At 70.0% G+C, this 57671-nt stretch carries 47 protein-coding genes and 1 pseudogene (1 of these 48 running past the window's edge); 21 read left to right on the top strand and 27 right to left on the bottom strand.

The features are described from left to right. Both ACWD01_RS30445 and ACWD01_RS30440 read left to right on the top strand, forming a co-directional pair. On the top strand, positions 1-156 hold the end of the coding sequence (locus ACWD01_RS30445) for a VOC family protein (protein WP_451166256.1). 192 nt of this gene lie to the left of the window's left edge; only the last 156 of its 348 coding nucleotides appear in the window; its start codon lies beyond the left edge, outside the window; the stop codon is at positions 154-156. A 167-nt stretch (positions 157-323) separates the two neighbouring features. Beyond that, entirely contained in the window at positions 324-644 is a 321-nt protein-coding gene (locus tag ACWD01_RS30440) for a hypothetical protein (protein WP_451166254.1), read from the top strand. Between the two features lie 77 nt (positions 645-721). On the opposite strand, the gene ACWD01_RS30435 is transcribed toward ACWD01_RS30440, so the two are convergent. Next, entirely contained in the window at positions 722-1270 is a 549-nt protein-coding gene (locus ACWD01_RS30435; RefSeq protein ID WP_451166253.1) for a DUF1062 domain-containing protein, read from the bottom strand. A gap of 326 nt (positions 1271-1596) precedes the next feature. Between ACWD01_RS30435 and ACWD01_RS30430 the strand changes: the two genes are divergently transcribed. Beyond that, complete coding sequence (locus ACWD01_RS30430; protein WP_451166251.1) at positions 1597-2220, top strand: class I SAM-dependent methyltransferase; 624 nt, start codon at positions 1597-1599, stop codon at positions 2218-2220. Positions 2221-2246: 26 nt separating this feature from the next. On the opposite strand, the gene ACWD01_RS30425 is transcribed toward ACWD01_RS30430, so the two are convergent. Next, positions 2247-2624 carry a DUF4267 domain-containing protein gene (locus tag ACWD01_RS30425; RefSeq protein ID WP_451166249.1) on the bottom strand — a complete coding sequence of 126 codons (378 nt, stop codon included), beginning with the start codon at positions 2622-2624 and terminating at the stop codon, positions 2247-2249. Positions 2625-2737: 113 nt separating this feature from the next. On the opposite strand from ACWD01_RS30425, the gene ACWD01_RS30420 reads away from it, so the two are divergent. Next, positions 2738-3343, top strand: a complete 606-nt coding sequence (locus ACWD01_RS30420) for a TetR/AcrR family transcriptional regulator (RefSeq protein ID WP_451166248.1) — start codon at positions 2738-2740, stop codon at positions 3341-3343. Here the strand turns inward: ACWD01_RS30420 and ACWD01_RS30415 are convergent. The 13 genes and pseudogenes from ACWD01_RS30415 to ACWD01_RS30355 all read right to left on the bottom strand — a co-directional run bounded on the left by ACWD01_RS30415 (position 3340) and on the right by ACWD01_RS30355 (position 16292). Then, a complete protein-coding gene (locus tag ACWD01_RS30415) occupies positions 3340-4023 on the bottom strand; it encodes a DUF899 domain-containing protein (RefSeq protein ID WP_451166246.1) in 684 nt (227 codons plus the stop codon). The two genes, ACWD01_RS30420 and ACWD01_RS30415, sit on opposite strands and share 4 nt — an antisense overlap. 89 nt (positions 4024-4112) lie before the next feature. After that, on the bottom strand, positions 4113-5225 hold the full coding sequence (locus ACWD01_RS30410; RefSeq protein WP_451166244.1) for a CapA family protein: 1113 nt from the start codon (positions 5223-5225) through the stop codon (positions 4113-4115). A 109-nt stretch (positions 5226-5334) separates the two neighbouring features. Then, on the bottom strand, positions 5335-6087 hold the full coding sequence (locus ACWD01_RS30405; protein ID WP_451166243.1) for a PP2C family protein-serine/threonine phosphatase: 753 nt from the start codon (positions 6085-6087) through the stop codon (positions 5335-5337). A gap of 202 nt (positions 6088-6289) precedes the next feature. Further along, positions 6290-6544 (bottom strand): annotated as a pseudogene (locus ACWD01_RS30400) (alpha-amylase family glycosyl hydrolase); the annotation flags it as partial. A gap of 54 nt (positions 6545-6598) precedes the next feature. Then, on the bottom strand, positions 6599-8023 hold the full coding sequence (locus ACWD01_RS30395) for an NADH-quinone oxidoreductase subunit N (RefSeq protein WP_451166241.1): 1425 nt from the start codon (positions 8021-8023) through the stop codon (positions 6599-6601). Beyond that, on the bottom strand, positions 8020-9525 hold the full coding sequence (locus ACWD01_RS30390) for a complex I subunit 4 family protein (protein ID WP_451166239.1): 1506 nt from the start codon (positions 9523-9525) through the stop codon (positions 8020-8022). The genes ACWD01_RS30395 and ACWD01_RS30390 overlap by 4 nt, the downstream gene beginning before the upstream one ends. Positions 9526-9528: 3 nt before the next feature. Then, positions 9529-11496: an NADH-quinone oxidoreductase subunit 5 family protein gene (locus ACWD01_RS30385; RefSeq protein WP_451166237.1), complete on the bottom strand. Its 1968-nt coding sequence runs from the start codon at positions 11494-11496 to the stop codon at positions 9529-9531. Further along, positions 11493-11798 carry an NADH-quinone oxidoreductase subunit NuoK gene (locus tag ACWD01_RS30380; RefSeq protein WP_451166235.1) on the bottom strand — a complete coding sequence of 102 codons (306 nt, stop codon included), beginning with the start codon at positions 11796-11798 and terminating at the stop codon, positions 11493-11495. The genes ACWD01_RS30385 and ACWD01_RS30380 overlap by 4 nt, the downstream gene beginning before the upstream one ends. Then, a complete protein-coding gene (locus ACWD01_RS30375) occupies positions 11795-12355 on the bottom strand; it encodes an NADH-quinone oxidoreductase subunit J (protein WP_451166234.1) in 561 nt (186 codons plus the stop codon). Before ACWD01_RS30375 ends, ACWD01_RS30380 begins: the two co-directional genes overlap by 4 nt. Before the next feature lie 9 nt (positions 12356-12364). Further along, the gene (locus ACWD01_RS30370; RefSeq protein WP_451166232.1) at positions 12365-13294 is read right to left on the bottom strand and encodes a complex I subunit 1 family protein; all 930 of its coding nucleotides are present in this window, start codon (positions 13292-13294) and stop codon (positions 12365-12367) included. Then, on the bottom strand, positions 13287-14474 hold the full coding sequence (locus tag ACWD01_RS30365) for a hypothetical protein (protein ID WP_451166230.1): 1188 nt from the start codon (positions 14472-14474) through the stop codon (positions 13287-13289). Before ACWD01_RS30365 ends, ACWD01_RS30370 begins: the two co-directional genes overlap by 8 nt. Beyond that, positions 14465-14815, bottom strand: coding sequence for an NADH-quinone oxidoreductase subunit A (locus tag ACWD01_RS30360; protein WP_451166228.1), 351 nt, complete (start codon positions 14813-14815; stop codon positions 14465-14467). Before ACWD01_RS30360 ends, ACWD01_RS30365 begins: the two co-directional genes overlap by 10 nt. A 688-nt stretch (positions 14816-15503) precedes the next feature. Next, the gene (locus ACWD01_RS30355; protein ID WP_451166226.1) at positions 15504-16292 is read right to left on the bottom strand and encodes a TetR/AcrR family transcriptional regulator; all 789 of its coding nucleotides are present in this window, start codon (positions 16290-16292) and stop codon (positions 15504-15506) included. Positions 16293-16511: 219 nt separating this feature from the next. On the opposite strand from ACWD01_RS30355, the gene ACWD01_RS30350 reads away from it, so the two are divergent. The 7 genes from ACWD01_RS30350 (at position 16512) to ACWD01_RS30320 (ending at position 29117) form a co-directional block, all read left to right on the top strand. Beyond that, the gene (locus tag ACWD01_RS30350) at positions 16512-18386 is read left to right on the top strand and encodes a glycosyltransferase family 2 protein (protein WP_451166224.1); all 1875 of its coding nucleotides are present in this window, start codon (positions 16512-16514) and stop codon (positions 18384-18386) included. A gap of 52 nt (positions 18387-18438) precedes the next feature. Continuing rightward, a complete protein-coding gene (gene galE / locus ACWD01_RS30345) occupies positions 18439-19467 on the top strand; it encodes a UDP-glucose 4-epimerase GalE (protein ID WP_451166222.1) in 1029 nt (342 codons plus the stop codon). A 33-nt stretch (positions 19468-19500) separates the two neighbouring features. After that, positions 19501-20829, top strand: a complete 1329-nt coding sequence (locus ACWD01_RS30340; RefSeq protein ID WP_451166220.1) for a UDP-glucose dehydrogenase family protein — start codon at positions 19501-19503, stop codon at positions 20827-20829. Between the two features lie 22 nt (positions 20830-20851). Then, positions 20852-21808: a UDP-glucuronic acid decarboxylase family protein gene (locus ACWD01_RS30335; RefSeq protein WP_451166218.1), complete on the top strand. Its 957-nt coding sequence runs from the start codon at positions 20852-20854 to the stop codon at positions 21806-21808. Positions 21809-21819: 11 nt separating this feature from the next. Further along, on the top strand, positions 21820-23532 hold the full coding sequence (locus ACWD01_RS30330) for a right-handed parallel beta-helix repeat-containing protein (protein WP_451166216.1): 1713 nt from the start codon (positions 21820-21822) through the stop codon (positions 23530-23532). A 243-nt stretch (positions 23533-23775) separates the two neighbouring features. Further along, positions 23776-28287, top strand: a complete 4512-nt coding sequence (locus ACWD01_RS30325) for an aminotransferase class I/II-fold pyridoxal phosphate-dependent enzyme (RefSeq protein ID WP_451166214.1) — start codon at positions 23776-23778, stop codon at positions 28285-28287. Then, the gene (locus ACWD01_RS30320; protein ID WP_451166212.1) at positions 28284-29117 is read left to right on the top strand and encodes a class I SAM-dependent methyltransferase; all 834 of its coding nucleotides are present in this window, start codon (positions 28284-28286) and stop codon (positions 29115-29117) included. The genes ACWD01_RS30325 and ACWD01_RS30320 overlap by 4 nt, the downstream gene beginning before the upstream one ends. Here ACWD01_RS30320 and ACWD01_RS30315 read toward each other — a convergent pair. Next, positions 29029-30873, bottom strand: a complete 1845-nt coding sequence (locus tag ACWD01_RS30315; RefSeq protein WP_451166210.1) for a glycoside hydrolase family 15 protein — start codon at positions 30871-30873, stop codon at positions 29029-29031. The genes ACWD01_RS30320 and ACWD01_RS30315 overlap by 89 nt on opposite strands. Positions 30874-31041: 168 nt before the next feature. Further along, the gene (locus ACWD01_RS30310; RefSeq protein WP_451166208.1) at positions 31042-32286 is read right to left on the bottom strand and encodes an MFS transporter; all 1245 of its coding nucleotides are present in this window, start codon (positions 32284-32286) and stop codon (positions 31042-31044) included. Positions 32287-33146: 860 nt separating this feature from the next. Here ACWD01_RS30310 and ACWD01_RS30305 point away from each other — a divergent pair. Next, on the top strand, positions 33147-33332 hold the full coding sequence (locus tag ACWD01_RS30305) for a hypothetical protein (protein ID WP_451166206.1): 186 nt from the start codon (positions 33147-33149) through the stop codon (positions 33330-33332). Between the two features lie 242 nt (positions 33333-33574). Here the strand turns inward: ACWD01_RS30305 and ACWD01_RS30300 are convergent, their stop codons facing one another. The 5 genes from ACWD01_RS30300 to ACWD01_RS30280 all read right to left on the bottom strand — a co-directional run bounded on the left by ACWD01_RS30300 (position 33575) and on the right by ACWD01_RS30280 (position 38129). Next, positions 33575-34756, bottom strand: a complete 1182-nt coding sequence (locus ACWD01_RS30300) for a NosD domain-containing protein (RefSeq protein ID WP_451166204.1) — start codon at positions 34754-34756, stop codon at positions 33575-33577. A 45-nt stretch (positions 34757-34801) separates the two neighbouring features. Further along, the gene (locus tag ACWD01_RS30295) at positions 34802-34981 is read right to left on the bottom strand and encodes a hypothetical protein (RefSeq protein ID WP_451166202.1); all 180 of its coding nucleotides are present in this window, start codon (positions 34979-34981) and stop codon (positions 34802-34804) included. A gap of 68 nt (positions 34982-35049) precedes the next feature. Further along, positions 35050-35937: a carbohydrate ABC transporter permease gene (locus ACWD01_RS30290; RefSeq protein WP_451166200.1), complete on the bottom strand. Its 888-nt coding sequence runs from the start codon at positions 35935-35937 to the stop codon at positions 35050-35052. After that, positions 35934-36806 (bottom strand): carbohydrate ABC transporter permease, encoded by an 873-nt coding sequence (locus ACWD01_RS30285; protein ID WP_451166198.1) that lies wholly within the window; start codon positions 36804-36806, stop codon positions 35934-35936. The genes ACWD01_RS30290 and ACWD01_RS30285 overlap by 4 nt, the downstream gene beginning before the upstream one ends. A 78-nt stretch (positions 36807-36884) precedes the next feature. Next, positions 36885-38129 (bottom strand): ABC transporter substrate-binding protein, encoded by a 1245-nt coding sequence (locus ACWD01_RS30280; RefSeq protein WP_451166197.1) that lies wholly within the window; start codon positions 38127-38129, stop codon positions 36885-36887. 440 nt (positions 38130-38569) lie between these two features. On the opposite strand from ACWD01_RS30280, the gene ACWD01_RS30275 reads away from it, so the two are divergent. From ACWD01_RS30275 to ACWD01_RS30260, 4 genes are all read left to right on the top strand, one after another. Then, on the top strand, positions 38570-39574 hold the full coding sequence (locus ACWD01_RS30275; RefSeq protein ID WP_451166196.1) for a LacI family DNA-binding transcriptional regulator: 1005 nt from the start codon (positions 38570-38572) through the stop codon (positions 39572-39574). A gap of 393 nt (positions 39575-39967) precedes the next feature. Further along, positions 39968-40978, top strand: a complete 1011-nt coding sequence (locus tag ACWD01_RS30270) for a LacI family DNA-binding transcriptional regulator (protein WP_451166194.1) — start codon at positions 39968-39970, stop codon at positions 40976-40978. Between the two features lie 160 nt (positions 40979-41138). Beyond that, positions 41139-42515 (top strand): glycoside hydrolase family 172 protein, encoded by a 1377-nt coding sequence (locus tag ACWD01_RS30265; RefSeq protein ID WP_451166192.1) that lies wholly within the window; start codon positions 41139-41141, stop codon positions 42513-42515. Continuing rightward, complete coding sequence (locus ACWD01_RS30260; protein ID WP_451166191.1) at positions 42508-44016, top strand: glycoside hydrolase family 32 protein; 1509 nt, start codon at positions 42508-42510, stop codon at positions 44014-44016. Before ACWD01_RS30265 ends, ACWD01_RS30260 begins: the two co-directional genes overlap by 8 nt. Before the next feature lie 153 nt (positions 44017-44169). Here ACWD01_RS30260 and ACWD01_RS30255 read toward each other — a convergent pair whose 3' ends face one another. The 4 genes from ACWD01_RS30255 to ACWD01_RS30240 all read right to left on the bottom strand — a co-directional run bounded on the left by ACWD01_RS30255 (position 44170) and on the right by ACWD01_RS30240 (position 48330). After that, positions 44170-45213 (bottom strand): LacI family DNA-binding transcriptional regulator, encoded by a 1044-nt coding sequence (locus tag ACWD01_RS30255; RefSeq protein ID WP_451166189.1) that lies wholly within the window; start codon positions 45211-45213, stop codon positions 44170-44172. Between the two features lie 87 nt (positions 45214-45300). Next, positions 45301-46137, bottom strand: a complete 837-nt coding sequence (locus ACWD01_RS30250; protein ID WP_356893165.1) for an ATP-binding cassette domain-containing protein — start codon at positions 46135-46137, stop codon at positions 45301-45303. Next, positions 46134-47129 (bottom strand): ABC transporter permease, encoded by a 996-nt coding sequence (locus ACWD01_RS30245; RefSeq protein ID WP_356893163.1) that lies wholly within the window; start codon positions 47127-47129, stop codon positions 46134-46136. Before ACWD01_RS30245 ends, ACWD01_RS30250 begins: the two co-directional genes overlap by 4 nt. Positions 47130-47319: 190 nt before the next feature. Next, positions 47320-48330 (bottom strand): substrate-binding domain-containing protein, encoded by a 1011-nt coding sequence (locus ACWD01_RS30240; protein ID WP_451166187.1) that lies wholly within the window; start codon positions 48328-48330, stop codon positions 47320-47322. Between the two features lie 273 nt (positions 48331-48603). Here ACWD01_RS30240 and ACWD01_RS30235 point away from each other — a divergent pair, with 273 nt between their 5' ends. The 5 genes from ACWD01_RS30235 to ACWD01_RS30215 all read left to right on the top strand — a co-directional run bounded on the left by ACWD01_RS30235 (position 48604) and on the right by ACWD01_RS30215 (position 57378). Beyond that, positions 48604-49578: a carbohydrate kinase family protein gene (locus ACWD01_RS30235; RefSeq protein ID WP_451166185.1), complete on the top strand. Its 975-nt coding sequence runs from the start codon at positions 48604-48606 to the stop codon at positions 49576-49578. 222 nt (positions 49579-49800) lie between these two features. Further along, entirely contained in the window at positions 49801-52359 is a 2559-nt protein-coding gene (locus tag ACWD01_RS30230; RefSeq protein WP_451166183.1) for a GH32 C-terminal domain-containing protein, read from the top strand. 236 nt (positions 52360-52595) lie between these two features. Then, positions 52596-53264: a dihydrofolate reductase family protein gene (locus ACWD01_RS30225; RefSeq protein ID WP_451166181.1), complete on the top strand. Its 669-nt coding sequence runs from the start codon at positions 52596-52598 to the stop codon at positions 53262-53264. Between the two features lie 111 nt (positions 53265-53375). After that, positions 53376-55673, top strand: coding sequence for a hypothetical protein (locus ACWD01_RS30220; protein WP_451166179.1), 2298 nt, complete (start codon positions 53376-53378; stop codon positions 55671-55673). A gap of 121 nt (positions 55674-55794) precedes the next feature. Next, positions 55795-57378, top strand: coding sequence for an alpha/beta hydrolase domain-containing protein (locus ACWD01_RS30215; protein ID WP_451166178.1), 1584 nt, complete (start codon positions 55795-55797; stop codon positions 57376-57378). A 73-nt stretch (positions 57379-57451) separates the two neighbouring features. Here the strand turns inward: ACWD01_RS30215 and ACWD01_RS30210 are convergent. Further along, on the bottom strand, positions 57452-57671 hold a 220-nt coding region (locus ACWD01_RS30210; RefSeq protein WP_451166177.1), incomplete at its 5' end, for a zinc ribbon domain-containing protein.

Here is a 57671-nt window from a genome sequence, read left to right as displayed (position 1 = left end):
AGTGTCGAGGTGGACGACGTCGACGCGGCGTACACGGCGGTACGGGACAGCGGCGCGGAAATCGTGCACCCCTTGCAGGACGAGGAGTGGGGCGTCCGCCGGTTCTTCGTCCGCGACCCCGACGGCCGGGTGATCAATGTGCTGGGCCACCGCTGACATCGCGGCCGCGGCGTCACCTGCCTCAGTGCGGGGCTCGTAACCTTGCGGCCATGGCCGACGTATACGAGTTCCAGCTCACCCTCGACCTCCCGGACTCGCTTCCCGCGTAGGAACTCGCGCTGCTCCGCTGGCACTTGGGAGACGAGGGCGGCGACTGCCAGGGAGTGTACGCGTACCCGCTGTGGGACGCCCGGGGGCCGGCGCGGCGCATCGGGGGCGCCCTCGTTGGTGAGTTGCGGTCCGACGGCCGGGGATGGACACTGACCGTCCGTCAGGAATCCCATCCCGACGAGTTCGAGGACCTGCGCACGATCGTGCTGTGGCTCGGCGCCCGTACGACGAGCACGGGCGCCGTCGGGTACGTCCGCTTCTACGAGGACCATGTGCCCGATGTCCTGATCGCCGCGGCCGGATCCGTGCGCCGTATGACGCTGCGGGTGGATCGCGTCTCCGAGCCCAACGCCGGTGTGCTGCCCGACGCGTAGTCCGGTGACAGGCAGGACTCGGCCGCCAGGGCCTGTCCGGCGGATCACGCCGGACAGGCCCGTGGCCCCGTGGAGGCTCAGCGCTTGAGCATGAAGGTGAAGTCGCCGGAGACCCTGCCGCTCAGCCGGACCGCCGAAACGAGCTTCCCCTCACTGATCAGCCTTTCGGCCTCGGCCCGCGAAAGACCGCAGCCCTCAGAGATCAGTCGCACCGGCCGGACAGGTATCCGTGCCGCGAAGCGGACCGAGACGTCGATCACCTCGCGTTCGAGGTGATCCGGTCCGCCGGTGTCGAGGCGCCAGCCGTTGCCCCAGTCAAGGGCGATGCGATTACGGCGCCGCACGACCGGATCCTGGAGTAGTTCAGCCGTCAGGCCGAGGTCGTTGCCATGCAGCCGGTCCAGCAGCTCAGGTCGTACGGAGCGCACGTTCGTCCGCTCCAGGACCGTGAGCTTCGCTGCTTCCCCGCAAGCGGTACAGAGCGCGAGGAGCCAGGCGTCGATGAGCTTGTGGTGTGCGTTGACGCGGAATTTACCGCTTGCCCGGAAACGCTCGGACGCGCATGTGTGGCAACGACGGCGAACGAGCGGCAGGCAGGTGGGCACGACCACCCAGTTTTCGAGCACAGAAGTACACCGGTTTCAGTGAGAAGTCCGCAGCAAAAAGGAGCGCGGCGCAGATGCGCGACGCGCGACAGATCAGCGCTCGGGAGGTCTCACACGGTGTACAACGGCACGTCCTTGCGTGGGCGACATGGCTCGGCAGCACGGTAATGGCGCAACGCGGCGCTGCTCCACCGATTTCCGAGCGCCTCAACGCCAGGGCGTGGGGCCCCACTTGTCGTACCTCATGGCCACGGGCAGACGAGTCCACCGGCCCGCTCCCGTCGACAGCTCTGGCCCTCCACAAAACCGTTCGCCTGGTCCGAACCAAGGGCGACAGCGTCCGCGATGTGACGGTTGAAGATCCGAAGGACCTGGTCCGGCGCGGATATGACGCGCTCTCGGTGCGTTATGGCGAGGCCTACGACTCAGACTCGAAGTACCGTTCCTGGACCGAGAGTCTGAATGCCCGGCTGTCGGACGGCTGCGAGGTGTTGGACCTCGGCTGCGGCAGTAAAGTACCGGTCGTGCGTGATCTCGTGGCGGCAGGACACCATGTCACCGGCGTCGACATCAGCGACCTGCAGGTCCGCCGGGCGCGGGAGCTCGTACCTCGGGCCGAGTTCATCAGGGCCGACGCCACCTCGGTGGACTTCCCCGCCGAGTCCTTCGACGCCGTGGTGTTCCTCTACGCCCTGATCCACATCCCACTGGAGGAACAGCGCCCACTGCTGGAGAACATCGCTTCATGGCTCCGCCCCGGCGGATTGCTCCTGTGCAGCACCGGCCGGCACGAGTGGACCGGTGTGGACGAGGACTGGCTGGGAAGCGGCGTGGCCATGTGGTGGAGTCATGCGGACGCCGGCACCAACCGCGCCTGGATCGCCGCCGCCGGACTGACGGTCGAGCAGGAAGAGTTCGTCCCGGAAGGGGACGGCGGGCATGTGCTGTTCTGGGCGCGACGTCCCGACTGACCGGACCGCAAGGCCGCTTCTGACGGCTACGCGACGAGCAGCAGCACGCTGATCACTAGCATCACCGCGGCGGTGGACCCGTGGACGCCGTAAACGGCCGCCCTGGGCCCGTTGTTGCGCAGCACGATCAGGGCGTCGCCGACGGGGATGCCGGTGGCGGCCAGCATGAACCAGCCCAGCAGCTGGGGTGTCGCGCCAATCAGCAGGATGAAGATGAAGAGCCCCGAGGCTATGTCTCGCACGGCCTTGACGGTCAACCAGGCCTGGAAGTTACGGTCCCCGGTCGGCGTGTCGGGGATGCCGAAGCCGGCCGCGGCCTGCGGTGCCCAGAAGGCGCGTGCGCCGATGAAGATGATGCCTGCGCCGATCACTCCGGCCAGCGCGGCGGCGACGTTGGTGAGCATGGGTTGCTTCCCCTCTCGGTGGCAGCGCCCGCAGCAGTTCCTAGCGGCGCTAGTAGTGGTAGCGACGATAGCTCTAGCCTCGACAGGTTGTCTAGCGTTGCTAGGATGTCGTCATGTCCGCCATCAACGAGCGCCGTGAACGTGAACGCGCCCACCGTCATCAGCTGATCGTCACAGCCGCGCGCGAGCTCGCGGAGGCCGAGGGGTGGGAGGCGGTGACGACACGACGGCTGGCTGAGCGCGTCGAGTACAGCCAGCCGGTGCTGTACAGCCACTTCAACGGCAAGGACGCCATCGTGAGCGCCGTCGCCGTCGACGGCTTCGGTGAACTCGCCGCCCACCTGCGCCGCGCGCGGCAGGCCGCCCCGGAGCCGGATGGTGCCCTGCATGCCGTCTGCCGCGCCTATCTGGAGTTCGCGACCGAGCGGCCGGCCCTGTACCAGGCCATGTTCGTCCTGCCGACGGACCTGAAGTTCGCGAGCGCCGAGACACTGCCCCCGCTACGGGCCGGCTTTGACGAGTTCGTCAGCTGCTTCCGCCCGGCCAACGAGCGGCGCGAACTGTTCGCCGAGGTCGTCTGGAGCGCGCTGCACGGCATGGCCGTCCTGTCGGACAGCGGCCGCATCCCCCCGGAGGGCCAGGAGGAGCGGCTCGACTTCCTCGTCACCCAGGTCGCCGGCACGCCGGCGGGCCGACCGGGCGACGCAACGGGCGACTAGCCTCGCGCCGGCTCGTTGTCGCCGTACGCGTCGTGCCAGTTCCACCACTGGTAGGGCGGGGTCTGCGGGTAGCCCTCCGGCGAGTCCTCCCACTCCTCCTGCCGCCCGATGGCGGTCATGTCGAGGTAGCTCCAGGTGGTCCCCAGCGCCTCGTCGCCGCGGTTGTTGATGAAGTACGTGCGGAACACGCTGTCGCCGTCGCGGATGAACGCGTTCGTGCCGTGCCATTCGTCCACGCCGAAGTCGGCGTCGAAGTCGTCGAGCATCGTGTACCAGGGCATCGTCCAGCCCATCCGCGCCTTCACGCGCTCGATGTCCGGCTGCGGCGCGCGGGAGGCGAAGGCGAGGGTGGTGTCGCGGGCGTTCAGATGCGCGAGGTGGGCGACGTGGTCGGCCACCATGGAGCAGCCGACGCACGCGTGGTCCGGCCAGCCGGACACGCCGGGCTCGAGGAAGGCGCGGTAGACGATCAGCTGACGACGGCCCTCGAACAGGTCGAGCAGGCTCGCCCGGCCGCCTGGTCCCTCGAACGCGTACTCCTTGTCGACGGCCGTCCACGGCATCCGCCGGCGCATCGCGGCCAGCGCGTCCCGGGCGCGGGTCAGCTCCTTCTCCTTCACGAGCAGCTGCTCGCGCGCCGCCTCCCACTTCTGCGGCGTGACGATCTGAGGCGTCTTCATGGTGAGGTCACCTTCCAGTCGGAGTCCATATTGGCCATGGAGGGACGGTCTGCTGTGCACCGACACCGCAACGGGCACGGATGCCGCCGTCACGACGGCCGGAGGACGAACGTGCCCGCCGGATGGGAGTCGGCGCTCGCGCGGAAGCCGTGACCGATCCGGTCGAGGAGTGCGCGCAGCCACCGGGCATCCTCGTACGAGGCGTGCCGCAGCCGCATCTTCCGGGCCTGCAAGGGGGTGACGCGCACGTCGGCGAGGCGGCCGGTGTCCGGCTCGACCGAGACGAGATACAGCGGCCGGAGGTCGTCCCGGTACTCCTCGTAGCCGGTGATGCCCTCGTAGTCGTCGATGAAGTCGCCGCACCCGTAGAGGACGAGCTTCCCCCGGTACGTCTCCAGGGGCCGGGCGTGGTGCGAGGAGTGACCGTGCACGACGTCCACGCCGCCGTCGATCAGCGCGTGCGCGAAGGCGGTCTGGTCCCGGTGGACGGTGTATCCCCAGTTGGAGCCCCAGTGGATGGACGCCACCACGATGTCGCCGGGCCGCTTCGTCTGCCGTACCAGACCGAGCATTTCGTACGCGGCGGCCTGCGATGCTCCGGCCACGAACCGCACCCCGCCGCGGTCTTCCGTCGCCGCCCAGTGCGCGGGGATGCCGCTGGAGGGCATCCCGAGGGAGAGGACCAGGACCCGGTGGTCGCCGTCCACGGGGACGATCGCCGGACGCTTCGCCGCGTCGGCGTTCGGCCCGGCGCCCGCCGTCCGCAGACCCGCGGCCGCCAGGACGTCGAGGGTCTCTGCCAGTCCGGGGCGGCCGAAGTCGAGGACATGGTTGTTGGCCAGTGAGCAGACGTCGGGGCGGGCGGCGGCCAGGCAGGGGAGGTTGTCGGGGTTCATCCGGTAGTGGACGTACCGGCCGGGTGCGAACGTGTCGTGCCGGGTGACGCCGGTCTCGAGGTTGAGGATGCGGGCGGCGGGCGCGGCGTCGTCCAGGACCTGGAGCGCGTCGCCCCAGGGCCATGCGGGGTCGACGGGGCGGGGAATGGGGCCGTTGGCGGCCTCCGCGAGCTCGACGTAGGCGCGGGCGTCGCGTACATACTCCTCGCACAGTGCCGGGTCGCCGGGATACGGCAGGATCTGGTCGACACCGCGGCCGAGCATGACATCGCCGCAGAGGAACAGAGTGACCAGGCCACTGCCCATTTCCCCAGGTTAGAACCATGCGGCGGAGGTTTCACGGCGTGCGCCCGCGCGCGACGGGCGGTACGGGGCGGGGTCGCCGGTCGTCTCTTACCCTGCCACGGCGGCGCCCCTACTGGTCGTCGTCACCGCCGATGCCGATCAGCGCGAGGGTGATGTTGTCGGGGCCGCCCGCCTCGATGGCGGACTTCCACATCTCGTAGGCCGCCCTGCCGCCGTCGTGGGCCCGCAGCAGCTCGCGGAGCACGTCCTCGGGCACGGGGTCCGTCAGTCCGTCCGTGCACACCAGGATGCGATCGGCCGCGGAGAGCGGCGACTTCGTGATGTGAGGGGTGACGGCGCTGAACCGGTGGCCGCCGCCGAGCGCCTGGGTGACCAGTGAGGTGGTGCGCCGCCCCGGCGGCAGCGGCGGGCTGTCGTCCACACTCAGCCGGCGGAGATCGCCCCCGGACGTGTCGAGCACTCTGCTGTCGCCCACGTTGAACACCAGCAGCGACTCCTCCAGGACGACGGCGCCCGCGACCGTGGTGCCCATGGTGAGCAGCTCGGGATCGCGTTCGGCCGCCGCGTACACCGCGTGATTGCACTCGTTCAACGCGTCACGGACCGCTTCCTCGCTGTCCAGGGAGGGGCCGTACGACGCCAGGTGCCGGACGACCAGTGCGCTGGCCACCTCGCCGCCCGGCTGTCCGCCGATGCCGTCGGCGACCGCGACGACGAGCGGAGTACCCAGGGGGAAGATGAGGGTCTGCGGATTCTCGGTCACGGTGCCGCACAGCGTCCACGGGCCGACCACGACGCTGTCCTCGTTGTGATCGCGGACCAGCCCCGGGTGGCTCAGGGCCGTCACCGTCACGTACCGCATCACCGTGCCGCCTCTCTGAAACGACCGACGCGTCCCGTACTCACCATCGTCGCGCGGTGGGCGTCGTGGGGCGCGTTCGGCCGGGATACGGCTACGGATGCCGGGGCCCGGGATGCCAGGCGGTGCGGCGGTGGACGCGGGCCTCCCAGGGCCGGAGGGTGTGCGTGGCCGTGAGCGGGGTGGTGGCGGGGACGTTGGCGATCAGGGTGCCGAACAACGGGTCGATGTCCCGGTAGTCGCTGATGTCGTAGCCGTTGTCGTCGTGCGGGGACGGGTAGACGGGCGAGAGCCACAGCACGTCGACGCCGAGCCGGGCGGTGTAGTCGAGGCGCTCGGTGATGCCTTGCAGGTCGCCGATTCCGTCCGCGTTGGAGTCGGCGAAGCTGCGCGGATAGATCTGGTAGACCACCGACTCGCTCCACCAGGAGTCGGCGGGACCGGCGTGGTTCACGGGCACGTCAGACCTCCTCGAACGGGTCCCCTTGCGTGGCACGGCCCGCGGCCGGGGCCGTCAGCGCAGGAGGGGGCCGAGGGTGAGCGGGATCGCCGCCCCGCCCGCGATGCCGAGGGCGAGGGACGCGCCGCCGGCGGTGTAGGCGGCGGTCGCGGACCAGCGGCCGAGGACGAGGTGCGTACGGGCGGGCAGATCGTCGGGGACGGGGCGGAAGAGCGGGCCGAGCCAGCGCAGATAGTAGAAGAGGGAGGCGACGGTGTTGGCGACGGCGAGGGCGGCGAGCCAGGTGTAGCCGCCGTCGACGGTGGCGCTGAACACTTCGAGTTTACCGAGGAAGACGCCGGTGGGCGGCGTTCCGACGAAGCCGAGCAGGCAGACGACGAGTACGGCGGCGAGGGCGGGCCGGCGCCGGGCGAGGCCGCGGTAGTCGTCCAGGGTCCGGGCGTTGGGGAGTTCGGTGACCACGGAGAAGACGGCGATGTTGGTCAGGGCGTAGGCGGCCAGGTAGAACAGCAGCGCCTGTTGGGCGAGGCCGCTGCGGGTGGCGACGGCGACGGCCATGAGCAGATAGCCGACCTGGCTGATCGTGGAGTACGCCAGGAGCCGTTTGACGGAGGTCTGGAAGAAGGCGGCGAGGTTGCCCAGTGTCATGCAGGCGGCGGCGAGCACGGCCACCAGCAGGGGCCAGTCGACGGTCTGCGCGGGCAGCGCCTGGTGGACGAGCCGGAACGCGGCGACGAGCCCGCCGATCTTGGGGAGCGTGGTGACGTAGGCGGCGACCGGGGCGCTGGTCCCCTCGGTGACGTCGGGCACCCAGAAGTGCGCCGGCACCGCGCCGATCTTGAACAGCAGGCCGCTGAGGACGGCGACGAGGCCGAGGGCCACCACCGCGTGCGGCGCCGTGGGCAGGTTCTCGTGCAGCTGCCCGTAGACGGTCGCGCGGCCGGCGCCGTACAGCAGTGTGACGCCGGCGAGCATGGTGGTGCCGAGGACGGCGCCCATCAGGTAGTACTTCATCGCCGCTTCGGTGGCGGACGCGTCCTTGGCGAAGCCCGCGAGCGCGTACGCGGGGACGCTGGCGAGCAGGTAGCCGGCGAAGAGGGTCAGCAGGTCACTGGCGCCGATCATGGCGAGGGTGCCCGCGGCGGAGAGCAGGAGCAGCACGTAGTACTCGCTCTCCCTCTTGTGGCCGCGCACCGTCTCCACCGAGGTGGCCAGGATCAGCAGCAGGGCGCCGAGCACGATCAGGCGCCCTGCGTTGGTGGCCGCGTCGACGGCGAAGGAGGCCGAGAAGACGGTCTGTTCGCGGCCGGTGGCCATCGTGACGGCGGTGGCGGCGAGACCGGCCAGGCAGGCCGCGGCGGCCAGCGCCGCGACGGCCCACTGGTGGCGGCGGGGCAGCCAGGACCCGGCCAGGAGGCCGACGACGGCCGCGCCGAGCAGGGCGGTCTCGGGCAGCAGGGCGGCGAGGTTGTCGTTCATCGGGCGACCAGTTCGGCCAGGGTGCGGCCGGCGGGCTCGATCACGTCCAGCAGCAGCCGCGGCAGGACGCCGATGACCAGGGCGATGCCCAGCAGCGGCACGATGGAGACGGCCTCGGTGGGGGCCAGGTCCCGGAAGCCGCCGGTGCGGACGGAGCCGGGCAGCCGTGTCGGGCCCAGGAGCATACGGCGCAGGGCGCGCAGGAACAGGGCCGCGGTCAGCAGGATGCCGGTGACGGCGACGGCGGTGGCGGTGGCCTGGGAGGCGAGGCTGCCGGTGAAGATCTGGAACTCGGCGATGAAACCGGAGAAGCCGGGGATGCCCAGGCTGGCGAACGCGGCGACAGCCGTGACGCCGGCGAACCGCGGGATCGGCCCGGCGAGCCCGGAGTAGGCGTCGATGGCGTACGTCCCGCCGCGGTCGTGGAGCACGCCGCACAGCAGGAACAGCGCCCCGGTGAGCAGTCCGTGGCTGACCATCTGGACGACGGCGCCGGTGACGGCCAGGGCGCGGGCCTGGGTGTCGGTGTCGGCGAGCACGCCGGCGGCGCCGACCGCGAGGATGACGTATCCCATGTGGTTGACGGACGTGTAGGCGATCATCCGTTTGAAGTCGGTCTGCCCGAGGGCGACGAGGGCCCCGTACACGGCGGAGACCGCGCCGACGACGATGAACACCAGCGCATGGTCGCGCCAGCTGCCGGGCAGGATGGGCATCGCGATACGGACGAAGCCGTACGTCCCCATCTTCAGCAGCACGCCCGCCAGGATCGCCGACCCGGCGGCGGGGGCGTCGGTGTGCGCGGGCGGCAGCCAGGTGTGGAAGGGCACGGTGGGTGTCTTCACGGCCAGTCCGACGCCGATCGCGAGCAGCACCAGCCCGGCGTAGGTTCCCCGGCCGGCCAGCGGGTCGGCCGCGGCCAGTTCCACCATGTCGAACGTGTGGGGGTCGGCGGCCAGGAAGAGGCCGATGAAGCCGAGCAGCAGCGCGAGGGACCCGATGAAGGTGTAGAGGAAGAACTTGAGCGCCGCCGCGCGCCCCTGCTCGCCGTGGCCCCATCCGGCGATGACGAAGAACATGCCGACGATGGACAGGTCGAAGAAGACGAAGAACAGAATCAGGTCGAGGGCGACGAACAGTCCCAGGGACACCGACTGCAGGAACAGGAAGAGGCACGCGTAGTTGCGGACCCGGCGGGTCTCGCGCAGCGAGTACACGGCGACGGCCAGGAACAGCAGGCAGGTCAGCGCCACCAGGGGGAGCGACAGGCCGTCCACGCCGACGTGGTAGCTCACCCCTGCACCGGGGATCCACGAGATCCGCTGCTCGTACTGGAGGCCGCCGCCGGTGTCGAAGCCGGCCCACAGGGCGACGACCAGGGCCAGGTCGGCCGCGGCGGTCGCGGTCCATACCGTCGTGCACGCCCGGTCGGGCAGGGCTCGCGGCCAGAGCCACAGCACGACGCAGACCAGCAGCGGCAGGAAGACGACGAGGGTCAGCATGGGTTACCTCACCAACAGCAGGATCAGGACCAGCACGGCGAAGCCCACCGCGGCCTGGGCGTAGTACTGGTGCAGGAGCCCGGTCTGGGGGCGGCGTGCCAGGCCGCCGAGCCGGCGCGCGCCGGCGGCGACTGCGCTCACCAGCGCGTCGATGCCGCTGTCGTCCGCACGGCGCGCCAGCCGGGCACTCGCGAGGCCGCCGCGCGCCGCCTGCCGCACCGCCCCGTCGACGACCCGGTCGTCGAACACGGCCAGCCTCCGGGCCAGCGCCATCACCGGGCGGGCGACGAGGAGGTGCGCGGCCCGCTCCAGCCCCAGCCACCCGGCCGCCCACCGTCGTACGGCGCCCGGTACCGGGGCCGGGCGTGGGCCGCGCCACCAGACGAGCGCCGCGGCGGCGAGGGCGACGGCCGCGGAGAGGGTGAGCTCCCAGAGGTGCGGGGCGGGTTCGCCGGGGGTGCCCACCGCCGACCGCAGCGCGCGGGCGACGCCGGGCAGCGCCAGGACGCCGAGCGTGGCGGCGGCGAGGGCGAGCACCACCAGGGGCGCGCTCGTCGCCCAGCCGGTCCTGCGGGGGCGTTCGGGGTCGCGGGGCGCGGCGTCCACCGGCAGCGGACGCAGTACGTACCAGAGGGCCTTGACGCTGTAGAGGGCCGAGACGGCGGCGGCCGTCAGGCCGACCGCGTACAGGGCGGTGCCGCGTTCGTACGCCGCGGCCAGCACCTCGTCCTTGGTGGCCCACAGCGACAGCGGCGGTAGTCCGGCCAGTGTCAGGGCGCCGACGGCGAAGCAGGCGCCGACGAGCGGGTACGCGCGGGCGGCGCCGCGCAGTGCGGGCAGGTGCTTGGTGCCGAGGGCGGTGAGCCAGGCGCCGGCGGCGAGGAACAGCCCGGCCTTGACCGCGGCGTGCGCCACCAGGTGTGCGGTGCCGCCCGCCACACCGGCGGCGCCGGCGGCCAGCACCATGAACCCGACCTGCGCGCAGGTCGAGGCCGCGAGCAACTGCTTGAGATCCGTCTGCGCGAGCGCCACGAGGCCCAGCAGCACGGCGGTGGCGGCTCCCGTCCAGGCGACGAGCGGTCCGGCCCAGGCGGTGGCGGTCAGCAGCGGGTGCAGCCGCAGCAGCAGATAGGCGCCCGCCGCCACCATGGCCGCCGAGTGCAGCAGCGCCGAGACCGGGCTGGGGCCCTCCATGGCCCGGGACAGCCAGAAGGAGAACGGCAGTTGGGCCGACTTGCCCAGCGCCGCCAGGACCACGCCGGCGGTCACCATCTGGAGCCACGGCGAGTCGGCGGTGCGCAGGGCGTCCAGCTCCAGTGAGCCGACGCCGCCCGCGACGGCCGCGCCGGCGGCCAGGTACAGGCCCAGGTCGGCGGCGCGGGTGGTGAGGAAGGCGGTGTCCGCCGCGTGGACGCGGTGCGGCTCGTGCCACCGGAAGCCGATGAGCGCCCAGCTGGCGGCGCCCATGATCTCCCAGGCCATGAGCAGCAGGGGCAGCGTGGTCGCGGTGACGGTGACCAGCATGGCCCCGGCGAACAGCAGTATCAGCCCGAAGAACCGGGCGCGGCCCGCGGTGTGGTCCGGCGGCCCGGCGGCGGGGTCCGGCGGCCCGGTGGAGCGGTCCGGCGGCCCCGCCGATCGCTCCAACTGTCCGGCAGAGCGGTCCGGCGGCCCGGCCGGTCGGTCCAACTGCCCGGCGGCGAAGACGAGTACGGCGGTGGTGACCGCGGCCACGGTGATCACCATCACCGCGGACAGGCCGTCGACCCGCAGCCCGGCCTCCATGCCCGCGAACAGCGGCGCCCGGACGGCGGGCCTGCCGACTCCCGTCGCGACCGCCAGGCCGAGCGCCGCCAGCGCGACGGCCACGCCGAAGGCGGGGGCGAACCGGTCGGCCGCCCGCCCGGCCACGGCCAGCGCGCCGCCGGTGAGCAGCGGGAGGGCCACCAGCAGCCACAGCAGCGCGGTCATCCCTTGAGGTCCTCTGCCATGTCGGCCATGTCGACCTGGCGGGACCGGAAGATGGCCGTGGTGACCGCGAAGCCCATGGCCATCTCGACGGCCATCGCGACCACCGCGGCCACGACGATCACCTGCCCGCTCGCCGCGGCGGGGGCCAGGAAGTGCCAGAACGCGGCGGCGGCCACGATGACGGCGCCGATCATCAGCTCGATACCCATCATGATCATGACGATGGACTGCTGGGACAGCGCGCCGTACAGGCCGATCGAGAACAGCCCGGCGGCCAGGAGCAGGAAGAGTTCGAGGATCACCGGCCCACTCCTCCGCCCGCCGGGTCGTTGGCCGGGCGTCGGTCGAGGTCGTCGCCGAAGCGGTCGTAGCGGCCCCGGTCCGTCGCCAGGACGGTCGCCGCCACGATGGTGGCGAGCAGGGCGAAACCGAGCGTGATCATCGTCAGCATGTGGGAGCCCATCAGCGACTCCCCCACCTGGAAGGTGGTGTCCGCCGGTGCCGTGCCCCGCCGGCGCGGCCACGGTACGAGGAGGATGCCGGCGGCCAGGCCCAGGAAGGTCACGATGCTGATGGCGAGCGAGCCGCGCTTGTTGTGCACCATCGACATGGGCATCAGCCCCGCCGGGTTCATCATGTACGCGATCATGAACACGGCCATGATGACCATCTCCATGACCATCATCAGAACGACGACCACGCCGAGATACGGCAGCCCGAGCAGGACCACCTCGCCCCCGGCGAAGCACAGGGAGGCCAGCAGCGCGAAGGTCACCCGGGCCATGGAACCGAGGCGGAACACCAGAACAGCACTGACCAGGGCGAGCACGGCCAGTACCGCGAACAGGACGGCGGACACCGTCACCTCCTATCGGCCCAGCACGACGAGCGCCGGGACCAGCGCCTGCAGGATGGTCAGCGGGACGAGGACGACCCAGGCGAACTCCACGTACCGGTCGGCCCGCACGGTCGGGACCCGCCGCCGCGCCCACACCAGCAGCCCGAGCACGGCGAGGGTCTTCACCAGAGACCAGGCCCAGGCGGGCAGCAGCGGCCCGGCGCCGCCGCCCAGGAACAGCGGCACCGCCATGGCGGACCCCGCGGCCAGCAGCAGCCACCGGCCCGCCCGCAGCAGCAGCCGGTCGACTCCGGAGGTCTCGCCGAGGACACCGCCCGCGATGTCCCGGCCGGCCGGGTGGTCGAACGGCCCCAGGAAGCTGAACGCCAGCACGCTCGCCAGGTAGACGACGAACGCGACCGGCATCCACACCGCGAACCACAGGCCCTGCTGCGCGGCGACGATGTCCCCCAGGCGCAGCGACTCGGCTCCGGTGGCGGCCGAGATGAGCGCGAACATCAGCGGCAGTTCGTAGGCCAGGCCCTGGGCGACGAAGCGGTAGCCGCCGACCAGGGCGAAGGCGGAGTTCGGGCCCCAGCCCGCCAGCCAGAGGCCGCCCCAGGTCAGCACCTCCATGGCGTTGAACCAGACGACGCCAACCTCCAGGTCGACGATGACACGGTGACCGAACGGCACGACGAGGACGGACAGTACGGCCGCCGCCGGGACGACGAGTACGCCCAGCCGCCACAGCAGGACGTCGGCGGCCGGCGTCCGGCGGGGCTGGGCGACCAGCAGCCGGGGCACGTCGAGCAGCGGGCGCAGGGCCGCGGACGCCGTGGCCGGACGTCCGGCCTCGCCTGCGGCCAGCAGGGCGTCGCCGGCGACCGCGCACAGGGCCAGGATCAGCAGCAGCGCGGGGGCGACGAGCAGGGACCACCACGGCGCGACCTCAACCACGGGTCACCTCCGCCGGACGGCCGGTCAGTTCCTCCGGGTCGGGGTCGAGGCTCGCCACGATCAGCCGGGCCGCCGCCAGTTCCGCGCCCTCCAGCAGTCGTGGCAGCACCTCCGTCAGCGCGGCCGACGGGTTGCGTCGCCCGTCCAGGGGGCCGCGCGGGCCCTCGTCGCGGCCGGGGTCGAGCGCAGAGGTGTCCGCCAGCCGGTCCAGGTCGTCGAGTACGGCGGCGAGCCACAGCCGGTAGCGGGCGGGCACGTCCCCGTCCGCCCGCGCGGCGGGCCCGCCCACTCCGGCGGCCGCCGCCTCACCGGCCGTCAGCGGGCCGATGCCCCGGGTCAGCCAGTACAGCGTGCGCGACCGGCCGACCCGCGCGGCCAGCCGCCGCGCCCTCGGCCGTACGGCGTCCGCCGCCGCACCGGTGAGGAGGTCGTCCCGCAGCCGCCGGGCGGCCGTGGCCGCCGCGGGCCATCCGGCGGCGGCGAGGAGGCGGGCGAGGCTGTCCAGGTGGGAGGCGGCCCGGCGCCGGGCCGCCTCCCCCGCCTCGACCCGTTCGCCGGCGATCGCACGGGCCCACGGCTCGGACCAGAACGACGGGGCGGCTGCCGTGGGGAACGGCGTCGTCGGCTCGATGCCCGCCTCCTGTACGACGTCTCCCTGCAGGGTCAGACGGAGCGCCAGACCGGACGGCCAGTCGGCGAGGAGCGGCCCGAGCGGGACATGCAGCCGGTCGAGGGCCAGGCCGTCACGGTCCGGCCCCTGCTCGGCCATCGGCAGCCCGGCCGGCATCTCGTGCTCGTCGCCGCCGTCCGCCGCGCCGTGGGAGTGGGCCCCGCCGTCATGGCCGCCGGCAGCGGCACGCTGACCGGCGGCGTCGGCGAGCCGCGCGCAGCCGGCCACGAGCGCCCCCGCCACTTCTCCTGCCCGCTCGGCACGCACCCGGGCCCGTGGAGCGGGCATGTCCTGCCACAGCCGGTCGACGGCCTCGTCCAGGGCCGGGCAGCGGGGCCCCGCGACGAGCAGCAGGTCGGCGTCGGCAGGGGTGAGCGCGACGGGAAAGTCCCGTACGGCGAACTCCCGCTCGGCGGCCAGCCGTACCCGCGTACCGGCCACGGGCATCGTCGCGAGCAGCACGCGTGGGCGTGCGGCCGCCGCACGCAACAGCACGGCCGTCAGGTCCATCGCAGCGCGCCCTCCCGCCAGGCGTAGAGGACCCCGGCGACGAGCACCCCGAGGAAGACGAACATCTCGATCACGGCGCTCGGTCCCATGGCGGAGACGACCCGGGTCCACGGATACATGAAGACCATCTCCATGTCGAAGGCCAGGAAGAGCATCGTCACCGGATACCAGCGCACATGGAACCGGCTCACCGCGTGCTCGGCCGGCTCGAGCCCGGAGCCGAACGGCTGGGCGTTCAAGGGGTCGGACGTCACTCGTACGAGCCGTGCCGCGCCATGGACGGCGCCCAGGGCGAGCAGCACGAACGCGAGCAGGGCGAGCGCGGCGGTGAACCCGTCCATGTCACGGCCCGGTCGGGTGGGGCGGCTTTCGGGAGAAACCCCGCAGGCAGCACCCGGTTCGCGGCCATGTCCCGGCGTCCCGCTCCCCGGGGCCGGCCGCATCGCCGTGCCGCTCAGCCATCGCTGCTCCTTTCCGGTCCGCGCAGTGAGGCAGGGCCGACCGGTACCCCGCCTGACGGGCAGTCAATCCCGCACTGACCCAGATGCCTGCGCGCCGTATTGAGCCGTGTTGACCAGCGGGCACCCCGTTGAACGTGGCGAGTCTTGCCTTCCGGCTCGCCCGGTCAGCCGGGTAGGACGCCTTCGCCATGGGATGGCGAACGGTCACCGAGAGACGGAGAGGGTCATGCCAGGCACCCGCCGATCCCGCACACGTCCTGCCCGGACGGGCTCCACGCCGACCGGCCGAGCGGCCTGCGACCGACGGCTGCCGGGAACAGATCGCACCGGCTTCAGTGCCTGACTGCCGTGGGCGTCGGCCGCGGAGAGTCCGATGCGGAGGACCAGTCCGTCGGCCTCCGGCGGGACACGCGTCTCGGAACCCGGCATACCCCGGTCCACGGGTCTCGTACCTCTGAGTGCGGCCTTGCCAGCCGTCACGTGGCCAGGGTCCAGGACCTCGGGAGTCACGTCGGTCAGGCCGGCGTCCGGTGACCTTCGTGACCTCGACACCGCTCGTGAGTCGTGATCAACGCGGCGGCCCAGGTCCGGACCCGCCGGCAGCAGGGGAGTCGCCGCTGTTCGGAACGCGGCCGTCGAGCAGAGCGTCCAGCCCCGCGGCGAGTCCCTCCGGTCCCTCCCGCTCGGCGAGGTCGGCGGTGGCCGCGCGGAGCCGGGGAAGTTCCTGCGCCGGCATCCGGTGGAGGCCGAGTCTGAACGCAGGATCGGACTCGTCGGGAGCGTCCACCATGGAGCGGAGCTCGACGAAGACATAGCCGAGGAGCCATGCGGTGTACGCCCGGTGGGTTCGTGCCGTGGCGGCGTCATCCAGGCCGGCCTGTTGCAGCAGCGTCAGGACCCGCTCGTGGTCCCGGAGTACGGCCGGGGGACGGCGTGCGAGGGGGACGGCCAGCATCCGGGTCGCCAACAGGGGCACTGCGTGAGGATGACGCAGGGCGACCAAGTAGGTCTCCCGTGCAATGCGGTGGAGTTCCGCGCGCCACGCGGGAGACCCTCGCGAGGCGTTCGCGGTCGGCGCTTCCGCATCTCGGGGCTCCGTGGCCAGCATGTCCTCCAACTCGAGATACAGAGCCTCGACCAGGCCGTCCAGCAGGGCTTCCTTGCCATCCGCGTACCGGTAAAGAGCCATGGCCTCGACGCCCAGCTCGGCGCCGAGTCGCCGCATGCTCAGCGCCCCGAGCCCTTCACGATCGACCACTTCCAAAGCGGTGGCAAGGACCCGCTCCCGGTTAAGCCGACCGTAGCGGCCTCGGTCACCGGCACGCCGGCCGGCGCCCTGCCCGGTCTCCCTGGCCATGCATTGCCTCCCGTGGCGGGGATGAACCTCTCGGCCTGACCCCCTTGACCATATGTCGCCGTCGGTAGAAAGTGTACGTATACGTCGTAAATATACGAAGTACGGATACTGGTACAAATTCGGATATCTACGCGATCGCTGCAGCAGAAGCTGCGGCCGTAGGCCGGCGCACCCCCCAAGCCGACCCGCTCAGTACGCGACCGATCACGGAGCGTTCTCATGGCCCCCAGGCGCCTCGCAGTCCCCAGCGGCACCAGTGACGGCCGCGCCCTGTCCGATGCGGTTGCGGAGGCGGGGGCGCCGCTGGAGACCCAGATCCGGAAACTGTCCGGCGGACGTGTCGCACGGATCACGGCGGAAGGCCCCGTCTTCAGGTGGCATCCGCCCGCCCGGTCCGTACGCCCCAACACCTTCGTACGTGTGCTGTCCGGCGGGGACCAGGCCGTCGTCATCGGTCTGGCCGTCAGCTGGACGCTGGCCTTCGTCTGGTTCTGGATGTGGTGGCTGAGGCCGGAGCACCGGGTCGGATGGGCCGGGCTGATCGTCAACAGCATCCTGCTGCTGTACCTGACGGCACTCCCCTTCTACTTCCTGTTCACCGTCAGCAGGCTGAAGCGGGTGAACCCCTCGCTGGAGGTCCCCTCACTGCCGGTCGCCTTCGCGGTGACCCGGGCGCCCTCGGAGCAGTGGTGCACGGTCCGCAGGACGCTCGAAGCCATGACGGTTCAGGCCTTCCCTCACCCGTACGACGTCTGGCTGTGCGACGAGGATCCGACCGAGGAGATCCTCCTGTGGTGCCGTCACCACGGCGTCCATGTGTCGTGCCGCCGGGGCGTCTCGGCGTACCACCGGACCACCTGGCCCCGGCGTACCCGCTGCAAGGAAGGCAACCTCGCCTACTTCTACGACCGCAGGGGCTATCACGACTACGCCGTCGTCTCCCAGCTCGACTGCGACCATATTCCGACCCCTACCTACCTGGCCGAAATGGTGCGGCCGTTCGCCGACCCGGCCATCGGGTATGTGGCCGCGCCGAGCGTCTGCGACGTCAACGCCGCCCAGTCGTGGTCCGCGCGGGGCCGGCTGTACCGGGAGGCCGTCTGGCACGGGGCCGTACAGCTGGGCCACAGCAACGGACTCGCACCGATGTGCATCGGCTCGCACTACGCCGTCAGAACCGCCGCGCTGCGCGACATCGGGGGGCTCGGGCCGGAGCTCGCGGAGGACTTCTCCACGACGATGCTTCTCAACTCGGCCGGCTGGCACGGGGCGTTCGCGATCGACGCAGAGGCACACGGTGACGGGCCGCTCACCTTCGCCGACATGGTCACCCAGGAATACCAGTGGTCACGCAGCCTCACCACGATGCTGTTCAGCCTCATCTGGCATCACATAGGCCGTATGCCCTTCCTGTGCCGTCTGCGCTTCGCCTACGCGCTGGGCTACTACCCGCTGCTCGCACTGACCGTTCTGGCCGGAATGTCGCTGCCGCCGATAGCGGTGCTCACCGGGTTGCCCTGGATGAACGTCAACTACTTCGACTTCCTGCTCCACTTCTTCTTCATGCCCCTCTGGGTCCTCCTGACGCTGTTCCTCATGCGGCGGTGCGGACTGCTGCGTCCGCCCTCCGCCCCGGTCATCAGCTGGGAGATCTGGCTGTTCGCCCTCGCCCGCTGGCCCTACATCGTGTGGGGTGTCCTGGGGGCGGCGCGCCAGCGGATGCGCCCTCGGCCGGTGGTCTTCAAGGTCACTCCCAAGCAACGCAGCGGCCTGGAACCCCTGCTGACCCGCCTGGTGCTGCCGTTCGCCGTCCTGGCGGTGTCCCTGGCCGGTGTCAGCCTGTTCGGAGAGCTGACGCGTCCCGCGGTGGGCTACGTCTTCCTGTCCCTGCTCGGCGGCGTGACCTACGGGGTGGTCGCCCTGGCCGTTCCCTTGCTGCACGTACGGGAGACGTCCCGTGCGGCGGGCACGAGCTTCCGTACCGCCCTCGCCACAGCGAGAACATCGCTGCTCGTCGGTGTCGCCGCCGCCGTCCCCGCCGTCCTGGCCCTCACGTTCTTCCCCGCCTACGCGGCCACCGTTCTCGGCTGGTGAGCCCCCGGTGTCCGCGGTCAACCATCCCCACGAGCTTGCGAAGGAGAAGCCCGTGCCAGCACCGTCAACCATCCTGATCACCGGTGGAGCGGGCTTCATCGGCAGCCACACCTGTGTCGAACTGCTCGACCACGGCTACGCGCTGGTGGTCGTCGACAACTACTCCAACAGCTCGCCCCGGGTCTTCTCCCGCGTGCAGAGGGTCGCCGACCGCTATCTGAGCGCCGTCTACCGGCTGGATCTGCGCAACAGGCGCGCCCTCTCGGACGTGTTGGACCACCATTCCGTGGACGCGGTGGTGCACTTCGCCGGGAAGAAGGCCGTCGGTGAGTCGATGCGGAAGCCGATCGAGTACTACGACACCAATGTCGGCGGTACGACCGCCCTGCTGCGAGCGATGGACGAACACGGCATCCACCAGCTGGTGTTCTCCTCGTCCTGCTCCGTCTACGGCGAGAGTGACAAGGTGCCGCTGAGCGAGCACGATCCGGCCCGGCCCACGAACCCCTATGCCGCGTCGAAGTGGGCATGTGAGCAGATACTCGCCGACGTGTGCCGGCTCCGCCCGGAGTTCAGCGTGCTGTCCCTGCGCTATTTCAACCCCGTGGGCGCACATCCCAGCGGCCTGCTCGGCGAGTCCCCCCGTGGCGGCGACGTCAACCTGATGCCTCGCCTGGCCCAGGTCGCCGACGGCGAGCGCGGGAGCGTCACGGTGTACGGCGGCGACTACGCCACCCGGGACGGCACCGGGGTCCGTGACTACATCCATGTCATGGATGTCGCCGAGGCCCACCGGATGGCGCTGGAGCATCTCGACGACGCACCCGGAATGCGGGTGTTCAACCTCGGCGTCGGATCGGGCACTTCGGTCCTGGAGCTGCTGGCCGCCTTCGGCGAGGCCAGCGGCAAGGAGATGCCGTACACCGTCGAGGACCGCCGCCCGGGCGACGTGAGCGAACTCGTCGCCGATCCCCGCGTGATCGCACACGAATGGGGCTGGCGCCCGACCCGCGATCTCGCCGCGATGTGCCGGGACGCGTGGCGTTTCCGGCAACTCAACCCTCTCGGATACGCGGACTGACCCTCCGCGCCCGCTCAACCAAGGAGAACGAAAATGCGGATGACAGTCATCGGCACCGGATACGTCGGGGTGGTCCATGCCGCGTGCATGGCGGACATCGGCCACGAGGTCCTCGGTGTGGACATCGACGAAGAGCGGATCGCGGCCCTGCGCGAGGGGAAGGCCCCGATCTACGAGACCGGCCTGAACGGACTCCTCGCCCGTACCGTCAAGTCGGGACGGCTGCGCTTCTCCACCTCCACAACCGAGGCCGCCCGGTTCGCGCGCCTGCACTTCGTGTGCGTGGGAACCCCGCAGGTGCCCGGCGGTGCAGCGGCCGACGTCAGCCATGTCGACGCCGTCGTCGACAGCATGGCACCGCATCTGCGGCCCGGCAGCCTGATCGTCGGCAAGTCCACGGTGCCTGTCGGCACGACGGCCCGCCTGGGCGCACGCCTGCGGGCCGTCGCACCGCACAGTGAGATCGCCTGGAACCCCGAGTTCCTGCGCGAGGGTTTCGCCGTGGCCGACACCAGGCGTCCGGAACGGATCGTCGTGGGCGTCGAGTCCCGGCACGCCGAGGCGGTCCTGCGGGAGATCTACGAGCCCATGCTGATCAGCGGCGTCCCCTTCTTCAGCACCGACCCCGCCACTGCCGAACTCGTCAAGGTGGCGTCGAACGCCTTCCTCGCCACCAAGATCTCGTTCATCAACGCCATGGCGGAGGTGTGCGACGCCGCAGGCGCCGACGTGGTGACGCTGGCGGATGCCGTCGGCGAGGACTCGCGCATCGGCCACCGGTTCCTGCAGCCCGGCCTGGGCTTCGGCGGCAGTTGCTTCCCCAAGGACATCCGTGCCTTCGCAGCGCGCGCCGAAGAACTGGGAGCCGGCGAGGCGATCGCCTTCCTCCACCAGGTCGACGAGATCAACACCCGGCAGCGGCGCCGCACGGTCGACCTGGCACGGCACCTGGTGGGCGGCTCCTTCGCCGGCCGGCGCATCGCGGGCCTCGGAGCGGCCTTCAAACCCGAAAGCGACGACGTGCGGGACTCGCCCGCCCTGGACGTCGCTGCGGCGATCCAACGCGAGGGCGCCGAGGTCCGGGTGCACGACCCGGAAGCCGTCGACAACGCCCGGCACAGGTTCCCCGGACTGCAGTACACCCTCGAAGTGTCCAAGGCGTGCGAAGACGCGGATCTCGTCCTGCATCTGACGGCCTGGCCCGAGTACCGGGAGATCTCCCCCGCCGAGCTCGGCCCCCTGGTGCGCAGCCGGCAGATCCTCGACGCGCGGGACACCCTGGACGCGGCCTCCTGGCAGTCGGCGGGCTGGACGCTGAGCGCACTCGGCCGTCCCCGGATCAACGGCGCGTACGCCGCCTGAACGCACGAACTGTGGAGGAATCATGCATGTACTGGTCACTGGCGGGGGCGGCTTTCTAGGGTCGCACCTGTGCGACGCCCTGCTGTGCAGAGGAGACCGCGTCCTGTGCGTGGACGACTTCTCGACAGGCGAACCGGAGAACACGGCGCATCTGGCCGAACACCCCGCGTTCACGTTCGTCCGCGCCGATGTCTCCGCCCCATTCGACGTTCCGGGGCCGGTGGACGCCGTGGCACACCTCGCCAGCCCCGCCTCGCCCCCCGACTACCACCGCCGCCCCCTGGAGACACTGGCCGTGGGCAGCAGGGGAACGGAGAACGCTCTACGGCTGGCAGCCAGCCACCGGGCACGTTTCGTCCTCGCCTCGACCAGTGAGGTGTACGGCGACCCGGTGGTCCACCCCCAGCAGGAGGACTATTGGGGGAACGTCAATCCTGTGGGACCGCGCAGTGTGTACGACGAGGCCAAGCGGTTCGCCGAAGCACTGTCCATGGCGTACCGGCGCAGCCTGGCCGCGAATGTCGGCATAGTACGGATCTTCAATACGTACGGACCGAGAATGCGCCCCCACGACGGCCGGGTGGTGTCCACCTTCATCCGGCAGGCGCTGGACGGGGAACTGCTCACCATTTACGGGGACGGACGTCAGACACGGAGTTTCTGCTACGTGGACGACCTGGTACGGGGCATCATCGCCATGATCGACTCGGATCTCGCCGGGCCCTTCAACCTGGGCAATCCCAGCGAGCGAACGGTGCGGGAACTCGCGGAACTGGTGCGGGAGACGACCGGGTCGTCGTCGGGACTGGAGTTCCGTCCACTGCCCGTGGACGACCCTGCCCGGCGACGTCCCGTGATCACGCGGGCGCAGCACGAACTCGGCTGGTTCCCTCAGGTGACGATCGAGGACGGCCTGCGGCACACCGTGGACTGGTTCATGTCCAGGCGCATCCCCTCCCCGGCGGTTCGAACGGCTTAGGAGTCCGTGACATGCTGATCGGGATGCCGGACCACTCCGCACGCCGCCTGCGGCGCTGCCGCTGGTGCGTCCTCGCCGCCGTGCCGGCGGCGCTCACGGGCGTTCTCGTCGCGGGCTGCGCCGCAACTCCGCATTACACACCCGCCCGTACCTACTACGTGAGTCCGGAAGGCGACGACCACAACGACGGCCGCTCCCCGGACCAGGCGTGGCGGTCGCTCGAGCGCGCCGACGTCAGAGCCTTCGAGCCCGGCGACCGGCTGCTGCTTCGGGGGGGTGGCCGTTTCCAGGGCTCGCTCAAACTGGGTGAGGGCGAGGCGGGCCGGGCGGACGAGCCCGTGGTCGTGGGCAGTTACGGCGGCGGGAGGGCCACGATCGTCGCGGACAACGCCCCGGGCATCAGCGTCCACAACACCGCGGGTGTGGAAATCCGGGGGTTGGCGATCGTCGGTGGGCACGGCGCCTATGCCGGTCAGGGCGGCATTCATGTCTACAGCGACAGGTCCGACGGCAAGGAGTTGAGGCGCATATCGGTTGCCGACGTGAATGTCTCCGGATTCAGCAACGGAATTCAGATCGGCAGTGCGAGTTTGTCGACCGGTTTCCGTGAGGTGCGGATCAAAGACTCCGTCATGCGGAACAACAAGGATATCGGGCTCCTGACATACGGCCCGGCGACCCGTGAAGAAGCCCCCGTCGGATATGCCCACGAGGATGTGGTGGTTTCGGGAGTCCAGGCGCACCACAACGCGGGTGACCCCGACGCCGATGATCGGCACACCGGGAACGGCATCGTCCTCGGCAGCGTCCGGGGCGGTCGGATACAGAACTCCAGTGCTCACGACAACGGGACCCGCGCCTCGACCGAAGCCGGGGAGGGACCGATCGGCATCTGGAGCTACGACTCCACCGGCCTTCTCATGGAACACAACCGCAGTTACCGCAATCACACCGGGTCGCGGGTCGACGGAGCGGGCTTCGGGCTCGACTCGAACGTTTCACATTCGACCGTTCAGTACAACCTGGCGTTCGGTAACGACGGTCCGGGATTCCATGCGTACACCAGTAAGAAGAACGACGCCCACAACGGCAATGTGTTCCGTTTCAATATCAGCAGCAATGACGGACGCAAATGGCCGGAGAGAGGCGGAATCCATGTGCACGGAACCGTGATGCACAGGCTTCAGGTGTACAACAACACCGTGGTGATGACGGACACGGTGCGGCCCGGCCCCGCGGTACGACTGACCGTCGTCGAGGGCCGGAACATGACTTTCCGTAACAACATCCTGGTCACGGACGGTCCACCGCTCGTTGTGGCGGGCAAGGCGTTTCCGACCGGGCATGCCGTGTGGCAGGGGAACGACTACTACAGCACCGTCGGCCGTGGCAGCGTGCAATGGGGAGGCAAGACCTACTCCGGTCTCGAGGAGTGGCGGTCCGCCACCGGTCAGGAGATGACGGACGGCCGGAAGACCGGCTTCGAGGCCGACCCGTGCTTCAAAGGAGGGAAGGCGCCGGTCGTCAAGAAGGCGAGCGACGCCGCACTGCTGGTCCCCGTGTGCAACGCCTTGGCGGACAAGGGCCTCGACCTGAGCTCGCTGTTCGGGACCGATGCGGGCAAGCAGGACTACTTCGGCAAGGCGCTGGGGCGGACCTTGCCGGTCGGAGCCGCTCTGATGGAGAGGGACGGGCCGAGCCGAGCCGACGGGCGGGCCCCGTGACCACCCTGCCGGGCGGTGCGGTGCCCGGCAAGGACGACTCCCGAGGAGGTGTCCTCCCCGAAATGCACCGTGGACCATCCGCGCCTACTCTCGAAACGGAGACCAACCTGCAACTGCCAGGTCGCCACGGGTAGTTCTGGTCCAAGGTCGAGCCGTCGTCGTCCGCCTTCGGTGGTCGCGCGGCCCGTACCAGGGCGGACAACCCCGCCTGCCGGTTCCCTCCCGCGTGAGGAGGCGGTTTGCTTGACGCGGATCCACCGGTTGATGGCTTGCTACCTCGCCTTCGTGGTCCCCTGCACAGTCTTGTATCTGGCCTATCCGGAGCGACGTACGACCATGTGGGCCGCCATCGGGCTCGCGGGTGTCGCCGCCATCCTGGTGGGAATCCGCATCAACCGGCCGACCCATCGCTGGCCCTGGCTGGCGCTCGCCGCCGCGAACCTCGCCTTCACCGCCGGCGACACCGCGTACAACATTCTCAACAGCTTCTTCGATCAGAGCAACCCGTTCCCCTCGGTGGCGGACGGCTTCTATCTGTCCACCTATCCGCTGTTCGCCGCGGGGCTCATCGGTTTCATCCACTACCGCTGGCCGGGACGTGATTTGCCGAGCCTGCTCGACGCACTGATCCTCACTGCCGGTCTGGCCGTTCTCCTCTGGGTCTACCTGATCGGTCCACTGAGCCACGCGGCGGGAATGACCTGGATACAGCGGGCGATCTCCATTGCCTATCCGCTCGGCGACGTGCTGATGCTGACGATGCTCACCCGCCTGCTCGCCTCGGGTGTCGCCATCACGCGCAGCATGCAGCTGCTCACCCTCGGCACCCTGGGCATCCTCGCGTCGGACCTGCTGTACGGGCTGCTGCAGTTGAAGGGCACCTGGCAGGTCGGCACCCCCATGGACCTGGGCTGGGTGGTGTTCTTCACCGCATGGGGTCTCGCCGCGCTCCATCCGACCATGCGGCACTTGACCGAGCAGGTGCCCCAGCGCAGTCCGCCCGCCTTCCCGCCCGGACACAGGCTCGCACTGCTCGCGGCTGCCTCGCTCGTCGCGCCCGGCATTCTGCTCTACCAGGCCGAGCGCGGCAAGGTCAGTGACGCGGGCGTCATCGCCGTGTTCTCCGCAGCGCTGTTCCTCCTCGTCATTCTGCGGCTCGCGGGCGTGGTGAGAGTCCACCGGCAGGCCGTGGCCAGGGAACGCGGCCTGCGCGTGGCCGCCGCCTCACTTCTGACAGCGGTCAGACCGCGCGAGGTCGCCAACTCCGTGGAGAGGGCGGTGAGCGCGCTGTTCGGGCCCGGCGCACCCCACAGGACCGTCCTGCTGGCCGCAGAGGGGGACACGGGCCTGTACGCCGTGCACACCGAGTCGCACGCGTGGAGCTGGAGAATCAGCAGGGCTGACGACACCGAGCCGAATGTGGTCTCCGCGCTCAGCAGCCACGAGGCCCGACTGGTCCCGCTCGGGGAGCTCGACCGACGTGTGGTCGACGGTCTGGACGAAGCACAACGCGCGCTGCTGTGTCCCCTGGCACTGCCGGACCGCCCGACCGGCGAACCTCTCGTCGGCGCCCTGTTCGTGGCAGGCCCCGAGCACAAACTGATGGAGCTGTGGAGTTCGCTCGAGATCCTGGCCTCCCAGGCAGCGATGGCGATGGAGAGGGTCGGACTCAGCCAGGAGGTCAACCGCCGCAACAGCGAGGCGTACTTCCGTACGCTGGTGCACAACGCCTCGGATGTCATCCTCATCCTGGACGACGACAACACCGTCCGGTATGCGAGCCCGTCGGCCAACGGCATGTTCGGCAACGACAGCGTACTCGGCATGATGTTCACCGCGCTGGTCGATCCGCAGGACCGGGATCGGGCGTGCCGGGCGCTGGAGGGAATGCGGGTCACGGGTGACCACGACATGCATGAGGACTGGCGGATGCTGAGTCCCGACGGACGGCGCACCGACGTCGAGGCCCGCTGCAGCAATCTTCGCGACGACCAGACGGTCCACGGACTCGTCCTCACCCTGCGCGACGTGACCGAGCAGCGTCAACTGGAGCATGAGCTCACGCGCCATGCCTTCCACGACTCACTGACCGGCCTGCCCAATCGCATGCTTCTCCTGGAGCGCATCGAGCGGGCACTGGCGCGTGATCGCCGGGAGTCGACCATCGCCTGCGTGCTCTTCATCGACCTGGACGACTTCAAGGTCGTCAACGACACGATGGGCCACACGGTGGGGGACGAGCTCCTGGCCACGGTAGGAGCGCGGCTCTCGTCGACGCTGCGGCGCAGCGACACCGCGGCCCGACTGGGCGGCGACGAGTTCGCGGTGCTGATGGAGGGGGCGAAGGTACCGCTCGACGCGGAGGTACTGGCCAGCCAGGTCATACAGAGTCTCAACCAGTCGTTCCGGCTGTCAGAGGGCATCGTCAGCGTGTCGGCCAGCGTGGGCATAGCCACTGCACTCGACAGCGCGGACGCCGAGGAACTGCTCGGTCACGCCGACCTTGCCCTCTACGCGGCCAAGGCTGCGGGGAAGCGGCAGTGGCGCAGATACCAGCCCGCCCTCCACGCCGACATGCTGGAACGCCACGAACTCCAGGCCGGCCTGGACACCGCGGTCTCGCAGGAGGGTTTCACCCTCCGCTACCAGCCCATCGTCGAACTCGGCAACGGCCAGGTCGTCGGCTTCGAGGCGCTGGTCCGTTGGCCGCATCCGCGGCGGGGCCTGGTGCCACCGGACGAGTTCATCACCCTCGCCGAGGAGACCGGGCACATCATGCCGCTCGGCGCCTGGGTACTGGAACGAGCCACGGCCGACATCACGCGCTGGCAGCAGATGGTCCCACGGCCGGTCCCGCTCCGCGTCAACGTCAATGTCTCGGCACGTCAGTTCCGGGCCCCTGGGTTCCTGGACCAGGTGCGTCGCACACTGGGGACGGCCGGACTGGCGCCGGGTTCGCTGGTGCTGGAGCTGACCGAGAGCGTCCTGATGCGCCGAGACGAGCAGATCCAGGGTGTCATGAGGATTTTGAAAGACCTCGGCGTAAGTATTGCGATCGACGACTTCGGCACGGGATTCTCGTCATTGAGCTATCTCAGGGAATTCCCGATCGATGTACTCAAGGTCGACAAGTCCTTCATCGACGACATATGCGTAGACACCCAGCAGGTGGCACTCGTCGATGGGATCGTCCGCATCGCGGACACGCTCGGCCTCCAGGTCATCGCCGAAGGCATCGAGGATCTGAAGCAGCGTGAGTTGCTGACCGCTCTGGGCTGCCGTTTCGGGCAGGGCTATCTGTTCGCCCGTCCGATGACGACGGACCAGGCGGAGACGCTGGTGCGCGGCGCGCAGCAGAACCGGACCGTCGGCCTCATCGACACGACGGGCAAAACGTCGCTGCAGCGGCCGGGCAACCCGCTGCCCGAATCTCGGGCCGTCCGCCAGGATTCTCCGCAGACCGTCACCACCGGTACCGGAAATGAGGACACAATGCGCAAAACCCTCCCGGAAGCACGAGGTATTCGGCACGACCCGAGATGGGGGGACCTTGAACGCCTCCGCCAGACCAGTCCCATGAGCGACGCGGTCCTGGACGAGGTCGACGGACGACGCATCCGCTGCGGTGACCACTGGCTGACCGACTTCGCGTCATGCAACTATCTCGGCTTCGATTTCGACCCGGAGATCATGGCATCGATCGAGCCGCTGGTGAGGAAGTGGGGCACTCATCCCAGCTGGTCACGGATGATCGGCAACCCGCAGCTCTACCCGCAGATAGAAGAGAAGCTCACCGAACTCCTCGGCGCACCGGACACCTTGCTCCTCCCCACGATCACCCTGATCCACGCTTCGGTGATCCCGGCCCTGGCCGGGGAGGGCGGACATGTCTTCGTCGAGGCGGAGGCACACCGGACGGTGTACGACGGCTGCCTGGTGGCCCGTGGACAGGGCGCGACCGTGCAGCGGTTCCACGCCGACCGCCCCGAGCAACTCAGGGATCTGCTGCGGGCCGTTCCGGCGGGGGCCGCCCGGGTCGTGTGCCTGGACGGCGTCAACAGCATGACGGGAAACATGCCCGACCTGGGCGAGCTCGCGGGGCTGTGCCGGGACTCGGGCGCCACACTGTACGTCGATGACGCGCACGGCTTCGGCGTCATCGGTGAACGCGGCCCGGGCGAGACATCCCCTTACGGATCCCGCGGCAACGGCATCGTGCGCCATCTCGGCGAGACCTACGACGGCGTCATTCTCGTCGGCGGCTTCTCCAAGGCCTACTCCTCGCTCCTCGCGTTCATCGCCCTCCCCACGTGGCTCAAGGAGCATCTCAAGGTCGCCGCGGCGCCCTACCTCTACTCCGGGCCGTCACCGACCGCCTCGCTCGCCACGGCGCTTGCCGGTCTCGACGTCAACGAGCGGCGCGGGGACGCCATTCGCGCCGACCTCCAGCGCAAGACAGCCAATGTCCTGACCCATGTGCAGCTGCTCGGGATCGGTACCCCCAACGTCCACGGCCTGCCCATCATCGAGCTCCCGCTCGCCGACGCCTCCGACATCGACTCGGCCGCACGGTTCCTCTGGGACAGGGGCATCTACGCCACTCTGGCGGCCTACCCCCTCGTTCCCCGTGACCGCGTCGGATTCCGTATCCAGGTCACGGCCCTGAACACCGACGAGGACATCGACCGGCTCAATGACACGCTGACCGCCCTGACCGAGCAGTTCGAGTTCCAGCCCAGGCTGAGGCCCGTATGAGCGGCCCTTCCACCGAGCATCGGAAACCGACCCGTAACCAGGACGTGGACTGGGACGAATGGCCGGTCCAGGACTATCTGGCCGAGAACTACCGCGTGATCCATCCCTGTGACGCCGCAGTGATCAGGCACCACTCGGGCTTCTACCGGCAGTTCGCGCCCGGGTCCGTCGAACGCTCCCTCGAATTCGGTGCCGGGCCGAACCTGTACCCCCTGATGCTGGCCGCCGCCGCCAGCCGCCGTATCGAAGCCGTCGAGCTCGGTGCCGGCAACGTCGCCTATCTGACCCGTCAGCTCCGCGAGGGACCCGACGAGAGCTGGCAGGCGTTCTACGCGCTGTGCCGTCGACTGGACCCTGCGCTGCCCCCCGCCTTGACCGACGCGCTGTCCCGCGTGCACCTTGTGCACAGCGATGCACGATCGGTCCCACGCGGCACCTACAGCCTTGCTTCCATGAACTTCGTGGCCGAGAGCGTCACCGAGGACCTGGACGAGTTCACCGAGTTCTGCCACTCCTTCGCCGCGTCCGTGCGCCCGGGCGGCCACCTCGTCGCCTCCTTCATGGAGAACATGCCGAGTTATCGGATAGGCAGCGCATCGCACTGGCCGGGTTGCCCGGTGGACCGGGCTGCCGTACACAGGGCCTTCGCTCCCTGCACCGAGCGGCTCACGGTCACTCGCATCGACGCGGACACCACCCTGCCCGACTACGGGGACACCGGCATGGTGCTGATGAGAGGCGTCAGAACTCGCCGGTCATCTCCTGCGGGTCCCGGTACCGTGCGCTCACCGACGCGCCACTCGGAGAGTCCAACGCCTTCCTCAGGGTGAATGCCGTGTCGACCAGGGCGATATGACTGAATGCCTGAGGAGTGTTCCCGAGCTGCCGGCGCCGCTCCGGATCCCACTGTTCGGACAGCAGGCCCACATCGTTGCGGATGTCCAGGACCCGCTCGAAGGTCTCGCATGCCTCGTCCGGACGACCGGTCGAGGCGAGCGCGTCGGCGAACCACAGCGAACACGCGACGAATGCCCCTTCGGGCCCGTGCAAGCCGTCCACGCCGTGCACGCCGTGCCGGATGTGCGCATAACGGCGGAGGAATCCGTGATCGTCCAGCGACCTGATCGCCTCGACGGTGCTCAGCACCCGCTCGTCATGAGCGGGAAGAAACCCGAGCTTCGGGATCAGCAAGCCCGAGGCGTCCAGCGCCTGGGAGCCGTAGGACTGGACGAACGAGTTCTGCCGGTCGTCCCAGCCCTCCCGGCACACCTCTTGGTGCACCTCACGGCGCATCTCCCGCCAGCGCCCCACCGAGCCGTTCACTCCCAGCATGTGCGCCATGCGCAGCGCGCGGTCGGCGGCGACCCAGGTCATCACCTTGGAATGGACGAAATGGCGCCTGGGCCCACGCACCTCCCACAGCCCCTCGTCGGGCTCACGCCAGTGCTCACCGAGGTAGCTCATCAGCGAGTTCACCAGGCTCCACATGTGGTGCTGGATCGGGATGCCCGCGCGCAGCGCGAGACAGAGCGTGTCCAGCACTTCGCCGTAGACGTCCAACTGGAGCTGGCTCACTGCCGCGTTGCCGAAGCGCACGGGCTGGGAGCCCTGGTATCCGGGCAGCCAAAGGGCCAGTGACTCCTTGACCCGACGCTGTCCTGACAGGCCGTAGAGCGCCTGCAGATCCGCAGGATCGCCCGCGATGGCCCGCAGCAGCCACTCCAGCCATGCCTCCGCTTCGTCACGGAACCCGCTGCGCAGCAGACAGGACAAGGTGAGGGTGGAGTCGCGGAGCCAGCAGAACCGGTAGTCCCAGTTGCGTTCCCCTCCGATGCATTCCGGCAGGGATGTCGTCGCCGCCGCGACGATGCCGCCCGTGGGCGCGTAGGTGAGTGCTTTGAGCGTGATCAGCGAGCGCACCACCGCCTCGCGCCAGGGCCCCCGGTACCGGCACTTGGCCGCCCAGTCCTCCCAGAAGTCCACGGTGCTGCGAAGTGCGGCATGAGGGTCGCCGCAGCCAGGGAGGGACAGATGGGAAGGCGACCAGATGAGCATCAGGGCGAGATGTTCGCCCGCCGAGACCCGGAAGTCGAAGAACGTGCGGTCGTCGGCCGTGTGGACGTGCACCTGCTGATCGGCGCCCAGCCACACGGAGTCCGGGCCCGCCACCGCGATGGTGTACGTCTCAGTGGAACGCATCCACGGGACCACGCGCCCGTGGTGGAAGCGCAGTCTCAGCTCTCCTCGCATGTCGACCGTTCCCGCGAGGCCTTCGATCCGGCGCACCAGGCACGGCGGACCGGCGCGCGGCGGCATGAAGTCCGTGACCTTCACGGCACCTGAGACGGTTTCCCAGAAGGTGTCCAGCACCAGGGTCTCCCCCCGGTACGCCCTGCGGTTGCAGCTTTCCGCACCTGCGGGTGAGACCCGCCAGTACCCGTTGTCCTGCGTACCGAGCAGTGCCGCGAAGCAGGCGGGAGAGTCGAAACGGGGCAGGCACAACCAGTCCACCGACCCGTCCCGGCCCACGAGGGCAGCGGTCTCCAGGTCGCTGATGATGGCGTAGTCCTCGATCAGCCTGACCATGAGGGGACATCGCCGTATCCTCTTGACGTCACGGTGACAATTGTAGGATCGGCGCTGGTAGGGCGCACCCCGACGCCTGCCGCCGCAGTCCGGAACATCGTGCGCGTCGTCGGAGCGCTCAGCAGCGGCTGGGGACCGGAGCCACCGAACGGGAAACAGCTCCCCACCTCATGAGGTGGCCTTCTCCCGGCCGCTGCTCCGATCCCGCTCCACGGCACGCAGGCCGGGCAGATAGAGGAAGGCCAGGGTGACCACTGCGCCGATGACGCCGGCGCCGATGAATGTCCTGCGCACTCCCACCGCTGCGGCGACCGGAGCCGCGAGGGCGTATGAGAGGGGCAGGAGCGCGAGTGAGACGAACCAGTCGACGCTGGAGACCCGGCCCAGCAACTCGGCGGGTACCAGCCGCTGCTTCGCCGTCGACCATGCGATGATCCCGGCCGTCTCCAGTCCGTTGACCACGGCACAGGTGACGGCGAGTTGCCAGCTGCTGTTGGCGAGTCCGTATCCGGCGACCCCCAGCGTGGCGAAGGTCCAGGTCCAGTACATGAAGGTGATGAACCGGCCGGGCAGCCCGGCCTGCCCGACGATCACCGCCGCAAGGATGGCACTCACACCGCCGCTCGCAAGCACCAGTCCCAGCTCCGTCGCCGACCCCTGCAGCACGTGTTTGACCATGTACGGCAGCAGAACCTCGGTCGGGCCGAGGAAGAGCAGGTACGCGAAGGTGGCCGACACGAAGGTGCCCCAGAGCCAGGTGTTGGCCCGGACATAGCTGAGGCCTGTGCGCAGGTCCTTCCACAGCGACTCCCGCTCCTGGGCCTCGTCAGGCGGCAAGGGCCGAAGACGGGCCAGGCACACGGCGGAGAAGGCGAAGGTGAGAGCGTCGAACGCGAAGGCCCAGCCGGGGCCCACTCCCGCGACGAGCCCGCCGCCGAGGGCGGTTCCACCGATCTGTACGGCTGTCGGACGGACGAACTGATCAAGTGCGTTGGCCCCCACCAGCTCCGACCTGGGGACGAGAGTCGGCACGGTGGCGTCGAAAGCCGGCGGGAAGAACCCGGATGCAGCGCCGTACACCGCGACCACGCAGATCACGTGCCACAGCCGCAGCGTGCCGGTCAGCGCGAGTATCGCCAGCGTCGCCAGGCAGACACAGCGGGCCAGGTCACTGGAGAGCATCACCTTGCGACGGTCGAAGCGGTCACTGACGACACCGCCGACCAGCACCAGCGTAATCTGCGGGACGGCCATGGCCACACCGACGACGGACATCGCGCTGGGACTGCCGGACAGCGTGTAGACCTGCCATGCGAGCGTGACGAGCAGCACTCCGTCGCCCAGCAGTGAGACACTCATCCCGATCCAGAGGAGCCGGAAGTCGCGGTGGGCCAGCGGCGTCAGCAGACGCACTCGGCGGGCGCCTCCCGCAGCGTGGAGAAGCCTCATTCAGGTCCCTCGGCCCGGAGGAACATCACGACTGTTTCCGGGGGCCCCGCCATTGGCCAGGAGGACTTCGACGATGAAGGGGCCGCCGCTGCGGATGTGTCTGCCACGGACCTTGTCGAGAACCGCTTCGCGGACAGGGCAGGCCCCCCGCGGACGTTTGAGAACACCCCACCGGGGGACTTGTGCCGCACACCGTCGCCGACCCGCGATCCGGCCACAGGTTCCTCCTTCCTCGCGCCGACCTCACGTGTTCTCAAAGGGCTGCGACGAAGGGGCGCCCCCTGACGGACACGGGCCGGTTGGTGTGCACGGTGCTGTGTGATGAGGCGTGGCACGTCCCTGCTCACCCCAGTGCGGGGAAGTTGTTCCCCGTGGCCCACCGTCATCGGGCGGGCGAACTGACAACGCTGGTCACCTGCCGCTTGCCGGACCTATTGCCCGTAGATGTCATCCGGTACTGGCTGTTCCACCTCTTCGATGCATTCGGCTGTCACACGTAGGCCGAGTGCGTCGGCGTAGGCACAATATCCGCAGGAACGCGATTTGTTGCTCACCAACACGGAGGCCGGTCGCACGGCCGCCGATGCGCTTCTGCTCGCCCTCACGACGCTCGATGAGACCGGTGCCGTCGAGCACTCCCACCGGCTGAACCTTCCGCGACCGCACCATGAGGTACGCCAGACGGTGCTGATTGAACGACACCACCGCCCCTTCATGTGCGGCACAGGGAAAGAACCGGCCCGGGTGCCTGCCCGGGTGCGGGCGGTACGGCCCTGTGTGAGGCTGTCGGCGGAATCGTGTCCTCAGTGGCGAGGGAGTGGGTCGTGAACCAGCTCGGAGACAAGCCGGAAGAGGTCCGCAAGCGCCTCGAGGAAGAGAGAAACGAGAAGGAGCAGAAGGGGCCCGGCGACGAGAAGGCCGGGGACACGGCGGAACGGACCGACGAGTCGGGCGAGCCGCGCGTCGCCGAGGAGAAGCCACAGGGGGGCGAGGATCAGAGCCCCTTGTGACGTCGTAGCCGCTGGGGCCGGTCATGCGGCGCCGCGCGTGAACCGACGTGCCCGTCGGCGTCGAGGGCCCAGGCACAGGTCTGCAGGTCCTGGTCCATGGCCTGACACGCCGCGATCCCGCTTCGGCCCCGCACCGGACACAGGTGCGGGGCCGGAGCGTTGTGCGCTCCCGTCCGGCAGGGGCCCCTACGGTGCCGCTGCGCGCCGCGGAGGCCGGCCAGCGGGCCGCGGGGCCGCGCCGGCTACGGAGTCGCCACCATCGAGTGGTTGGACGTGAGGGCGTCGAGCTGTGCGTTCGTGGCGCTGTACAGCACCTTGGTGGCCGTGGTGCTGGCGTCGAGGACGACCTTGGCGGGCACGTTGCTGGTGATGTGGTTGGCCGCCAGGTAGTTGTTGTCCCCGCTCTTGACCAGCACGATCGTCGGGTCGGCGCCTGCCGGGGTGATGCTCCCGGCCGGCACGGAGAACGAGAACTGGTTGGAGGTCACCGTGTTCTGGTTGCCCGCGATGTGCACCAGGCCGAACTTGTCGTCGTAGCGGTTGCTCGTGCCGTCTCCGTGGACCCGCCGGAAGTGGTTGCTCGCGATCAGGTTCTCGGAGCTCCCGTTCAGCAGCGCGATCATGCTCGGGAAGTTGCTGAGCAGCTTGTTGCCGGTGATGGAGGCCCGGTTCACGTTGTGCAGCGTGATGTTGCAGGCCCACAGAACGGTGTTGCCGGATATGTGCGGCCCCTCCGCGTTCTCGGCGAAGATCGAGTAGCCGCCCCACGAGCTGATGAGGAAGTTGTTGGTGATCTTGGCGACCTGTGAAGCGCCGGTCAGCTCGATGCACGAGCCGCACTCCGCGATGAAGTTGTTGGTGATGCTGGGAGCGTCTGCGCCCTTCACGATGATCGCGTGCTCCAGGTACACGAACCCCATGCCCTCGATCCGGACGGCGTCGTTGTCCGACTGGAACGAGATCCCGGTCTTGGAATTGCCCGGCGTGTAGGGCTTCGTGGAGGACACGCCGTCGAGGCAGAAGTCCTGGAAGACGATGCTGTTCAGCCGGCCGACCGTGGCGGGCGCGCCGGCACGGCTGACGAGGAACGCCTCGCGGTGGCCGTCGGTGTTCTTGACCTGGATGTGGCTGGCGCCCGGGAGCGTCTCGACCCAGGAGCCCGTCGGTGACTCGTCACGGATCGCTTCCGACAGGAATCCGTGACCGGCTCCCTTGATCTGCAGGAAGCCGACGTCGACGACGACGCGGGTCAGCAGGTCGTAGTGGCCGGGCGGGATGTAGATGACCGCGCCGGGTCTCGTGGTCTGCGTCGTCTGCTTCGACTTGATGTCGGCGATGATCTGATTGATCACGGCTCCGATGTCCACGTAGGGGGAGACCGTCGCTCCGGTCCATGTCGTGACGTCGTACACGGTGTCTGCCATGTCGGCCCTTCCTCGGTCGGTCGGTGGGAGTCTTGACGGCGTCGGTCAGAGAAGGCCGACGATCGAGTGGTACGGCGGGTGGGCGGGCGGCGGGGCCGCGGCTTGTGCCGTCGCGGCCTGCGCCGTGTTCTGCCGGGCGGGGTTCACGAACGCCGCCGAGGCCAGAGCGGCGGTGAGGCCTGTCAGCACACCGCGACGGGAGATCTGCGGTTTCCTCGGGGTCATGTCGGCTCCTGGGACGAAGGATCTGGATGTGTTCGCCGAACGCACACGAATGTGAGCGGCCTGGCGGATCAGCGGATTGCGCCTGCGGTCATGCCGGAGATGACCTGCCGCTGGAAGACGGCGTAGATGACCAGCTGAGGGACGAGCACGAGGATGGCGGAGGCCATCATGGCCCCGTAGTTGACGCTGTAGACGCCCTGGAACTGGGAGATCCCCAGCGAGATCGTCGTCATTTCCGGATCGTTGATCAACGTCACGGCGAAGGGGAACTCGTTCCAGACGTAGATCACGTTGAGGATGGCGAGGGTGGCCACGACCGGACGCATGAGGGGGAACACGACGCGCCAGGCCATCGACCAGAGACCCACCCCGTCGATGACGGCCGCCTGTTCGATCTCCTCCGGGAACTCGCGGAGGAACCCCGTCAGGAGAAGGATGTTGAAGGGGATCGAGACGGCGATGTAGGGGAGGATCAGAGCCGCGTGCGTACCGAACAGGCCCAGCGCGATGTCCAGCCGGTAGACCGGGAAGAGCAGGATGTAGACGGGTATCGCGAGGCCGGCGAGGAAGTAGTACTTCATCGTGTTCTGCACGCCGCGTCCGCCGCCGCGGAAGACCATCCGGGTCAGCGCGAAGGCGGCCATGTAGGACACGGCCAGGCCGATGGTCACGGAGAAGACCGCCAGGATCAGCGTGTTCTTGTACATGAGCATCAGGTCGAGGGTTTCCAGGGCCTGCCGGTAGTTGGCCAGGCCGAGGTCCGACAGCGAGAACGGGTCCGCCAGGATGTTCTCGTTCGTCTGGAACGACAGCAGCGTGATCCACAGGAGCGGCAGCAGGATCACGAAGGTGATGAGGTAGGCGACGGCCGAGGCGATGAGACGGCCGCGGCGCGGCGGCCGGGCCGGGCGGATCCCGGCGTGCGACGCCGCGTATCGGGTGCTGGTCGTCTTCATGCCGCGACCCTCCTCTTGACGCCGAACAGGGTGGCGACCGTGGCGAGGACGCCGATCACGAAGACCACGACCGCCAGCGCCATGCCGTAGCTGTACTGCAGGGTGGTGAAGGTGACGTAGTACATGTAACTGACCATCACTTCGGACAGATGCACCGGACCGCCGCCGGTCAGCGCGTAGACCAGCTCGAAGATCTTGAACACACCCGTCACCACCAGGGCTGTGCAGATCCCGAACGACTGACGCAGCATCGGTACGGTGATGTACCGGAGCTGCTGGAAGCGGGAGGCGCCGTCGAGGGTGCTGGCCTCCATCACGTCACGCGGCAGCATGCGGATCGCGGCGTAGAGGATGGTGACGATGAACCCGATCTGCTGCCAGATGTAGACGAACGCGATCGAGTACGGGCTGAGCGTGCTGCCCCCGATCCACTGCGGCTGGACGGCGATCCCGACGGCCTGCAGCAGCGCGTTGAGCAGGCCTATCTCCGGGTCGAGTATGAAGATCCAGATCAGTCCGACGAGAATCGGTGCGACGATCGCCGGCGCGAAGACGAGCGGCCTGAGGACCGCGCTTCCCCTGACGTCGCCGCTGAGCAGGACCGCCATGAGGAAGGCCAGCGGTACCAGCAGGGTCACCGCGACGCCGAGGATGATGCCGGTGTTCTGGACCGAGGTCGTGAACACGGTGTCGTTCGCCATCTCGCGGTAGTTGTCGAGGCCGGTGAACGTCGCCGGTGAGACTCCGTCGTAGCTGGTGAAGCTGTAGTAGACGGAGTACAGGATCGGATAGACCATGTACCCCGTGTAGAGCAGCAGCGCCGGTGCGATCATGAGCGTGAAGCTCCGGCGGGTGGTGAGCCAATTCATGCTGTCCTTGCCATTCGGCCGGCGGCCGGCCCTGGTCGTGCCGGACGGCTTCCGCCGCCGGCTGCGTCGTACCGTCGGCTACTTGAGGGTCCGCTGGACCAGTTGGACGGCTTCCTCGGGCTTCATCGCGCCCGACATGACCCCGTAGAAGCTGTCGTACATCGCGTTGGCGGTATCCGCCGGGACGACCAGGTCGGGCTGTGCCGCGGGGCTCGAGAGCTCGGGGCGGGCCGCTTCCTCCAGGACGGCCCAGAAGACCGGGGACTCGCTCCTGTCCACGGCCGGCACGTACGTGGTGACGGGCGGCTGTGCGTTGTCGACCAGGATCTGCTGGCCCTCGTCGCTGTAGTAGAACTGGAGGAACTTCTTGACGGCCTCGTACTTCTTGGGGTCCTTCTTCACCCCGGCGGCGGCGACGAGTGGTGCGGACGGGGCGTTCATCACCAGGTTCTGGTTGCCGACGCCGTCGGAGAAGGTGGGGCCGGCCCAGAAGCCGACGTCCTTGCCGACAGGACTCTCCTGGATCTTCGCGGCGTCCCAGACTCCGGAGTCGAGGAAGGCCGCCTGCCCGGCGGTGAACGAGGCGACTGCCTGCGTGTAGGTCTGCGTCGACATGTTGGGCGGGAAGGCCCCGGCCTCGGCCAGTTCCTCGACGTGCCGGTAGAGGCGGAGGAAGTCGGCGTTGTCGTAGCTCTGCTTCTTGTCCAGGATCGCCTGGTACTTCTCCTCGTAGCCGAAGCGGTCCAGCATCGTGAGGAAGGCCCACACGCTGAACGAGGAGTTGTTCGCGCCCTGCGCCATGGGTACGACTCCCGCGGCCTTCAGCTTCTTCACGGCGGCGAGCAGGTCGTCGAAGGTCCTGGGGACCGGTATGCCGTGCTCGTCGAGGATGGCCTTGTTGTAGTAGAACCCCGTGATCAGCGCCTGGTAGGGGAGTCCGTACTGGACGCCGTCCTGCTTGAAGGCCGTGAGCATGTTGGGCGCGAACTTGGTGTCCAGGTCCTTCTCGGCCAGGACCGGCCGCAGGTCGAGCAGGTCGCCGTTCTTCACCATGGTCTTCGCCAGCGCGTCGTAGACCCAGAACACTTCGGGGAGCGTGTCACTCTGCGCGGCAATGGTCATCTGCTGCTGGTGCTGTTCCATCGGCCGCCCGACGAGCTCGACCTTCATCGCCGGGTTCTTCGCGTTGAACGCCTGGACGAGCTCGTACGTCGCGGGGTCCTGCTCCTGGATGTTGGGGTTGTGCATCGCGAGGGTGATCAGCCCGTCGCCGGACGCTCCCCCGGTGCCGGTGCCACAGGCCGTCACCGTGGCGGCCGCCATGACCGTCGCTGTGACACCGCTTGCGAGGCGGCGGATCCGCGTTGAACCCGACCCGCCGGCCGCTTGTGTCATCGTTGACATAGGTGCACCTTTCGCTGGCATCGTTCGATGCGCATCTGCTGACTCGGCCCACGACGGGCGCCCGTCCGGTTTGCCGGACATGGCCGCTCCACGGGGCAGGGGAGGATTCACGCCGCGAGCCGGATCACTTCGGGGGCAAACGTTTCGATGAAAGATACTCAGGCCGTTTCCCGTGTCAAGGTTGTATGCCGACCGAATCCCCCAGTGCTGACGCATGCCGCTCCGCCTGCCGCCGCCCGCCGTCACGGCGCCCGAGCCCGCACATGTGCCGTGCGGCCGATGCGAGGGCCGTTGACTGGGCCACCCACCCGTGCCATCGTTTCGTAAACGTTTCGATGAGATAAGGCGGAGATCAGGCAGTGGCAACGATCGTCGACGTCGCACAACTGGCGGGAGTTTCCACCTCCACCGTCTCCCACGTCCTCAACGGCACGCGTCCGGTCCGCGACGACACCCGCACACGGGTCGAGGAGGCGATCCTTGCGACGGGGTACCGGCGGGACAGCGTCGCCCGTGCGATGCGCCGGTCACGCACCGACTCGATCGGTCTCGTCGTGTCGGACGTGACCCAGCCCGCGTTCGCCGAAATGGTCCGGGGCGTCGAGCACGAGGCCGCCGCCGCCGGGCACACGCTGCTGCTCGCCAACTCCGGGGAGGACCCGGCCCGGGAGCTGCGGGCGCTGCACGCCCTGACCGAGCGCAGGGTGGACGGACTGATCATCGCCCCGGTGGGCCGGTCCCACCGCAAGGAGATGGCGGACATCCAGCAGCGTGGAACCCCGCTCGTCCTGATGGACCGTCTCGGCGGTGTCCGGGCGGACCAGGTGGGCGTGGAGAACGCGGCTCCCATGCGCGACGTGGTACTGCACCTGATCGAGCACGGCCACCGGCGCATCGCACTGGCAGGCGGCGACGCCGCGGTGTCGACCGTCGCCGAGCGCCGGCAGGGCTATCTCGACGCGCTCGCCGAGGCGGGCATCGAGGCCGACGACGCGCTCGTGTCGATGGGCAGCGGCCTCGCGGCCGCCGTGCGCGAGCAGGCCACCGCACTGCTGACGAGGAGCGACCGGCCCACGGCCGTGGTCGCCGTCAGCACGGAGGCCGCCGTCGGAGTGCTCGAGGCGGCACGCGATCTGGGCCTCGGGACGCCGCACGACTTCGCGTTCGCCACCTTCGACGGATTCCCGAACGCCGACCTCTTCCGGCCCCGGATCACCACCGTCACACAGCCCGCGTACGAGATCGGCAGCACCGCCATGCAGATCCTGCTGAGCCGCCTCGAGGACGACACGACGACGAGTTACCGCTCCGTCCGGCTCGTACCCGAGATCACGTACCGCGAGTCGTGCGGCTGCCCCGACTGACCGGGCACGCCGCGCCCGCTGCCGTGGCCCGGACGGGCGGAAAGCCGGCACCGGGTCACCCCTGAGCATCCGTGCGGCGGCGCGGCGCCGTCGGCCCCGTGCGGCCGGGTGCGGGCGGCGGCAAGCGGCGCCGTGTCCATTTGCCGGTCGCCGCCCGCCGCGATCCGCCAGTCAACGCTCCCCGTCGCCGCCGCTCGGGCTCCCCCTTGCTGCCGGTCGGCGCTCCCACCGGTCCCGCCGCAGCTCAGGGCACGCTTCGCCCCTCCTCCCGCAGGGCCAAGTGTCGAGATCCACCGGCAGGTCGGGGCCCGGACCTTCTTGACACCCACGAGATCCCGTGACAACAATCGGCGCAAACGTTTCGCGCAAACGTTTCGATACGGAGGAATGTGCGTGACAACCATCGTCGACGTGGCGCAGCTCGCCGGGGTGTCCACCTCGACCGTCTCGCACGTCGTGAACGGGACCCGGCCGGTCGCGGGCTCGACCCGCGAGCGGGTCCTGAAGGCCATCGAGGAGACCGGTTACCGTCAGGACACGCTCGCCCGCGCGCTGCGCCGCTCGCGCACGGACTCCGTCGGGCTGGTCGTCTCCGACGCCGGGCAGCCCACGTTCGCCGACATGGTCCGGGGCGTGGAGCACGCGGCGGCACGGGCCGGATACACCCTGCTGCTCGCCCATTCGGGAGAGGACCCCGCCCACGAGGCGCGATCGGTACAGGCGCTCTCGGCTCGCCGGGTGGACGGACTCATCGTGGCTCCGGCCGCGCGATCGACGGGCGCGGAGGCAGAAGCCGTCCGGCGCAGCGGTACGCCCGTGGTGATCCTCGACCGGCTCGGCGCCCCGGGGGCGGCCGACCAGGTCGGGGTGGACAACACCACTCCGATGCGCGAGCTCGTGGAGCACCTGTTCGGCCACGGCTACCGCACCGTCGCCCTGGCGGCCGGGGACCTCGCGGTCCCCACCATGGCCGAGCGCCACCGCGGCTATGTGCAGGCGGTCGCGTCGGCGCACGGCGAGGACGATCCGGAACTGGTCATCACCGGTTCGGGGCTGGCCGCGGAGACCCGCGCCCTCGCCGTGCGGCTGCTCGGAGGTGCGCGGCGGCCCGAAGCGGTCGCCTGCGCCAGCACGGAGACAGCCGTGGGCGTCATGGAGGCCGCCGCGGAACTCGGCCTGAGGATCCCGCAGGATCTCAAGCTCGCGGCCTTCGACGGCTTCCCGCAGGCGGACCTCTTCGAGCCCCGTGTCACCGCCGTCGTCCAGCCGGCCTTCGACGTCGGCACCACCGCCATGGCTCTGCTGCTGCGGCGAGTGAACGGCGACACCCGCGGGGAGGGCGAGGTCGTCCGCCTCCAACCACGCGTCGTCTACCGCACCTCGTGCGGCTGCGGCCCGCAGTAGCACACTCGCCGGCCGTGGAACAGCCCGGCCTCCCGTCGACCGGGCGGTGGAGGAACCCGTCGTGTCCTCCACGGCCCGGCTTCAGCGACCGGCCTCCAACGACCGGCACCGACCACCGACCACCGACATCAGCGTCCGACTTCACGAAAGGTACCGCCACATGCTTTCCCCACTCGCCGATCTGACCCGCCGGAAGGCGGCGCGCAGCGCCCGCACCTCGAGCTGGGACCAGCGCGGCCGCAATCAGGACTACTGGACCACCCCGGCCCACTCCAGCCGGGTCCTCGCCGATCTCGAGGGTCCGGGCCAGATCACCCACATCTGGATGACGCAGTTCTGCCGCAGGACGCTCGGCCCCGGCCTGATCGACCCGCTGGAGGCGGAGACCGTCGCCCCGGTCATGGAGATCCACAACGCCCTCGGCGTCAACTGGGAGGAGCCCGACCCGGACTACTACCGCAAGGTTCTGATCCGTATCACCTGGGACGACGAGGACGAGCCGGCGGTCCTGGTGCCGCTCGGGGACTTCTTCGGCGTGGGCCACTGCATGCCGAACAGCTACCAGTCCGCCCTCTTCACCGTCTCCGCCAAACCCGAGGAGTCCCTGCTGTTCGGCGGCAGCGCCGCACTGAACTGCTGGGCGCCGATGCCGTTCGGCAAGCGGGCCCGGATCGAGCTGGTGAACGAGAACGACCTGCCGATCCAGCAGTACTTCTACATCGACTACGAACTGTTTCCCGAGCCGCTGCCCGAGGACACCCTGTATTTCCACGCCCGGTGGAACCGCAGCAATCCGTGCAACGGCTGGGCCCCGGACATACAGACCAACAGCCCCGAGGTCAACATCGCCGATGTCACCGGCGAGGACAACTACGTCATCCTCGACACCGAGGGCACCGGGCACTACGTCGGCTGCAACCTCTCCGTCCACCACCGTCAGGGAAGCTGGTGGGGCGAGGGGAACGACATGATCTGGATCGACGACGACTTCCTCCCCGACGGGACCACCAGTTGGCCCCCCTCCCTGCACGGCACCGGCACCGAGGACTACTTCAACCACGCGTGGGGCATGCAGAAGAACGCCTACCTCTACCACGGCGCGATCCTCCACGAGGCCGACGTCCCCGGCTACTCGGTCAACTACCGCTTCCATGTGACCGACCCGGTCCGCTTCGAGGAGCGCATCAAGGTCTCCGTCGAGCACGGACACGGCAACCACCTCAGCGACGACTGGGCCTCGACCGCCTACTGGTACCAGGCACTCCCCTCGCCGAGGGCGAGCATCCTTCCGCTCGAGCAGCGCCTGCCCGTCCGCCCCGCGGGTGCGCCCATGCCTGCGCCGGCGGCCCGTGCCGGAGCGGTCGCCGAGGAGATCGCGCAGATGCGCGAGCGTTACCGGGCCCGCTTCGAGCAGCACATGGAGCACCTCGCCGAGCGCACCCGTCTGCGGGGCGAGCGCTCGCTGCGGGAGTCGGAGGCGAACACCGGGCAGGCCGCGAAGGTGCGACACCGTTACAACGAGCGCAGCCGTGGCTGACCCGGCGCAGACCGTGAAGACCGTGCAGCGGCACCGGACCGTCCCGGCCCGAGCGCGGGACCCGCACTTTCCCGCCGTCCATCTCCGCCCGCCCCGCCACTGGGTGAACGATCCCAACGGGTTGGTCTTCCACGACGGCCACTATCACGTCTTCTTCCAGTACAACCCGGGCAGCGCCCGCCATGCCGACATGCACTGGGGTCACTTCCGCAGCAGGGACCTGCTCGACTGGGAACTGCTGCCCATGGCCCTGTCCCCCACTCCCGAGGGCGACGACGCGGACGGCGTGTGGTCGGGCAACGCCGTGGAGGCAGGCGGCGAACTCGTCGCCTTCTACTCGGCCCTGCATGCCGGGCGCTGGTACCAGCCCATCGCCCGGGCAGCCTCCCGCGACGGCGGCCTGACCTTCACCAAGCAGGAGGGTCTCGCCGTCGCCGAACCACCCGCGGGCACGACGATGTTCCGCGATCCGTACGTATGGCGCGACGGTGAGCGGTGGCGCATGCTCGTCGGCGCGGCACTGGACGACGGTCGCGGGGCAGCGGTGCAGTACTCCTCCACCGATCTGACCGAGTGGACGTACCAGGGCGTCTTCCTCGCCCGTGCACCCGAGCCGCTGCCCGGCGGGGGCAATACGGAAGAAGGCTGGGAGTGCGCCCAGTACGCGCACTTCGGCGACGGCCGGGGCACGGTGCTCGTCAGCGCGTGGGACCCGCACGAAGGGGCCTTGTGCACGGCGGCATGGGCCGGACGCGAGAAGGACGGGACCTTCGTGGCCGGCGCACCTCAGCGTCTCGACCACGGACCCGACTTCTACGCGCCGGCGCTGCTGCACGCTCCCGACGGCCGATGGCTGCTGTGGGCGTGGCTCTGGGAGGCGCGGGACGAGGTGCGCGTCGGTGCTCCGAGCACGTGGACGGACGAGGTGGGCTGGGCCGGGATGCTGTCCCTGCCCCGCGAGGTGACCCCCGGCCGGGACGGAACGCTCCGGCAGCGGCCCGCCCGGGAGATCGATCAGTTGCGCCAGGGGCGCCGGGTCCGCTCCGCGGGGGAGGTCCGCGCCGGCCGGCCGGTCGAGCTGGGAGAGGTCGGACCGGCGTGCGACATCACGGCTCGCCTCGACGCTGCCGGTGGTCTGCGGCTGGTCACTGACGCGGCCGGCAGCGAGTACCTCGACATCGTCCGCGACCCGGCCACCGGAGACGTGGTCGTCGACCGGTCCCGTGCCTCACTGGATCCGCGGGCCAAGCGAGGCAGTTGGCGACTGCCCGCGCCGCCCGGGCGGGCGGACATCCGTGTCGTGCTCGACCATTCCGCCGCCGAGGTGTTCACGGCCGAGGGGCAGGTTCTCACGCTGCGTCTCTATCCGGTCGGTGGCGCACCGTGGCGCCTGCGGGCAACGACGTCCGGTGCCGCGCCGGTCCCCTACGAGGTCGAGGCATGGGACCTCCGGGGTCTCCACATCCACGACCGGCGGCCGGAGCCGGAGCGGACGTCATGACCGCCCTCGTACGCGGCGGGACGTGACCGCCCTCGTACACGCAACCGGGCGCTTCCCCCGGCGGCGCGCGGTCGCCGGGGCGCCAGGCCACGCAGGGGGCTCGCCGCCTGCGTGGCCGTACCGGGCGCTGCCCGTCCGCCGCGACGGTCTTGTTCAGCTGCCCGCTTCCGCCGACGCCCGGACACGCCGTGGCGGCCTGCTGGAGCCGCGGACGACCAGGCGCGTGGGGACGGTGACAGTACGGGCACGGGAACGGTCGCCGTCCAGGCGGGCGAGGGCGGTCCTGGCCGCGGCCTCGCCGATGGCTGCCGGGTCCTGCGCCACGGCGGTCAGAGCCGGTTCGAGCACGTCGGCGAGCGGAAGGTCGTCGAAGCTGACCAGTGCGACGTCCTTGCGCGCGGCGCGGGCCAGTTGGGCGACCACCCCCATGGCCACGATGTTGTTGCCCGCGAACAGGGCGGTGGGCGGGTCGGCGAGGCCCAGCAGTTCGGTGGTCGCGGCAGCGGCGGTCTCCTGGCTGTGGGCGCCGGTCACCAGGGTGCGGTCGTAGGGCAGCCCCACGTCCTCGAGCGCCGAGCGGTAGCCGGCGAGACGCTCGCGGCGGGTCCAGAGCTTCGCGGGGAGGTCACCGATGAAACCGATGCGCCGGTGGCCCTGCGCGATGAGATGCGAGACGCCCTCGTGGACGCCGGTCCGGTTGGAGCTGACGACGCAGTCGGCCGACAGTCCGACTCCGGGGCGGTCGAGGAACACCACCGGCAGCCCGGCCGCGCGCGACGCCTTGAGATAGCCGTGGTCGGCGCCGAACGCGGGGACCACCATCAGGACGCTGACCCGGCGGGCCAGAAAGGTCTGGGTCAACACCCGCTCCCGCTCGGGGTCTTCGGCGGAGGAGCCCATGAGCAGGGTCAGTCCGCGGCTGCGCATCGCGTCCTCCATACCTCCGGCGACCGTTCCGAAGAACGGGTTGCCCAGGTCGGGCACGACGAGCCCCACGGTGGTGTCGGGGCCTCCGACGCGGATGTTCCGGGCCATCAGGTTGGGCTGGAACCCGAGTTTCGCCACCGCGGCGAGGACGCGCTCCCGAGTCTGCGGGGAGCTCGGACCGTCCTCGTTGAGCACCCGGGAGACCGTCTTGGCGCTGACACCCACTTCTCGGGCGACATCGGCCAGAGTGGGGCGGCGGGTCGCGGCCATGTACCACCGTTCCTGTGCGTCCTCGGGGCCCGGCCCGTGTGGGCCGGGCCCGCTGTCTTCTCCGAGCCGGCTCGGTCGCGAGCCTGCTCAGTGGGCTGACACGCCTGCGGCCCTGGCGGCGTCGGCGTCCGTGACGACGGTACCTCCGTCGCTCTGGACCGTGAGCGCCCCGGTCATGATGGCGACCACCTCGGCCATGGAGTGGTCGGAGGGCCTGATCAGAGCCTCCCGCCGCCCGAGCCGGTGCACATGGATCCGGTCGGCGATCTCGAACACATGGGGCATGTTGTGACTGATCAGGACGACGGGCATGCCCCTGTCCCGAACCCGGCGGATGAGATCGAGCACCTGTCCCGACTCCCTCACGCCCAGCGCCGCGGTGGGCTCGTCCATCACCACGACACTCCTGGCCCACGCCACGGCGCGGGCGACGGCCACCGCCTGGCGCTGGCCGCCGGAGAGGGTCTCCACCGCCTGAGTGAGGGAGCGCAGCCCGATCTTCAGATCGGCCATGTGGGCGGCGGCTTCCTCCCGCATCCGCTTCTTGTCGAGCATGCGGAACGCGCTGCCGAGCAGGCCGGGGCGGCGCAGTTCGCGCCCGAGGAACATGTTGGAGGCGATGTCCATGGAGGCCGCGACGGCGAGGTCCTGGTAGACGGTCTCGATGCCGTGCTCGCGTGCGCTCTGCGGGCCGCTGAACCGGATGGGCTTCCCGCCCAGTCGGATCTCCCCCTCGTCGGGGACGATCGCGCCGGTCAGCGCCTTGATCAGGCTGGTCTTGCCGGCTCCGTTGTCGCCGATGACGGCGAGCACCTCGCCGGGCATGAGGTCGAAGTCGGCCCCGTCGATGGCGGTCACCTGGCCGTATTTCTTGACGAGACCGCGGGCCTGAAGGACGGGTGTGGTGGCAGTGTCGGTGCTCATCGCGTCTTCTTCCGTGAGATCTGGTCGACGGTCACGGCGAGGATCACCAGGATGCCGGTGATCAGCGTCTGGTAGATCGACGCGACGCCCATCAGCTGGAGCCCGTTGCGGAAGACGCCGACGATGAGTACGCCGATGAAGGTGCCTAGTACGGCGCCGCGGCCGCCGAAGAGGCTGGTCCCGCCGAGGACGACGGCGGTGATGCTGTCGAGGTTGTCGGTCTGTCCGGCCTGCGGATCGCCCACGCCGGTACGGGATATGAGCAGCAGCGCCGCGACGCCGTACACGAGCCCCGCGAGCGTGTAGATGCCGATGGTCAGCCGGGAGGTGCGGATGCCGTTCAGCCGCGCGCTTTCCGGGCTGTTGCCCAGCGCGTAGACGTGGCGGCCCCATGTGGTGCTGCTGAGCGCGTAGGCGAAGGCCAGGAACAGGGCGATGGTGACGAGGGAGCCGTAGGTGATGTCGGTCCGGCCCAGCGGGAAGGTCTCGCCGAGCGCGGTGAGCGGTGCGGGCAGATCGGTCACCGTCTGCTCGGCGGAGTAGATGTGCGTGAGCGCGAACGCCACGTTGAGCATGCCCAGCGTCACGATGAAGGGCGGCAGCGGGATCATCCGCACGAGCAGGCCGTTGAGAAGGCCGAAGCCGCCGCAGACCACGAGTCCGAGGGTGATCGCGGCGAGCGGGGGAAGCGTTCCCTGAGCTGCCGTCTTGGCGATGACGATGCTGCCGAACGCCATGACCGCGCCGCAGGAGAGGTCGATCCCGGCGGTCAGGATGATCAGCGTCTGGCCGATGGCGAGGGTGCCCACGACCATGACCTGCTGGACGATCAGGGAGAAGTTGCCGCCGGACAGGAACTGTTCGGTCGTCAGCGAGAAGAAGACGCAGGCGAGCAGGAGCGCGGCCAGTGGGCCCGCGGTGGGTGTGGCGATCAGCCGGCGGACCGCGGTCGGTCCTTTCAGCTGGGCGTAGGGCGTGGTCGTGGCAGTCATGGTGGTCCTTGGCCGGTGATGGATTGCGCAGGTGCGTGCCAGTGGCGGTACGGGACGTTCGTGCGGGAGGCGTACCGGAGGTCGTCGCCGGCGGCAGGTGTGCGCCGGACGTGCGGGGTGGCCGCCGGGGCCCCGAGGTCACGGCCGCGTCGGACCGTCCGGCCGCTCCGCGGCCGGACGGCGCCGGGGCTCAGCCCCAGCAGTTCTCCAGGCCGTACGCCGTGTCCTTGGCGTCGACCCCCGCCTGTGCCCGGTCGGTGATCAGCGTGACGCCGGTGTCGGTGTAGCCGGTGGCCTTCTTGCCGTTATCGGCGAAGTCCGCGACCGCCTTGACGCCCAGGGCCGCCATCTTGAGCGGGTACTGCTGCGAAGTGGCGGCGATCTTGCCGTCCTTGACGGCCTTCGTGCCGGTGCAGCCGCCGTCGACGGAGACGACGAGCACCTTCTTCTCCAGCCCCTTGGCCTTCAGCGCCGTGTAGGCGCCCAGCGCGGCCGGTTCGTTGATCGTGTAGACGACGTTGATGTCGGGGGCCTTCTGGAGGCAGTTCTCCATGGCCGTCTGTCCCTTGGCCTGGTCGCCGCCGGTGTCCTGGCTGCACACGATCGACGGGTCGCTCTCCGGGACACCGAAGCCCTTGAGGAAACCCTCGTGCCGCTGCATGCCCACGGCGACCCCGGGCGCCAGGTCGAGCGTCGCGATCTTCGCCTTCCTGCCGGCCATGGCGGCCTTGGCGTACGCGCCGATGAGTTCGCCCGCCTTGACGTTGTCGGTGGCGAAGAGGGCGTCGGTGGCATCCTGCGGCTCGGTCGGGCTGTCCAGGGCGATGACCATGACGCCCTTGGCGCGGGCCTTCTCGAGAGCGGGGACGATCGCCTTCGAGTCGTTGGGCGTGATGAGGATGCCCTTCACACCGGAGTTCACCATGTTCTCGATGGCGGTGACCTGGCCCGCGTTGTCCCCGTCGAACTTGCCGGCCGCGCTGACCAACTCGACACCGCTGTCCTTCGCGGCCTGCGCGGCGCCCTCCCTCATCTTCACGAAGAAGGGGTTGGTGTCCGTCTTGGTGATCAGGCCGACCTTCACCGACCCGTCGTCCGAGTCCTGTGCGCCGGAGCCGCAGGCCGTCAGTGCGAGCGTCGCGGCGGCGGTGCAGGCGGCCACTCTGACCAGGGTGGTAACGGCACGGTTGTTACGGGTCATGACTGACTCCTGCTGTTCTCGGGCGGAGCGGCCGCGTCCAAGGGCACTGCGGCGCGGGAAGGTTGTTGCCGGGCCGGTGTCATCGTTGACCTATGTCATCGTTGACACCGCTTGTGGAGGATGATGGACTCCGTCTCCCCGCAACGTCAATGCCTTGAGGCCGTCACAAATCCGCAACGCCGCGACAGCGGCCCCACTGCGGCGGCGCCGCCCCTCGGGCACCCCCTCCGCGGCGCGCCGCCCCCGCGCCGCCCTATCCGGAGAGAAGCAGCCATGCGCCTGCCTCAGGTCACCGTCCTCGGCGAATGCGTCGCCGACGCCTTCACCGTCCCCGCGCCCGAGTCCGTGTCCGCGCCCGACGAACTCGCCCTGCGGGTGCTGCCGGGCGGCGGCCCTGCGAACACGGCCGTGGCGCTCGCCCGGCTGGGCACGCCCGCCCGCCTGCTGGCCCGGCTGTCGGACGACGTGTTCGGGCGCCTCTTCCGTCGCCGCCTGGAGGCATCCGGCGTCGATCTCTCCCAGGCCGTACGCGCCGGGGAGCCGAGCACCCTGGCCGTCGCCGAGCTCGACACGGCCGGCCAGGCGGCGTACTCGTTCCACGCCCAGGGCACCGCCGACTGGCAGTGGACCGCGGACGAACTGTCCGCGACGGACCTCACGTCCACCGCCTGCCTGCACTCGGGCTCCCTGGCCCTCGTCCGCGAACCCGGCGGCCGGGTCGTGGAGGAGTTCCTCCTCCGCGCCTCGGCCACCGCCACGATCTGCCTCGACCCCAACGTCCGGCCACTGCTCGTGGCGCCCGAGATCTACCGCGAACGGCTGCCGCGCTGGTGCGCCATCGCCGACGTGCTGCGCCTGAGCGAGGACGACCTGGAGCTGCTGCTGCCCGGCTGCCCGATCGACCGGGCCTGCGACGTCTGGCACGCCGCAGGCGCCCGGCTCGTCGTCGTCACTCTCGGGGGGCGCGGCGCGACCGCCTCGCTGGACGGCGAGCGGGTCACGGTGCCGGCGCCGGCGACCGCCGTCGTGGACACCGTCGGGGCCGGTGACTCCTTCACGGCCGGGCTTCTCCACCACCTCGGAGCCCGGGGGCTGCTCGGTGGCCGGCTGACGGATCTGGGCATCGACGACGTCGCCGAGGCGTGCGTGTTCGCGGCCAGGGTCGCCGCGCTCACCTGCTCGGTCAGCGGGCCGAACCCGCCGTGGGAGCGCGAGTTGAGGCAGCCGGCGACGGCGGTCGGACCATAGGCCGTCATCGGTTCCCGTCCCGGCGGCTCTGCCGCAACCATTGACGGACCGGCCCGGGCGCGCTCATCATCACTGCCCAAGCGGTGTCATCGCTGACATATGTCATCGATGACACACTCGTTCCGGGCCGGCCCCCACCCGCCCGGCACTGCGATCCCCTCGGCGTCGTGCCACCGCAGCGGACGCGGACACGACGTCGCCGCCCACAGTGCAGGAGACACAATGAGCCCAGGCCCCGTGTACCGACGTGCCCGGCTGCGCCTCGTCGCCGCGGCAGCCGCGACGTGCGCGCTCGCCGTCACCGCCGCGGTCCCCCAGGCGGCGGCGACCGGCACACCGCCCCACACCGAGACCTACCGGCCCCAGTTCCACTTCTCCCCGGAGAAGAACTGGATGAACGACCCCAACGGGCTGGTGTACTTCAAGGGCGAGTACCACCTCTTCTACCAGTACAACCCCAGCGGCAACACCTGGGGAAACATGTCCTGGGGCCATGCGGTCAGCAAGGACCTGGTGCACTGGAAGGAGCTGCCGCTCGCCATCCCGCACGACGACGAGGAGATGGTCTTCTCCGGCAGCGCGGTCGTCGACCACGAGAACACCAGTGGCTTCGGGACGAAGGACGACCCCGCCATGGTGGCCGTCTACACCAGCGCGTACAAAAGGGACGGCAGGCAGGCCCAGTCGCTGGCGTACAGCACGGACCGCGGCCGTACCTGGACCAAGTACGAGGGCAACCCGGTCCTCGACATCGGCTCGAAGGAGTTCCGCGACCCGAAGGTGCAGTGGTACGCACCGACGAAGAGCTGGCTGATGACGGTGTCGCTGTCCACCGAGCACAAGGTCCGCTTCTACTCCTCGAAGGACCTCAAGAGCTGGACGCATCTGAGCGACTTCGGCCCGGCCGGCGCGGTCGGAGGCGTGTGGGAGTGCCCCGACCTCTTCCCGCTGCCCGTCGACGGGGACAGCGGACGCACCAAGTGGGTACTGGTCGTGAATCTCAATCCCGGCGGGATCGCCGGCGGTTCGGCCGCGCAGTACTTCGTCGGCGACTTCGACGGCACCCGCTTCACCCCCGACGACGACGGCTCGTACACGCCTCCGCCCGGGCTGGTCGTCCAGGACTTCGAGGCCGGCGACTACGGCACCTGGACGACGACGGGCACGGCCTTCGGCGCGGGACCGGTCCCCGCACCCGCACCCGGCACGTCGGGCACGAGCGGTGTCGAGGGCCGGGGATTCGTCGACAGCTTCCACGGCGACGACGCCGAGACCGGCACACTCACCTCGCCGCCCTTCACCGTGGACAGCGCCTATCTCAACTTCAAGGTGGCCGGCGGCCGTCACCCGCACGTCCCGGGCTCGGTCCTGGGTGACGCCCCGGCGCCGGAGGGCACGGTCCTCGCCGACTTCGAACATGACGGCTACGGATCCTGGACCGCCACCGGCACCGCCTTCGGCGACGGCCCCGCCGCGGGGACGCTTCCCGGCCAGCAGCAGGTGTCCGGGCACACCGGCGACCGGCTGGTGAACAGCTTCCTGGACGGCGACTCGACCACGGGCACCCTCACCTCGCCCGAGTTCACCGTCACGGCGAAGCACATCAACTTCCTCGTCGGCGGCGGCAGACACCCCTCCGGAGCCGAAGCTCCCACGGCCGTCCGCCTCGTCGTCGACGGCAGGATCGTACGCAGCGCCACCGGCGCCGACTCCGAGGCGCTCAACTGGGCCTCCTGGGACGTCGGTGACCTCGCCGGCCGCAAGGCGCACATCGAGGTCGTCGACGAGAACACCGGCGGCTGGGGTCACATCCTGCTGGACCAGGTGATGCTCTCCGACACCCCGGCCCGGCCCCGTTCGACCGAGACCGCCGTGAACCTCCTCATCGACGGCAAGGTCGTCCAGAGCGTGCCCGGCGCGGACAGCGGCAGCCTCGACTGGGCGTCGTTCGACCTCCGCGCCCACCGGGGCAAGCAGGCCGCCGTCCAGCTCGTCGACATGAACAAGGGCGGCTGGGGACACATCATGGCCGACCACTTCGTCGCCGCGGAGCAGCCCGCGACCTCCAGCGTCCAGCGGGCCCACTGGGTCGACCACGGCAAGGACTACTACGCGGCCGTCTCCTGGGAGGACGCTCCGGACGGCAAGCGCCGCATGATCGGCTGGATGAACAACTGGCAGTACGGCAACAGCATCCCCACCTCCCCCTGGCGCAGCGCGCAGAGCATCCCGCGGGAGATGGCGCTGCGCACCGTGGACGGCCGGATCCGCCTGACCCAGCGGCCGGTGGCCTCTGTGCAGTCGCTCCGCACCGGCCAGGCCGTCAGCGTCCGCGACACCACGGTCACGAACGGCACCACGCCCCTGGCCGGGGGGCGGGCCGACGGGAAGGCCCTCGACCTCCAGGCCACCTTCTCCCTCGGCGACGCCGAGCGGTTCGGGCTCAAGGTCCGCACCGGCGAGGGGCAGGAGACCGTCATCGGGTACGACGCGAAGACCCAGGAGCTGTACGTCGACCGCACGAAGTCGGGCGCGGTGGACTTCCACCATGACTTCCCCGGCGTCCAGCGGGCACCGCTGGCGGCCGAGGACGGCAAGGTCAGGATCCGGATACTGGTCGACTGGTCGTCGGTGGAAGTGTTCGGCGGCGACGGCCAGGCCGTGATCACGGACCAGATCTTCCCCGACCCGGACAGCGAGGGCATCCAGCTCTTCGCGGAAGACGGCTCCGTCGGCGTGGACCAGGTCAAGGTGTGGCAGCTGCGGTCCTACCGCGACTGACCGCCCACCGGTGACGCGGGCGGAGGCGCGCCCGTCCCGGCCGGTCGCAGTGGGCCCTGCGCCTGCAGGCGCGGGGCCCGTCGCCCGGAGCGGGTGCGTTGTCATCTTCGATGACCTGGAAAGTCCAGTGTCCGGGAATGACGTTGCGGCCCAAGGTCTCACGCTCCACACGATCTGCGTGCGTGTGATGCCCGGCCTGCCCCGTCCCCGGGCAGGAGTGTTCTAGGGTCGCTGTCATGCCGCAGACCACCCGCAGCACACGCCGCCGCCCCCACGTGGTGGCCCATGCGGCGGTCTCTCTGGACGGCGCCACCACTGGCTTCGAACCGGACGTGGGCCGGTTCTACGAGCTCGCCGCCACGTGGCAGGAGGACGTCACCCTGGCCGGGGCCGACACGATCCTCGCCCAGGAGCAGGCACTGACCACTGCTCCCCGGCCGGGTCCTGCCGTGGGCGGGCCGCTGCTCGCCGTCGTGGACGGCGGGGGGCGCGTGCGGCAGTGGGAGGCCCTGCGCGCGGTCGGGCACTGGTCGGACGTGATCGCCCTCTCCTCGCGGTCCACTCCCCCGCGGCCCGCCGACACGCCTGTACAGGAGCTCGTCACCGGCTCGGAGCGGGTCGATCTGGCTGCGGCGCTGGGCGAGCTCGGCCGGCGCGCCGGTGCCGGGGTCGTACGCGTCGACAGCGGCGGCTCCCTCACCGGCGCGCTGCTGGACGCAGGTCTCATCGACGAGGTGAGCCTGCTGCTCCATCCCTGCCTGGCCGGTTCGCAGGCGGAGCGGCGCTGGTACGGAGAATCGACGCGCCTCACCCACGCGCTGGAACTCGTCTCGAGCGACGCCCTCGGCGGCGGCCTCGTCTGGTTGCGCTACCGCCTGCGGCCCGTCACGCGGCCCCTCCGTTGATTGTGCGTGGGGCCCAACTCGCGCTGTGCGGCGCGGTACTGCTGCTCGACCGGCCCGGAAGGGCACATTGCAGGGGTTGTTCGGGCGCCGACCGGAATGGGACACACACGCGTGAGATTACTGCGAGCCGCCATGGTCTTCCTGATTGCCGCGGTGCCGGTGTCGACCGGTGTCGCTCCGCCGGCCGTGGCCGGGGAGCGGCCGCAGTCGCTGCCGTTCGTCACGGCGGGCGCGCGTCCCGGGCCCGACGCGCTGTACGCCCCCGCGCCGCCCGCTCCGCAGTTGGAGAACCGGGATCCGCGTTTCGACGCGGCGCCGCTGCTGGTGTCCGGCAACGAGGCGTACGTCGACGGCGAGTACCTCTACCAGGACTTCCTCCACGACGACTGCGGCTCCGACACGGACGGGGCGGGGCACGACTCGCGTGCGGAGTGTGCCGGCAACGCCGTCCAGCCGGACGACAGCGGGCGCTACGGCGGGAACGCGGCCGACCTGGTGGAGTTCCGGATCGCCGCCGACCGCACGAGGGTGACCTACCGCATCACGCTCAACACGCTGCTGGCGCGCGACTCCACCATCACCGCGATCGCGTTCGACACCGACGGCGACGAGGCGACGGGCGTGAGCACGCTGCCGCGTGATCCCGGGGCGCCGTTCCCCGGGACCGACGAGGTGATCACGATCTGGGGAACGGGGGCCGAGCATGTGTCGTTCGCCGGGGACGGGACGGCGCGGACCACACCGCTGCGGGTGCGTACGGATCTGCAGGCCAATCAGCTGACCGTCACGGTCCCTCGCAGCGTCAGCGACCCGCGCGGGGCATGGCGGGCCACGGTCGCGACGGGGCTGTACGACACCGCCACCGGCGGCTGGCTGCGACCGCGGAGCGCCGCGGACCGGGACAGCGCGGGTGGCGCCGGTCCTCTCGATCCGGACCCTTCGGGCATCTTCAACCTGGCGTTCCGGTTCGACGAGCCGGTGCTGAGGAAGAACGTGCCGCCGGACTCCGCCCAGTCCGCGGCGCTGGCCGACCACGCGCCGACACGCTTCGCCCACGCGATCGACTTCGACGCACTGCGGCACGGTGTGCGACGGTCCTCGGTGCCCGACCACGGCACGACGATGCGTATCTTCCCCAGCCGGCTCGCCCTGGGAGAGGGACGTGATCCCGAGGGCCGGTTCCCGCAGTACAAGGGCCAGTTGCAGCCCTACAGCCTCTATGTCCCGACGGCGTACGAACGCGGACGGCCGGCCGGTCTGACGCTGGCCCTGCACTCACTGGGGCAGCGGCAGTGGCAGTACAACGGGACGATCGGCGTCCAGCAGATCGGCGAGGCCCGCGACAACCTGGTCGCCACGCCGCTGGGACGCGGGCCGGACGGCTGGTACCAGAACGAGGCCGAGTACGACGTCTTCGAGATGTGGAACGACCTCGCCCGGCACTTCACCCTGGATCCCGGCCGGGTCGCGATCAGCGGCTACTCGATGGGCGGCTACGGCACGTACCGGCTCGGCATGCTGTATCCGGACCTGTTCGGGAAGGCGTTCTCCGTCGTCGCCCCGCCCGGCGAGGGGGTCTGGATCCCGCCCGCGCCGCCGACCGGCGGGATCGGGACGCTGACGAACCTGTGGCTGGAGAACGCCCGCAACGTGCCGTATCTCAACGTCGTCGCGGGCCAGGACGAGCTGGTGCCCCTGGCCGGGACGAGCGCGCAGAACCTGGGGGCGCCGGAGGCCGGGGTCCGCGGTCTCGACCAGCTCGGCTACCGCTTCCGCTACGTGGTCCACCAGCCGGCGACCCACTCCACGCTGGCCGCCCTGGGCTACGACATGCCGATGGCGACGGAGTTCCTCGGCGACGCCCGGGTCGACCGCGACCCGCACCATGTCTCGTTCGCCTACGTTCCGGCCAGTGACGACCGCCGTCTGGGGCTGGTCCACGACCACGCCTACTGGGTCTCGGGGACAACGGTCGCCGACCCGAGTGGGAGCGACACCGCACCGGCCAAGGGCGTCGTGGACGCCTTCAGCCACGGCTTCGGGCGGGGAGACGCGACCGGCACGCGTGGTTCCGACACGGGCACCCATCCGCTGCCCTACACCGAGGTCAACCGGAGCTGGGGCCCGTATCCGCGGATCGCCGTGGCCAACCGGCTCGATCTCCGGCTCACCAATGTCGCGCACGCCGACATCACCCTGACCCGTGCCCGTCTGGACCCGCGCAAGGTGCTCACCGTACGGGCCGAGGCCGACAGGGCCGGCGAGGTCCTGCTGGCGGGCCGCTTCCGTGCCGGTACGCGGGTGTTCCGTGACGGGAGGCCCGTCGACGTGCGGCCAGGGCCGCGCGGCGTGACGCTGCCGATCGCCGCGGGGACGCACACGTACACGCTCGTCCCGCCCGGACGGTAGGCCGCGGCTCGCGTCTCCGGTGGTCGCGGCTCGTTGTCCGTATCGCGCTGTGCGGCGTTGTCGGCCGGGGGGCGGCGCAGTAGCGTTCCGGCTGCCCCGGCCCTCGTGAGAAGGAGTCACCATGGCACGAGCCGTTCGCGTCCGGCGCCGCAGCCGCCTGGGGCTCGCCGTGCGGGTGTCCCTCGTCGCCGCGCTGTGCCTCGGCAGCGCGGCCGTGCCCGCCGCGGGGTCCCCGCGACCCGACGCAGGGGCGGATCGCACGGGGCCGCGCACACCGCTCCCGGAGGTCACCGGCCCCATCGCGCAGAGTGAGGAGTCGCACGCCTTCGGCGGTGCGGGCCACCAGCGGGTGCCCGAGGACCTGGACCGGGCGGGATACACCGAGGACGAGTACTTCGTCTCCGGTGAGGCCAACGTCTACGACTGGCCCGCACCCGGCCCGGCCGTGGTGCGCACGGCCGGCGTCCCGTACACCACGCGCATCCTGGTGCGGCAGCCGAAGAACCCGCGCCACTTCAGCGGCAACGTCGTGGTCGAGATGCTCAACCCCTCCAACTTCTTCGATCTCAACATCGGTTGGGGCGCGATGCGCCGCCGGATCACCGAGAACGGTGACGCCTGGGTCGGCATCACCGCCAAGCCCGTCTCCGTCGAGGCGCTCAAGAACTTCGACGCCGAGCGCTACGGCCCGCTGTCCATGGCCAACCCGCTGCCGCTCGACGATCCGCGCAACTGCACAGAGCCGCAGAGCCTGTTCCCCGCCGACAGCTCCCGCGCCACCGAGAACGGCCTGGTCTGGGACATCTACAGCCAGGTCGGTGCGCTGCTGCGCAGTGGCGCGCCGAGCAGCCCGGTCAGCGGGGTCGAGCGGCTCTACGGCTTCGGCTACTCCCAGACCGGCGGCTATCTGCAGACCTACGTCAACGCGATTCACCCGCTGGACGTCCGCGCCAACGGCCGCCCGCTCTACGACGGCTACCTCGTCGCGGTCTCCGGCGGGAGGTTCGTCGGGGCGATGCCGATCAACCAGTGCACCCCCGCTCCCCCGCAGGGCGACGAGCGCCAGCGGTTCCGCGACGTGGGCGTGCCCGTCATGCACGTCATGTCGCAGTCGGACTACCTGACCGGCATCGACGCCCGCCGCCCGGACAGCGACCGCCACGCCGACCGCTTCCGCTACTACGAGATGGCCGGAGCCGGGCACGCCACACCCGAGGAACTGCTGTACTCGGCACGGCCGGAGGACATCGAGCGCACGGGGCGCGCCGTGCCGCCGATGGAGTGCGACCAGGGACCGCGCAGCCGCTTGCCGAGCCACATCTTCTTCGACGCCATGCTCCGCAACCTCGACGCGTGGGTGCGCGACGGCGTCGCGCCGCCGCGCGCGGAGCCGATCGAGGTGGTGGACGGCCGGCCGGTGCCGGACGAGTTCGGCAATGTCCGGGGCGGTCTGCGCTCGCCCTATCTGGATGTCCCGACCAGCACCTGGAGCGGCACCTCCACCGGGGCGTCGTTCTGCCGCATCGCCGGCCACGAGGTGCCCTTCAGCCACAAGCGTCTGGCCGAGTTGTACCCGACTCACGGCGCATATGTCCGGGCTGTCGTCCGTTCCGTCCGCGAGCTGGTCGCGGCCCGGTTCCTCACACCGCAGGACGGGCGTGCCGTCGTCCGCGAGGCCGTCCGGGCCGACATTCCGTCAACTTGACCCGGCCCTGAAGGGCCGGGCTTGGAGGTAGCGCCCAACTGGCTGCTGGGTTGGCTCCTCCGTCCAGACACCCCTATGGGGTGGCAGAGACGCGTGACTCACGCCCCGCAGTCCACACCGTCTCGCCCTTGCGGCCGATGTTGTGGGACGCGTTGTCGTCCGCGTGCATGAGGGCCCCGCAGGACCGGCAGGCGAACGTCGCTTGTGACTGGCGGTTACGCCGGTCGATATGACCGCACTCGGAGCATTGCTGGCTGGTGTACGCCGGATCGACGTACACCAGCGGCACCCCA

The sequence above is a fragment of the Streptomyces sp. NPDC002835 genome, assembly GCF_053591995.1.
Note: the sequence above shows the minus strand (reverse complement) of the source record. Positions and strands in the feature narration are given on the sequence as shown.

Bases quoted from the DNA above. Each gene is read 5' to 3' on its own strand.
- ACWD01_RS30425 (WP_451166249.1), bottom strand. From the start codon at position 2,624: ATGCTCACCAACGTCGCCGCCGCGCTGGCCGGAGTGATCGGCGCAGGC.
- ACWD01_RS30420 (WP_451166248.1), top strand. From the start codon at position 2,738: ATGTCCGCCATCAACGAGCGCCGTGAACGTGAACGCGCCCACCGTCAT.
- ACWD01_RS30415 (WP_451166246.1), bottom strand. From the start codon at position 4,023: ATGAAGACGCCTCAGATCGTCACGCCGCAGAAGTGGGAGGCGGCGCGC.
- ACWD01_RS30410 (WP_451166244.1), bottom strand. From the start codon at position 5,225: ATGGGCAGTGGCCTGGTCACTCTGTTCCTCTGCGGCGATGTCATGCTC.
- ACWD01_RS30405 (WP_451166243.1), bottom strand. From the start codon at position 6,087: ATGCGGTACGTGACGGTGACGGCCCTGAGCCACCCGGGGCTGGTCCGC.
- ACWD01_RS30395 (WP_451166241.1), bottom strand. From the start codon at position 8,023: ATGAACGACAACCTCGCCGCCCTGCTGCCCGAGACCGCCCTGCTCGGC.
- ACWD01_RS30390 (WP_451166239.1), bottom strand. From the start codon at position 9,525: ATGCTGACCCTCGTCGTCTTCCTGCCGCTGCTGGTCTGCGTCGTGCTG.
- ACWD01_RS30385 (WP_451166237.1), bottom strand. From the start codon at position 11,496: ATGACCGCGCTGCTGTGGCTGCTGGTGGCCCTCCCGCTGCTCACCGGC.
- ACWD01_RS30365 (WP_451166230.1), bottom strand. From the start codon at position 14,474: ATGGACCTGACGGCCGTGCTGTTGCGTGCGGCGGCCGCACGCCCACGC.
- ACWD01_RS30360 (WP_451166228.1), bottom strand. From the start codon at position 14,815: ATGGACGGGTTCACCGCCGCGCTCGCCCTGCTCGCGTTCGTGCTGCTC.
- ACWD01_RS30355 (WP_451166226.1), bottom strand. From the start codon at position 16,292: ATGGCCAGGGAGACCGGGCAGGGCGCCGGCCGGCGTGCCGGTGACCGA.
- ACWD01_RS30350 (WP_451166224.1), top strand. From the start codon at position 16,512: ATGGCCCCCAGGCGCCTCGCAGTCCCCAGCGGCACCAGTGACGGCCGC.
- ACWD01_RS30340 (WP_451166220.1), top strand. From the start codon at position 19,501: ATGCGGATGACAGTCATCGGCACCGGATACGTCGGGGTGGTCCATGCC.
- ACWD01_RS30335 (WP_451166218.1), top strand. From the start codon at position 20,852: ATGCATGTACTGGTCACTGGCGGGGGCGGCTTTCTAGGGTCGCACCTG.
- ACWD01_RS30330 (WP_451166216.1), top strand. From the start codon at position 21,820: ATGCTGATCGGGATGCCGGACCACTCCGCACGCCGCCTGCGGCGCTGC.
- ACWD01_RS30320 (WP_451166212.1), top strand. From the start codon at position 28,284: ATGAGCGGCCCTTCCACCGAGCATCGGAAACCGACCCGTAACCAGGAC.
- ACWD01_RS30315 (WP_451166210.1), bottom strand. From the start codon at position 30,873: ATGGTCAGGCTGATCGAGGACTACGCCATCATCAGCGACCTGGAGACC.
- ACWD01_RS30300 (WP_451166204.1), bottom strand. From the start codon at position 34,756: ATGGCAGACACCGTGTACGACGTCACGACATGGACCGGAGCGACGGTC.
- ACWD01_RS30295 (WP_451166202.1), bottom strand. From the start codon at position 34,981: ATGACCCCGAGGAAACCGCAGATCTCCCGTCGCGGTGTGCTGACAGGC.
- ACWD01_RS30290 (WP_451166200.1), bottom strand. From the start codon at position 35,937: ATGAAGACGACCAGCACCCGATACGCGGCGTCGCACGCCGGGATCCGC.
- ACWD01_RS30285 (WP_451166198.1), bottom strand. From the start codon at position 36,806: ATGAATTGGCTCACCACCCGCCGGAGCTTCACGCTCATGATCGCACCG.
- ACWD01_RS30280 (WP_451166197.1), bottom strand. From the start codon at position 38,129: ATGGCGGCCGCCACGGTGACGGCCTGTGGCACCGGCACCGGGGGAGCG.
- ACWD01_RS30265 (WP_451166192.1), top strand. From the start codon at position 41,139: ATGCTTTCCCCACTCGCCGATCTGACCCGCCGGAAGGCGGCGCGCAGC.
- ACWD01_RS30255 (WP_451166189.1), bottom strand. From the start codon at position 45,213: ATGGCCGCGACCCGCCGCCCCACTCTGGCCGATGTCGCCCGAGAAGTG.
- ACWD01_RS30250 (WP_356893165.1), bottom strand. From the start codon at position 46,137: ATGAGCACCGACACTGCCACCACACCCGTCCTTCAGGCCCGCGGTCTC.
- ACWD01_RS30245 (WP_356893163.1), bottom strand. From the start codon at position 47,129: ATGACTGCCACGACCACGCCCTACGCCCAGCTGAAAGGACCGACCGCG.
- ACWD01_RS30240 (WP_451166187.1), bottom strand. From the start codon at position 48,330: ATGACCCGTAACAACCGTGCCGTTACCACCCTGGTCAGAGTGGCCGCC.
- ACWD01_RS30235 (WP_451166185.1), top strand. From the start codon at position 48,604: ATGCGCCTGCCTCAGGTCACCGTCCTCGGCGAATGCGTCGCCGACGCC.
- ACWD01_RS30230 (WP_451166183.1), top strand. From the start codon at position 49,801: ATGAGCCCAGGCCCCGTGTACCGACGTGCCCGGCTGCGCCTCGTCGCC.
- ACWD01_RS30225 (WP_451166181.1), top strand. From the start codon at position 52,596: ATGCCGCAGACCACCCGCAGCACACGCCGCCGCCCCCACGTGGTGGCC.
- ACWD01_RS30215 (WP_451166178.1), top strand. From the start codon at position 55,795: ATGGCACGAGCCGTTCGCGTCCGGCGCCGCAGCCGCCTGGGGCTCGCC.